General features: G+C 60.6%; 47 protein-coding genes (1 of these 47 cut by a window edge). 32 read left to right on the plus strand and 15 right to left on the minus strand.

Translation table 11 applies throughout. From position 1 onward, the window contains the following. From ACH2DG_RS02195 to ACH2DG_RS02215, 5 genes are all read left to right on the plus strand, one after another. On the plus strand, positions 1-11 hold the 3' portion of the coding sequence (locus ACH2DG_RS02195) for an NAD(P)-dependent oxidoreductase (RefSeq protein ID WP_395024071.1). 1,351 nt of this gene lie to the left of the window's left edge; the window shows 11 of its 1,362 coding nt (coding positions 1,352-1,362); the start codon falls outside the window, past its left edge; its stop codon occupies positions 9-11. Between the two features lie 43 nt (positions 12-54). Continuing rightward, the gene (gene preA, locus ACH2DG_RS02200) at positions 55-1,377 is read left to right on the plus strand and encodes an NAD-dependent dihydropyrimidine dehydrogenase subunit PreA (RefSeq protein ID WP_395024072.1); all 1,323 of its coding nucleotides are present in this window, start codon (positions 55-57) and stop codon (positions 1,375-1,377) included. A gap of 107 nt (positions 1,378-1,484) precedes the next feature. Next, positions 1,485-2,990 (plus strand): NCS1 family nucleobase:cation symporter-1, encoded by a 1,506-nt coding sequence (locus ACH2DG_RS02205; RefSeq protein WP_395024073.1) that lies wholly within the window; start codon positions 1,485-1,487, stop codon positions 2,988-2,990. 47 nt (positions 2,991-3,037) lie between these two features. Next, positions 3,038-4,504: a dihydropyrimidinase gene (gene hydA / locus ACH2DG_RS02210; RefSeq protein ID WP_395024074.1), complete on the plus strand. Its 1,467-nt coding sequence runs from the start codon at positions 3,038-3,040 to the stop codon at positions 4,502-4,504. A gap of 16 nt (positions 4,505-4,520) precedes the next feature. After that, on the plus strand, positions 4,521-5,777 hold the full coding sequence (locus ACH2DG_RS02215) for a Zn-dependent hydrolase (RefSeq protein ID WP_395024075.1): 1,257 nt from the start codon (positions 4,521-4,523) through the stop codon (positions 5,775-5,777). Between the two features lie 30 nt (positions 5,778-5,807). Here ACH2DG_RS02215 and ACH2DG_RS02220 read toward each other — a convergent pair whose 3' ends face one another. The 5 genes from ACH2DG_RS02220 to ACH2DG_RS02240 form a co-directional block, all read right to left on the minus strand. Next, positions 5,808-6,290, minus strand: coding sequence for a GNAT family N-acetyltransferase (locus tag ACH2DG_RS02220; RefSeq protein ID WP_395024076.1), 483 nt, complete (start codon positions 6,288-6,290; stop codon positions 5,808-5,810). A 69-nt stretch (positions 6,291-6,359) separates the two neighbouring features. Next, positions 6,360-7,418: a bifunctional nicotinamide-nucleotide adenylyltransferase/Nudix hydroxylase gene (locus tag ACH2DG_RS02225; RefSeq protein ID WP_395024077.1), complete on the minus strand. Its 1,059-nt coding sequence runs from the start codon at positions 7,416-7,418 to the stop codon at positions 6,360-6,362. A 105-nt stretch (positions 7,419-7,523) separates the two neighbouring features. Beyond that, positions 7,524-9,224 carry an NAD+ synthase gene (locus tag ACH2DG_RS02230; protein WP_395024078.1) on the minus strand — a complete coding sequence of 567 codons (1,701 nt, stop codon included), beginning with the start codon at positions 9,222-9,224 and terminating at the stop codon, positions 7,524-7,526. Between the two features lie 76 nt (positions 9,225-9,300). Then, positions 9,301-10,488: a nicotinate phosphoribosyltransferase gene (gene pncB, locus ACH2DG_RS02235; protein ID WP_395024079.1), complete on the minus strand. Its 1,188-nt coding sequence runs from the start codon at positions 10,486-10,488 to the stop codon at positions 9,301-9,303. A gap of 69 nt (positions 10,489-10,557) precedes the next feature. Continuing rightward, positions 10,558-11,415, minus strand: coding sequence for a cysteine hydrolase (locus ACH2DG_RS02240; protein ID WP_395024080.1), 858 nt, complete (start codon positions 11,413-11,415; stop codon positions 10,558-10,560). Between the two features lie 165 nt (positions 11,416-11,580). On the opposite strand from ACH2DG_RS02240, the gene ACH2DG_RS02245 reads away from it, so the two are divergent. Continuing rightward, entirely contained in the window at positions 11,581-12,264 is a 684-nt protein-coding gene (locus tag ACH2DG_RS02245) for an NUDIX domain-containing protein (protein ID WP_395024081.1), read from the plus strand. Positions 12,265-12,333: 69 nt separating this feature from the next. Here ACH2DG_RS02245 and metK read toward each other — a convergent pair whose 3' ends face one another. Next, the gene (metK, locus tag ACH2DG_RS02250) at positions 12,334-13,521 is read right to left on the minus strand and encodes a methionine adenosyltransferase (RefSeq protein ID WP_395024082.1); all 1,188 of its coding nucleotides are present in this window, start codon (positions 13,519-13,521) and stop codon (positions 12,334-12,336) included. Positions 13,522-13,653: 132 nt separating this feature from the next. On the opposite strand from metK, the gene ACH2DG_RS02255 reads away from it, so the two are divergent. Both ACH2DG_RS02255 and ACH2DG_RS02260 read left to right on the plus strand, forming a co-directional pair. Then, positions 13,654-14,514, plus strand: a complete 861-nt coding sequence (locus ACH2DG_RS02255) for a lysophospholipid acyltransferase family protein (RefSeq protein ID WP_395024083.1) — start codon at positions 13,654-13,656, stop codon at positions 14,512-14,514. Beyond that, entirely contained in the window at positions 14,507-15,376 is an 870-nt protein-coding gene (locus ACH2DG_RS02260) for a lysophospholipid acyltransferase family protein (RefSeq protein WP_395024084.1), read from the plus strand. The genes ACH2DG_RS02255 and ACH2DG_RS02260 overlap by 8 nt, the downstream gene beginning before the upstream one ends. 138 nt (positions 15,377-15,514) lie before the next feature. Here ACH2DG_RS02260 and yihA read toward each other — a convergent pair whose 3' ends face one another. Beyond that, positions 15,515-16,222 carry a ribosome biogenesis GTP-binding protein YihA/YsxC gene (yihA, locus tag ACH2DG_RS02265; RefSeq protein ID WP_395024085.1) on the minus strand — a complete coding sequence of 236 codons (708 nt, stop codon included), beginning with the start codon at positions 16,220-16,222 and terminating at the stop codon, positions 15,515-15,517. A gap of 86 nt (positions 16,223-16,308) precedes the next feature. On the opposite strand from yihA, the gene ACH2DG_RS02270 reads away from it, so the two are divergent. The 5 genes from ACH2DG_RS02270 (at position 16,309) to ACH2DG_RS02290 (ending at position 22,423) form a co-directional block, all read left to right on the plus strand. Beyond that, positions 16,309-16,941, plus strand: a complete 633-nt coding sequence (locus tag ACH2DG_RS02270) for a c-type cytochrome (RefSeq protein WP_395024086.1) — start codon at positions 16,309-16,311, stop codon at positions 16,939-16,941. Positions 16,942-17,126: 185 nt separating this feature from the next. After that, positions 17,127-19,271: a cytochrome c biogenesis protein ResB gene (locus tag ACH2DG_RS02275; RefSeq protein ID WP_395024087.1), complete on the plus strand. Its 2,145-nt coding sequence runs from the start codon at positions 17,127-17,129 to the stop codon at positions 19,269-19,271. Beyond that, on the plus strand, positions 19,271-20,644 hold the full coding sequence (gene ccsB / locus ACH2DG_RS02280; RefSeq protein WP_395024088.1) for a c-type cytochrome biogenesis protein CcsB: 1,374 nt from the start codon (positions 19,271-19,273) through the stop codon (positions 20,642-20,644). The genes ACH2DG_RS02275 and ccsB overlap by 1 nt, the downstream gene beginning before the upstream one ends. Positions 20,645-20,761: 117 nt before the next feature. Beyond that, entirely contained in the window at positions 20,762-21,742 is a 981-nt protein-coding gene (msrP, locus tag ACH2DG_RS02285) for a protein-methionine-sulfoxide reductase catalytic subunit MsrP (RefSeq protein WP_395024089.1), read from the plus strand. 57 nt (positions 21,743-21,799) lie between these two features. Next, a complete protein-coding gene (locus ACH2DG_RS02290) occupies positions 21,800-22,423 on the plus strand; it encodes a sulfite oxidase heme-binding subunit YedZ (protein WP_395024090.1) in 624 nt (207 codons plus the stop codon). 4 nt (positions 22,424-22,427) lie between these two features. Here ACH2DG_RS02290 and ACH2DG_RS02295 read toward each other — a convergent pair whose 3' ends face one another. Continuing rightward, on the minus strand, positions 22,428-23,240 hold the full coding sequence (locus ACH2DG_RS02295) for an MBL fold metallo-hydrolase (protein ID WP_395024091.1): 813 nt from the start codon (positions 23,238-23,240) through the stop codon (positions 22,428-22,430). 155 nt (positions 23,241-23,395) lie between these two features. Next, the gene (locus tag ACH2DG_RS02300; RefSeq protein WP_224150249.1) at positions 23,396-23,608 is read right to left on the minus strand and encodes a lipoprotein; all 213 of its coding nucleotides are present in this window, start codon (positions 23,606-23,608) and stop codon (positions 23,396-23,398) included. 12 nt (positions 23,609-23,620) lie between these two features. Here ACH2DG_RS02300 and cyaY point away from each other — a divergent pair, with 12 nt between their 5' ends. Beyond that, positions 23,621-23,950, plus strand: a complete 330-nt coding sequence (cyaY, locus tag ACH2DG_RS02305) for an iron donor protein CyaY (protein ID WP_395024092.1) — start codon at positions 23,621-23,623, stop codon at positions 23,948-23,950. A gap of 86 nt (positions 23,951-24,036) precedes the next feature. On the opposite strand, the gene ACH2DG_RS02310 is transcribed toward cyaY, so the two are convergent. After that, entirely contained in the window at positions 24,037-26,352 is a 2,316-nt protein-coding gene (locus tag ACH2DG_RS02310; protein ID WP_395024132.1) for a penicillin-binding protein 1A, read from the minus strand. A 326-nt stretch (positions 26,353-26,678) separates the two neighbouring features. Between ACH2DG_RS02310 and ACH2DG_RS02315 the strand changes: the two genes are divergently transcribed. The 11 genes from ACH2DG_RS02315 to ACH2DG_RS02365 all read left to right on the plus strand — a co-directional run bounded on the left by ACH2DG_RS02315 (position 26,679) and on the right by ACH2DG_RS02365 (position 38,438). Continuing rightward, on the plus strand, positions 26,679-27,758 hold the full coding sequence (locus tag ACH2DG_RS02315) for a pilus assembly protein PilM (RefSeq protein WP_395024133.1): 1,080 nt from the start codon (positions 26,679-26,681) through the stop codon (positions 27,756-27,758). Beyond that, the gene (locus ACH2DG_RS02320; RefSeq protein WP_395024093.1) at positions 27,755-28,357 is read left to right on the plus strand and encodes a PilN domain-containing protein; all 603 of its coding nucleotides are present in this window, start codon (positions 27,755-27,757) and stop codon (positions 28,355-28,357) included. Before ACH2DG_RS02315 ends, ACH2DG_RS02320 begins: the two co-directional genes overlap by 4 nt. 8 nt (positions 28,358-28,365) lie before the next feature. After that, positions 28,366-29,040 (plus strand): type 4a pilus biogenesis protein PilO, encoded by a 675-nt coding sequence (locus ACH2DG_RS02325; protein ID WP_395024094.1) that lies wholly within the window; start codon positions 28,366-28,368, stop codon positions 29,038-29,040. Between the two features lie 9 nt (positions 29,041-29,049). Further along, positions 29,050-29,595 (plus strand): pilus assembly protein PilP, encoded by a 546-nt coding sequence (locus ACH2DG_RS02330; RefSeq protein ID WP_395024095.1) that lies wholly within the window; start codon positions 29,050-29,052, stop codon positions 29,593-29,595. Between the two features lie 32 nt (positions 29,596-29,627). Continuing rightward, a complete protein-coding gene (gene pilQ, locus ACH2DG_RS02335) occupies positions 29,628-31,718 on the plus strand; it encodes a type IV pilus secretin PilQ (protein ID WP_395024134.1) in 2,091 nt (696 codons plus the stop codon). Between the two features lie 16 nt (positions 31,719-31,734). Continuing rightward, the gene (locus tag ACH2DG_RS02340; RefSeq protein ID WP_395024096.1) at positions 31,735-33,258 is read left to right on the plus strand and encodes a putative Ig domain-containing protein; all 1,524 of its coding nucleotides are present in this window, start codon (positions 31,735-31,737) and stop codon (positions 33,256-33,258) included. A 99-nt stretch (positions 33,259-33,357) separates the two neighbouring features. Continuing rightward, positions 33,358-33,909 carry a shikimate kinase gene (locus tag ACH2DG_RS02345; protein ID WP_395024097.1) on the plus strand — a complete coding sequence of 184 codons (552 nt, stop codon included), beginning with the start codon at positions 33,358-33,360 and terminating at the stop codon, positions 33,907-33,909. 295 nt (positions 33,910-34,204) lie between these two features. Next, a complete protein-coding gene (gene aroB / locus ACH2DG_RS02350; protein WP_395024098.1) occupies positions 34,205-35,302 on the plus strand; it encodes a 3-dehydroquinate synthase in 1,098 nt (365 codons plus the stop codon). A 93-nt stretch (positions 35,303-35,395) separates the two neighbouring features. Continuing rightward, positions 35,396-36,595 (plus strand): deoxyguanosinetriphosphate triphosphohydrolase, encoded by a 1,200-nt coding sequence (locus ACH2DG_RS02355; protein ID WP_395024099.1) that lies wholly within the window; start codon positions 35,396-35,398, stop codon positions 36,593-36,595. A 275-nt stretch (positions 36,596-36,870) separates the two neighbouring features. Then, the gene (locus tag ACH2DG_RS02360; RefSeq protein ID WP_395024100.1) at positions 36,871-37,521 is read left to right on the plus strand and encodes a DUF1415 domain-containing protein; all 651 of its coding nucleotides are present in this window, start codon (positions 36,871-36,873) and stop codon (positions 37,519-37,521) included. A gap of 56 nt (positions 37,522-37,577) precedes the next feature. Then, entirely contained in the window at positions 37,578-38,438 is an 861-nt protein-coding gene (locus ACH2DG_RS02365; protein ID WP_395024135.1) for a class I SAM-dependent methyltransferase, read from the plus strand. A gap of 72 nt (positions 38,439-38,510) precedes the next feature. Here the strand turns inward: ACH2DG_RS02365 and ACH2DG_RS02370 are convergent, their stop codons facing one another. Then, positions 38,511-39,140 (minus strand): LysE family translocator, encoded by a 630-nt coding sequence (locus tag ACH2DG_RS02370; RefSeq protein ID WP_395024101.1) that lies wholly within the window; start codon positions 39,138-39,140, stop codon positions 38,511-38,513. Between the two features lie 96 nt (positions 39,141-39,236). Here ACH2DG_RS02370 and ACH2DG_RS02375 point away from each other — a divergent pair, with 96 nt between their 5' ends. Further along, entirely contained in the window at positions 39,237-40,163 is a 927-nt protein-coding gene (locus ACH2DG_RS02375) for a LysR family transcriptional regulator (protein WP_395024102.1), read from the plus strand. Between the two features lie 176 nt (positions 40,164-40,339). On the opposite strand, the gene pcaF is transcribed toward ACH2DG_RS02375, so the two are convergent. Genes pcaF through ACH2DG_RS02390 form a run of 3 tightly spaced genes read right to left on the minus strand, consistent with a single transcriptional unit; the run spans position 40,340 to position 42,946 of the window. After that, a complete protein-coding gene (gene pcaF, locus ACH2DG_RS02380) occupies positions 40,340-41,542 on the minus strand; it encodes a 3-oxoadipyl-CoA thiolase (RefSeq protein WP_395024103.1) in 1,203 nt (400 codons plus the stop codon). A 34-nt stretch (positions 41,543-41,576) separates the two neighbouring features. After that, positions 41,577-42,218 carry a 3-oxoacid CoA-transferase subunit B gene (locus tag ACH2DG_RS02385; protein ID WP_395024104.1) on the minus strand — a complete coding sequence of 214 codons (642 nt, stop codon included), beginning with the start codon at positions 42,216-42,218 and terminating at the stop codon, positions 41,577-41,579. Between the two features lie 26 nt (positions 42,219-42,244). Beyond that, the gene (locus tag ACH2DG_RS02390; RefSeq protein ID WP_395024105.1) at positions 42,245-42,946 is read right to left on the minus strand and encodes a 3-oxoacid CoA-transferase subunit A; all 702 of its coding nucleotides are present in this window, start codon (positions 42,944-42,946) and stop codon (positions 42,245-42,247) included. A 289-nt stretch (positions 42,947-43,235) separates the two neighbouring features. Between ACH2DG_RS02390 and ACH2DG_RS02395 the strand changes: the two genes are divergently transcribed. Continuing rightward, positions 43,236-44,060, plus strand: a complete 825-nt coding sequence (locus ACH2DG_RS02395; protein WP_395024106.1) for an IclR family transcriptional regulator C-terminal domain-containing protein — start codon at positions 43,236-43,238, stop codon at positions 44,058-44,060. 93 nt (positions 44,061-44,153) lie between these two features. Here the strand turns inward: ACH2DG_RS02395 and ACH2DG_RS02400 are convergent, their stop codons facing one another. Continuing rightward, the gene (locus ACH2DG_RS02400; RefSeq protein WP_395024107.1) at positions 44,154-45,716 is read right to left on the minus strand and encodes a hypothetical protein; all 1,563 of its coding nucleotides are present in this window, start codon (positions 45,714-45,716) and stop codon (positions 44,154-44,156) included. Positions 45,717-45,970: 254 nt separating this feature from the next. Here ACH2DG_RS02400 and ACH2DG_RS02405 point away from each other — a divergent pair, with 254 nt between their 5' ends. The 5 genes from ACH2DG_RS02405 (at position 45,971) to ACH2DG_RS02425 (ending at position 56,240) form a co-directional block, all read left to right on the plus strand. Further along, on the plus strand, positions 45,971-48,112 hold the full coding sequence (locus ACH2DG_RS02405; RefSeq protein WP_395024108.1) for a TonB-dependent receptor: 2,142 nt from the start codon (positions 45,971-45,973) through the stop codon (positions 48,110-48,112). A 14-nt stretch (positions 48,113-48,126) separates the two neighbouring features. Beyond that, positions 48,127-48,858, plus strand: a complete 732-nt coding sequence (locus ACH2DG_RS02410) for a PepSY-associated TM helix domain-containing protein (RefSeq protein ID WP_395024109.1) — start codon at positions 48,127-48,129, stop codon at positions 48,856-48,858. Between the two features lie 115 nt (positions 48,859-48,973). Further along, positions 48,974-49,675: a transposase gene (locus ACH2DG_RS02415; protein WP_395024110.1), complete on the plus strand. Its 702-nt coding sequence runs from the start codon at positions 48,974-48,976 to the stop codon at positions 49,673-49,675. A gap of 179 nt (positions 49,676-49,854) precedes the next feature. After that, positions 49,855-54,636 carry a glutamate synthase-related protein gene (locus tag ACH2DG_RS02420; protein WP_395024111.1) on the plus strand — a complete coding sequence of 1,594 codons (4,782 nt, stop codon included), beginning with the start codon at positions 49,855-49,857 and terminating at the stop codon, positions 54,634-54,636. A gap of 128 nt (positions 54,637-54,764) precedes the next feature. Next, on the plus strand, positions 54,765-56,240 hold the full coding sequence (locus ACH2DG_RS02425) for a glutamate synthase subunit beta (protein ID WP_395024112.1): 1,476 nt from the start codon (positions 54,765-54,767) through the stop codon (positions 56,238-56,240). The last annotated feature ends 123 nt before the right edge of the window (positions 56,241-56,363 follow it).

Below are 56,363 nucleotides of genomic sequence, written 5' to 3' on the forward strand. Positions count from 1 at the left end.
TCAGCGCATGACAGCGCGCAATACGCACCGTTTCCACTGAATCAAGGAGTCGTCATGGCCGATATTCGCAGCAATTTCCTGGGTATCCGCAGCCCCAATCCCTTCTGGCTGGCCTCTGCGCCTCCCACCGACAAGGAAATCAACGTCACCCGCGCCTACGAAGCAGGCTGGGGCGGTGTGGTCTGGAAGACGCTGGGTGAAGACCCGCATGTGGTCAACGTCAACGGGCCGCGTTATTCCACGCTCCTGTCGCAGGACCGGCGCGTGGTGGGCCTCAACAACATCGAACTGATCACCGACCGGCCGTTGAAGGTCAATCTGGAAGAGATGACCCGGGTGAAGCGGGCCTGGCCGGACCGCGCGCTGATTGCATCTTTGATGGTGCCCTGCGTGGAAGAGAGCTGGAAGCGCATCCTGCCGATGGTTGAAGACACCGGCGCCGATGGTATCGAGCTGAATTTTGGCTGCCCGCACGGCATGAGTGAGCGCGGCATGGGCGCCGCCGTTGGCCAGGTACCTGAGTACATCCAGATGGTGACCGAATGGTGTAAGCACTACAGCCGCCTGCCGGTGATCGTGAAGCTCACGCCCAACATCACGGATGTGCGCTTTCCGGCGCGGGCGGCCAAGGCGGGCGGGGCCGATGCGGTGTCGCTGATCAACACCATCAATTCGGTGATGGGCGTGAACCTGGATACGCTGGTGATGCACCCCAGCACCGACGGACAGGGTTCGCACGGCGGCTACTGCGGCCCAGCCGTCAAGCCGATTGCCCAGAACATGGTGGCCGAGATCGCCCGCGATCCGCAGACTGCGGGTCTGCCCATCTCGGGGATTGGCGGCATCACCACCTGGAAGGACGCGGCCGAATACATTGCGCTGGGTTGCGGCACGGTGCAGGTGTGCACCGCCGCCATGGTGTATGGCTTCAAGATCGTGCAGGACATGTGCGATGGCCTGTCGAACTACATGGACTCGCATGGTTTCAAGACCATCGATGACTTCTGTGGCCGTGCGGTGCCCACCGTCAAGGACTGGAAGGACCTGAACCTCAACCACATCGACAAGGCGGTGATCAACCAGGATAGCTGCATCCAGTGCGGGCGCTGCCATGTGGTGTGCGAAGACACCTCGCACCAGGCCATCTTCTATAACAAGGGCGAGGCGGGTGAACGCCGCTTTGAGGTGAACGAAGCCGAATGCGTGGGCTGCAACCTGTGCGTCTCGATCTGCCCGGTGCCCGACACGATCTCGATGCGCAGCCTTCAGCCCGGCGAGGTGGACCTGCGCACCGGCAAAGCCGTGACGGGCGAGTACGCCAACTGGACGACGCACCCCAACAACCCCGCTCGGGTGACGGCGCAGGTCGCGCCATAAATGGCTGGCGCGCTTTTTGCTTTGTCAGAAGTGCCTACAGGATGGAGCGCAAGATTTTGGATTTGGATGATTAGAACGTATTGAAAACACCTCTCAAGGAGTGAGCAATGTCCCATGACGCGCAAGCAGGAGATGCCGCTGGCAGTGCAGCCGGTGGTCTCTGGAACCACGACCTCGCACCTACGCAAGCATCGCAGCGAACGTGGACGTGGTACCACTTCACGGCGTTGTGGATAGGCATGGTGATGTGCATTCCAGCCTACACGCTGGCAGCCAGCCTGGTGGAGGGCGGCATGTCGGCCATGCAGGCGGTCATGACCGTCTTCATCGCGAACGTGATCGTGCTCGTACCGATGCTGCTCATCGGGCATGCGGGCGCCAAATATGGCATTCCCTATGCGGTGCTGGCACGCGCTTCGTTTGGCACGCGGGGTGCAAAGCTCCCGGCGGTTCTGCGCGCATTGGTGGCTTGCGGCTGGTACGGTATCCAGACCTGGTTCGGCGGCCTGATGATCTATACGTTGCTGGGTGTGATCATTGGCCATCCGCTGGAGAGCGAGAAGATTGCGGGCCTGGGCATCAACATCGCGCAGCTCATCTGCTTCCTGGTCTTCTGGGCCATTCAGTTCTATTTTGTGGTGCATGGTATCGAGTCCATTCGCAAGCTCGAAACCTATACGGCACCGGCCAAGATCGTGATCTGCTTTGTGCTGCTGTGGTGGGTGTATGAAAAGGCCGGCGGATTTGGTCCGATTCTGGACAAGCCGTCCGCATTTGCCCCGGGCGAAGCCAAGGCGGGCCAGTTCTGGGGTACTTTCTGGCCGTCGCTCACGGCCATGATCGGTTTTTGGGCCACACTGGCGCTGAACATTCCTGATTTCACCCGTTTTGCCCGGTCACAGCGTGACCAGGTGGTGGGCCAGGCCATCGGTCTGCCCGTGCCCATGGGGTTGCTGGCGGCACTGGCGGTGATCGTCACCTCGGCCACCGTCGTCATCTACGGCAAGGCCCTATGGGATCCAGTGGATGTGGCTGCGCGCATGACCGGAGCTGCGGTGCTCATTGCGCTCATCGTGCTGCTGGTGGATACGGTGAGCGTCAACCTGGCTGCCAACCTGGTGGGGCCGGCCTACGACTTCTCTGCGCTCGACCCCAAGCGCATCAGCTACCGTACAGGCGGCTACATCACGGTGGCGATTGCCATCCTGATGATGCCCTGGAAGATTCTGGAGTCGACCCAGGGCTACATCTTCACCTGGCTGATTGGATATTCCGCACTGCTGGGGCCCATTGCCGGGATCTTGATGGTGGATTACTTCCTCATCCGCCGCACACAGCTCGATGTGTCTGAGCTCTACCGCGAAGGCGGCAAGTACAGCTATTCGGGCGGCTGGAACTGGGTGGCCATTGCCGCATTCGCCTGCGGTGTGGCGCCCAATATTCCGGGCTTTCTGAATGCGGCGTTTCCCGCCAGCTTCCCGAACGTGGGGACCATCTTCAAGGATCTGTATGCGTATGCGTGGTTCATTGGCCTCTTCATTGCAGGCGTGGTGTACCGCATCGGCATGGCAAGCCATGTTGTGGCTTCGCAGGCCGCATTGCGGCGAGCGTGAGTGGGGCCTGCGCGATTTTTGTGACGTGAATGCAAAGGAGAGACATGATGAGCACAGCCAGCCGCCCCCTTCTGATTCGTGGTGGCACCGTAGTGAACGCAGACCGCGAAGAGCGTGCCGATGTGCTGCTGGCCGACGGCAAGATCGTTGCAGTGGGCGAGGGGGCTGCGGCGCAGGCACCTTCGGGCACCGAAATACTCGACGCCAGCGGCCAGTATGTGATGCCCGGCGGCATCGATCCGCACACGCACATGCAGCTGCCCTTCATGGGCACGGTCACCGCCGACGATTTCTTCACCGGCACGGCAGCAGGCCTTGCCGGCGGCACCACGAGCATCATCGACTTTGTGATTCCCGATCCGCAGGAGCCGCTGATGGATGCCTACCGCAAGTGGCGCGGCTGGGCGGAAAAGGCGGCATCCGATTATTCCTTCCATGTGGCCGTGACCTGGTGGAGCGATCAGGTGCGCGAGGACATGGGGGTGCTGGTGCGCGATGAGGGCATCAACAGCTTCAAGCACTTCATGGCCTACAAGAACGCCATCATGTGCGACGACGAAACGCTGGTCAACAGCTTCCGGCGTGCGCTGGAGCTGGGCGCCATGCCTACTGTGCACGCCGAGAACGGCGAACTGGTCTATCTGCTGCAGCAGGAGGTAGCGCGCATGGGCATCACCGGCCCTGAAGGCCATCCGCTGTCGCGCCCGCCGATGGTCGAGGCCGAGGCAGCCAACCGCGCCATTGCGATTGCCGACGTGCTGGGCGTTCCCATCTACGTGGTGCATGTGAGTTGCATCGAGGCGGCAGATGCCATTGCCCGTGCCCGTGCACGTGGCCAGCGCGTCTATGGCGAAGTGCTGGCGGGCCATCTGACGATTGACGACAGCGTGTACCGCCATCCAGACTATGCCACTGCCGCCGCCTATGTGATGAGCCCGCCGTTCCGCCCCAAGGAGCACCAGGAAGCGCTGTGGCGCGGCCTGCAGGCCGGGCACCTGCACACGACGGCAACGGACCACTGCACTTTCTGCGCTGCGCAAAAGGCAGCTGGCAAAGATAACTTTGCCAAGACGCCCAACGGCACCGGCGGCGTTGAAGAGCGCATGGCCGTGGTGTGGGATGCCGGTGTGAATACAGGGCGCCTCACGCCCAGCGAGTTCGTCGCCATTACCTCGGCCAACACGGCCAAACTGTTCAACGTCTATCCGCGCAAGGGCTTCATCGGCGCAGGTGCAGATGCAGATGTGGTGCTGTGGGATCCGAAGGCCACCAAGACGCTGTCGGTGAAAACCCAGCACTCCAAGGGCGACTTCAACATCTTTGAGGGCCGACAGGTGACCGGCCTGCCCAGCCACACCATCAGCCGCGGCAAGATCGTGTATGCCAACGGCGATCTGCGGGCCGAGAAGAATGCAGGCCAGTATTTCAAGCGGCCGGCGTTTGGCCCCAACTTCCAGGCGGTGCAAAAGCGCGCGCAGGAGATGGCGCCCACTGCCGTTGCTCGCGCGCAATGAAACAAGGAGATCGAACATGGACACGAAAGTGAAGACCGATACCAGCCAGTTGCGCGTCAACGGAGAGCGGCTCTGGAATTCGCTGATGGAACTGGCCCAGATTGGTGCTACTGCCAAGGGAGGCGTGTGCCGTCTGGCGCTGACCGACCTCGACCGCCAGGGACGCGACCTGGTGACGCGCTGGGCGCAGGATGCAGGCATGACCGTTACCATCGACAAGATCGGCAATGGTTTCATGCGCCGCCCCGGCCGCAACAACAGCCTGCCACCCATCATGACGGGCAGCCACATCGACACCCAGCCCACGGGCGGCAAGTTCGACGGCAACTACGGCGTGCTCGCAGGCATCGAGGTGGTGCGTACGCTCAACGACCACGGCATAGAGACGGAAGCGCCGATCGAGGTGGCATTCTGGACGAATGAAGAAGGCTCCCGCTTTGTGCCGGTGATGATGGGTTCGGGCGTTTTTGCCAAGGCATTCACGCTGGAGCATGCCTATGCCGCGAAGGACACCGAAGGCAAGAGCGTGAAGGACGAGCTTGCGCGCATCGGTTACATCGGCCCGCAGGAGCCGGGCGACCATCCCATTGGCTACTACTTCGAAACCCACATCGAGCAGGGCCCGGTGCTGGAAGACCACGACAAGACCATTGGCGTGGTGACCGGCGTGCTGGGCATTCGCTGGTACGACTGCACCGTCACCGGCATGGAGGCGCACGCCGGCCCCACCCCCATGGCGCTGCGCAAGGACGCGCTCCAGGTCGCCACCCAGGTGATGCAGGAGGTGGTGGCCTGCGCGCACCGCCACCCACCGCACGGACGCGGTACGGTGGGCATGGTGCATGTGCACCCCAACAGCCGCAATGTGATTCCGGGCGAGGTGAAATTCAGCATCGACCTGCGCAATGCGACCGATGCCGATTGCGAAGCCATGGACCAGGACATTCGTGCGGTGGCCGATCGTATCAGCCGAGAAACGGGGCTGCCGATCAAGATCGATCTGGTGTCCAGCTATACCGCGCAGCCTTTCAACGCCGAGTGCGTCGATGCCGTGCGGCGCGGTGCGCAGATGCTGGGCTACTCACACATGGATGCCGTCTCCGGCGCGGGCCACGATGCCGTCTACATGGCGCGTCTGGCGCCTGCGGGCATGATCTTCATTCCCTGCAAGGACGGCATATCGCACAACGAGATCGAGGATGCCAAGCCCGAGCACATCACGGCCGGCTGCAATGTGCTGCTGCACGCCATGCTGGAGCGGGCGGGACGCTAAGCCCTTGAGGAACTGCGCGGCGTGTGCAGTTCAGGCCTGCGCCAGATCGTGCAGGGCCTGGCCGGTCATACGGTAGCGAATCCACTCGCTCTGCGGCTTGGCACCCAGACTGTCGTAGAACTGGATCGAGGGCGTGTTCCAGTCGAGCACGCTCCACTCGAAGCGGCCACAGTCCTTTTCGACCGCAATGCGGGCCAGATGCCGCAGGATGGCCTTGCCTGCACCGCTGCCGCGATGGGCCGGGTCTACATACAGGTCTTCCAGGTACAGGCCATTGCGCCCCTGCCAGGTGGAATAGTTGAAGAAGTAAACCGCAAACCCGATGGCGCGGCCATCCTGCTCGCAGATCAGCCCATGTGCCGTCGCGCCTTCGCTGAACATGGTCTTGTGCACATGGGCGGGTGTCGAGAGCACCTCCTGCTCGGCATTTTCATAGACGGCAAGGTCGCGCACAAAACGCAGAATGGTTTCGGTGTCGTGGATGGTGGCAGGGCGGATGTGGAGGGCGGACATGGTCAATCGGTCTTGGTGAAATGGATGTAGTCTTGGATGCTTTGAAGCGCGGCGATAGGGGCTCTGCTTTCAGTACGCAGTGAAACTGGGCACCAGGAGCTTCTGCAGAATCTGGAAATGGTCTTCAAAGAACTCTGCCTCGCGCGCACGGATGGCGTCGATGCTGAGCCAGAAGGCTTCTGCCGCATCGTCATCGGCACGCACGGCGGGCTTGGGGCTCTGCTTCAGGTCAAAGTAATGCACATGGGTGATGGTGCGGCCGCGCTGGCTGCGGTCCGGGTGGTCGAACACGGTGACCGACTGCAGTGCGGCGCGGAGGCTGGGCTCTTCCAGCGCGCAGTGGGTCTCTTCCTGCAGTTCACGCAGGCAGGATTGCCACAGGGTGTCGCGCGGCTCCAGAAAGCCACCGGGTAGCGCCAGCAGGCCTTTGCCTGGGGCATGTCCGCGGCGGATCACCAGCACTTCGTTGCCGCAACGCACCAGGGCATCAACGGTGACGAAGACCGGCGGGTAGGGTGCGGCCAACCATGATTGGCGGTACTTGCGCAGCATCTGCCATTCGGTGCACAGCTCCGCATACGCAGGCGTCTGGTTGAACCGCTGCAGAAACTCCAGCGAGCTGGCGGGCAGCATCTCTTTCAGCGGGCTCAAGTCGCCTGCTGGCCCGGCAGCCGGCGCATCAAAGTAGGCATCGCGGATGGGGGTGGCATCAATGCTGTTCTGGCGTGGCAGGCTCACCAGCTCCCAGCCGGGGAAATGCGCGAGGTAGCTGCTGCTTGCATCCTTGAAGTGGCCCACCAGGCCAATGCGTGCGCCGGGCTGGCTGTGGCTGGTAACGGCCTCGCGCACCGCAGTCACCCAGCGTGGCTCGTCGTAGTAATCACGGATGGGCACAAACTCCACACGTAAGGCATCGGCGGGGCTGAGCGCGCCTGCAAACATTTGCGCGCGCTCCTGCCAGGTGAAGGGGTTCTTGGGGCTGCGCGCCTGGATGGCCGAGCCCAGCACCACTATGACTCGGGACGCACGCGCCAGTGCCTGTTGCAGCAAGGCCAGGTGGCCCAGGTGAGGGGGCTGAAAGCGGCCGATCAGCACGGCGAGGTCATAGGTGTCGGTCGTAGGGCTCATGGTGTCATTGTCGGTGCATTGCGGTTGCAATTTCCAAAGCTGGCACGGCCCCCCATGCGGAAGGCCCGGAGGGAAGAGGCTGGGTAGCGGCCGTGCTCCGGGGTGTCACGGATACCATGCCGCAATCGGCATTTGGCGGCCGGTGCCGAATGCGCGGGGGCGCACGCGCAGTATCGGCGGAGCCTGCCTGCGCTTGTACTCGCTGCGGTGCACCATGCGCTGCACCTTGGCTACCATGGCGCGACCGTTTTCCGTCATCTGCAGGTTGCCGACAAAGACGCAGGCGGCTGTGTACTCCTGGGTGGAGAGGCGCTGGCCCTCGATGAGAATCTTCAAGATCTCGTCGAGGATTTCATATGGCGGCAGGCTGTCCTCGTCTTTCTGGCCCGGGGCCAGTTCTGCAGAGGGTGCCTTGTCGATGATGGCTTGCGGAATGATTTCGCGGCCCGCACTGTCATTGATGTGGCGTGACAGCGCGAAGACCTCGGTCTTGTACAGGTCGCCGATCAGGCCCAGGCCGCCGTTGGTGTCGCCATACAGGGTGCAGTAGCCGACCGAGATTTCCGACTTGTTGCCCGTGGTCAGCAGCAGGTGGCCGAAAGCATTGCTGTATTCCATGAGGATGGTGCCGCGAATGCGTGCCTGCAGGTTTTCCAGTGGCAGGCCTTGCAGCGGTGCTTCAAAACTGCGCTCGAACTGCGCGCTGTAACCGGCCACCAAATCTGCTATTGGGTGGGTTTTGAGCGCAATGCCCAGGTTGCGGCACAGTGCGACGGAATCATCCACCGAGCCGCTGGATGAGTAGCGCGACGGCATGGTGATGCCGACGACATTGTCGGGGCCGAGCGCTTCGGTGGCGAGCGCCAGCGTCAGGGCCGAGTCAATGCCGCCGGAGCTGCCCACCACCACTTGCCGGAAGCCGCAGCGCCGGGCGTAATCGCGCAGCCCCAGGATGATCTGCTGGCGGTAGAACTCCATGGTCGGCAGCCCCTGTATGGCCGGGCGTTGCGTGGCCTGGCCGCTGGAGCTGCGGAACTGGCCATTGTCAAAGCCCAGGGTGCAGGTGGCTTCTGCAAAGCGAGGGGCCTCCCACACAATGCCGTCGCCGGGTTGCACGGCAAACGAGGCGCCATCGAACACGATCTGGTCCTGGCCGCCGATCTGGTTGACGTAGAGAATGGGCAGGCCGTGGCGGGTGGCCGCTTCGCTGAAGATCTGGTGGCGCTGCTCGCGCTTGCCCAGGTGGCTGGGGCTGGCGTTGATGCTGACGACGACGTCGGGTGCAGCATCCGCCATGCGCTCGAAGGGGTTGGTGGCGTAGTCGGCACCGCTGTCGTTCCAGCCGTCTTCGCAGATCAGAAAGCCCACCTGTGCATTGCCGATCCGCAGTACCTTGGCAGCGTCGCGCCCCGGCTCGAAATGGCGGCGCTCATCAAAGATGTTGTAGGTGGGCAGCAATTGCTTGTCGTACTGCAGGCGCACAGTGCCGTCTTGCAGCACCAGCAGGCTGTTGTGCAGCTGCTTGCCGGGGCCCTGGCGGCGGGTGGGCGCGCCCACTACCCAGTACAGGCCGGGCAGCTTGCGGGTCTCTTCCCGCAGGCGGGCAATGCCGGCATCCACGCGGGCGAGAAACTCGGGTTCGTCGAGCAGGTCTCCGGGATAGTAGGCGGTGATCGACAGCTCGGGAAAGACCACCAGTTGCGCGCCATCTGCCTGCGCCTTCTGGGCAGCCTGCACCATCTGATCGATGTTGCCGTCGATGTCGCCCACGGTCAGGTCCAGTTGGGCAAGGGTGATCTTGAGCATGGCCATTTCCTTCCATTTCCTCCCATGTTCCCATCCACCGGTCGTTCTGTTAGCTTCCGGTGGCGGGATGGTCGATTCAATATTTCACGTGGAAGACCTGTTTCAGGTACGCCAGATAGGTTTCGTCGTCGCACAAGGTCTTGCCCGGGCTGTCGCTGAGCTTGGCCACGGGCTGGCCATTGGCGTGGGTGAGCTTCATCACGATGTTCAGCTGCTTGAGCCCCATGTCGTTGGCCAGTTGGGTGCCGATGCCAAAGCCGCATTGGATGCGGTCGGCAAAGTGCTGGTACAGATCGAGCGCGGCGTCCAGCGTCAGGCCATCGGAGAACACCAGGCGCTTGGAGTTGGCATCGATGCGCAGCTTGGCATAGTGCGCCAGTGCCTTTTCACCCCATTCCTTGGGATCGCCTGAGTCGTGGCGCAGGCCATCGAACAGCTTGGCAAAGTACATGTCGAAGTCGGCGAGAAAGGCGTCCATGCCAACGGTGTCGGTCAGTGCGATACCCAGGTCGCCACGGTATTCCTGCACCCAGTCTTCGAGCGCGGCGATCTGGAAGTCGCGCAGGCGCACGCCATGGGCCTGGTAGCTTTGCAGGTATTCGTGGGCCATGGTGCCGATGGGCACCAGGTTCAGGTCGCGTGCCAGCAGCACATTCGAGGTGCCCTTGAACCACTGTGCCGTCTGGCTGGCAAAGGCTTGCACCACCTCGCGCTGCCAGGGGCCAGAGAAACGCCGACGCACGCCGAAATCAAACAACTCGAAGGGATGGCGGTGCCTGGCTTCCTGCGCCAGCTCCTGCAGGCGCACTATTTTTGCTCCCAGGCGTCTGCGTCCTTCGGCGAGGGCAGAGGCCTGGTCAAAGCGGCGAAAATACAGCTCGTTGACGATGGACAGCACAAAAATCTCGAAGCCCATCACATGCACCTGTGGGCCATTGGCGACGATGTGCAGGCTGCTGCCGTCGGCCTTTACCTCGATGAAGTCGCGCTGGAACTGGAAGATGCGCAGAAAATCGATGAAATCGCTTTTCATGAAGCGCAGGCTGGCGAGGTAATCGAGCTCGTCCTTCTTGAACTTGAGCGTGCACAGCGCGTCAATCTCGGATCGCACCTCGTCCAGCAGATCCACCAGCGGAAACTCGGGCGTCGAGCGGCAGACAAAGCGGTAGGTGGATTGGGTTTGCGGATGGCGGTGCAGCATGGCCTGCCACATCGTGAACTTGTACAAATCGGTGTCGAGCAGGCTGGTGATGATGGGCTGCATACCGCGTCTTTCTCTATCAAAATGAGAGCTATTGGCGCTTATCCATCAAGCGCCAAAGGCCAAAAATACCTATAAGCCAAAAGCAGTGCTGGTGGTGCAGCGTACACCGATGGCGCGCATCTGCTGCAAAAAGGTTTCTTGCGCAGACTCAAAACCTGCAACCGGGCTCATGCAATCGGTCAGCAGCACCATGCGCGAGAAGTCGTCTCCCCCCCACAAGGTGCCGATGTTCTGCACGATGTGCTCGGTGGTGGCGCGCACGCAGTGGCTGCTCGCCTCACCGGCAATCACCAGGGTGTCCGCCTGCGCCAGATGCTGCAGCAGGGCGGTGTTCAGGCCGGTCTCCGGGTCTTGCGGATCGGGCACTTCCGCGCGGATGGCGCTGTAGTGTTCGGTGAAGGGATTCATGCCTTTAAACACATGGCGCACAGCGCATTGGCGTGCAGTCTGCCAGTGGCGGCAGGCGTCCAGTACATCGGCATGCACGCCGTGGCCGATGCTGCCGATCTCGCAGTGCAGCGGCCATACCATCAAGGTGTAGCTGCCCTGGGCCTCCAGCGTATCGAGATAGGCCAGTGTGCGATTGCGCTCTGCAGCGTTGCGGGGCGTGAAACTGCCAGCACGCACCTGATCGGCCGTGATGGCGCTGAAGGGCTGTACCGCGCTGCCGTCCCCCTGCTGCCAGAAAGCGGGGTGCGCAATGTCATAGGCCTGGTGGGAATCGAGCGTGATGGTGATGTTGTCCAGCCACTCGCTCTGGTGGCTGATCCACTGCGCAAGGCGTTGCATGTCTGCATGGGCACCTGCCACCGGCAGGCTGGGAGCAAAAGGCATGCTGGCTGCGGCAGTGGTGGGGCACCAGTCCTGAGGCAGATCACAAAAGTCGTTTTGCGGGTCGATGATGAGTAACTGTGTGCGGTGGCGCATGTCCATCTCCTTCGATGTATTGCAGTCTATGCTAGTTAGAATAATTTTGCAACTAACTAAGTGAAGCAAGGCAGGGCATATTCATGAGGAGAATGATGCATGCATATTGATGCCTGGGGGTGGCGGGGGCATACTCTTGCTTCATAAGAAATACTTGGTACAAAAATGAAGCAAAGTGAAACGGCGCATGCCCATGTGCTGACCAGCGTGGATGTCGTGGTGCTCACGCTGGTGGAGGGCGTGCTGAGCGTGGTGCTGGTGCAGCGCGCCCGCGCACCGTTTGCTGGCGTCTGGGCCTTGCCGGGCGGATACATCCATGCGGACGAGGACGCCGATGCCCATGCCAGCGCAGTGCGCGTGCTGCGCACCAAGGCGGGTATCGAGGATGCCTACCTGGAGCAATTGGCCACTTTCACCGGCCCGGCGCGCGATCCGCGTGGCTGGTCGGTGGCGATTGCCTATTGCGCACTGATTCCGCAGGAGAGATTGCCCGCGCAGCGCTCGGATATGAAGATCGTGCCCGTGAATGCGCCCGGCCAGTTGCCGTTTGACCATGGGCTGATCCTGCAGGCGGCGCTGGCACGCGTACGCAGCAAGAGTCAGTATTCATCGTTGCCTGTGCATTTTTTTGGGGAGGCCTTCACGCTGCCGCAACTGCAACAGGTGTATGAGGGCATTCTGGGCGAGCCTTTGAACAAGGTGAGCTTTCGGCGCAAGATGGACGAGTTGGGCATGCTGGAGCCCGTGCCGGGTGAAATGCAGGCCGGAGGCGCCCATCGCCCGGCGCAACTGCATCGGGTGCGGCCGGCCTTTCGGCAACAGCTGGCGCTGAGTGTCCGGGGGCTATAGCGGACCGAGGCGGCTCAATAAAAAATCCGCCAGGATTGCTCCAGGCGGATTGCAGAGAGGCCGGAAAATTTACTTCAAGCCTGCAGCAGCGCGCAGCAGCGCCGCTTTATCGGTCCGCTCCCACGTAAACTCAGGCTCTTCGCGGCCAAAGTGGCCGTAGGCAGCGGTCTTGCTGTAGATCGGGCGCAGCAAGTCCAGCATCTGGATGATGCCTTTGGGGCGCAGGTCAAAGTGCGCAGCCACCAGCTTGGCGATTTCCGCGTCGGGGATCACGCCGGTGCCTTCGGTGTACACGGTGATGTTCATGGGGCGTGCCACGCCAATGGCGTAAGCCACCTGCACCTGGCACTGGCGTGCAAGGCCTGCAGCCACCACGTTCTTTGCCACATAGCGGGCAGCGTAGGCGGCCGAGCGATCCACCTTCGTTGGATCCTTGCCCGAGAAGGCGCCGCCGCCGTGGGGGCAGGCACCGCCGTAGGTGTCCACGATGATCTTGCGGCCGGTCAAGCCACAGTCGCCCTGAGGGCCACCAACGACGAAGCGGCCGGTCGGGTTGATCAGGTACTTGGTGTCCTGCAGCCATTCCTTGGGCAGCACGGGCTTGATGATCTCTTCGATGATGGCTTCGGTGAAGCTGGCCTTCATCTTGGTGGCAGTCTCCGACTGGTCAGGGCTGTGCTGGGTCGACAGCACCACCGTGTCAATGCTGTGGGGCTTGCCGTCCACATAGCGCATCGTCACCTGGCTCTTTGCATCGGGGCGCAGGAAAGGCAGGCGGCCGTCCTTGCGCAACTGGGCCTGGCGTTCCACAAGGCGGTGCGCGTAGTAAATGGGCGCGGGCATCAGCTCGGGCGTCTCGTCGCAGGCGTAGCCAAACATCAGGCCCTGGTCACCAGCACCGGTATTGAGCTCGTCATCGCTCGCCTTGTCCACACCTTGGGCGATATCCTGGCTTTGCTTGTCATAGGCCACGAGCACGGCGCAGCCCTTGTAGTCAATGCCGTAATCGGTGTTGTCGTAGCCGATGCGCTTGATGGTGTCACGCGCCACCTGGATGTAATCCACGTTGGCGCCGGTCGTGATTTCGCCTGCCAATACCACCAGACCGGTGTTGGTCAGTGTCTCGGCCGCCACGCGGCTGTGCGGGTCTTGGGTGAAAATAGCGTCCAGAATCGCGTCGGAGATCTGGTCAGCCACTTTGTCGGGATGGCCTTCAGAGACCGATTCCGAAGTGAAGAGAAAATCGCTGTTTGCCATAAATAAAAAACTCCTTCAGTACTTGGGCAATTGCGTTGCCCGAGTCCTTCAGGAGCTTGGCGAACGCTTTAGCAGTTTTGTTTTAAAGTCGCCCTGCAAGTTGCTCTTTAACTCAGCGACTCCCTTATTGTAATGCCTTTCTTGTTTCGACTGTTTGCTGCACTGCCATTGTGGCTATTGCATGGGTTGGGTGCCGCCATGGGGTGGGTCACTTTCGCCGTCTCACCCACCTACCGACGGCGCTTTGTAGCCAACGCGGCGCAGGCGGGGTATTCATTTGCCGAAGTGCGCCGCGCCGTTGCCCATGCCGGGCGCATGGTGGCCGAGGTGCCACGCCTATGGTTTGGCCAGCCGCTGCCGTGCGAGATGCATGGTGCGGAGGTGATCGATGACGGTATTTCCGCAGGCAAGGGCATCGTCTTCCTGACGCCACACATGGGCTGTTTTGAATTGTCGGCGCAGGCCATGGCCCGGCGCTGGGGCGTGGTGCACGGGCCGATCACGGTGCTGTACCGCCCGGCACGCCAGGCATGGCTGGCCAGATTGATGGAGACCGCAAGATCCCGCCCCGGGCTGGAGTCTGCACCCACCACCATGGCGGGCGTGCGCCAGATGATCAAGGCCTTGCGCCAGGGACACAGTGTGGGATTGCTCCCTGACCAGGTGCCTCCCGATGGTCAGGGCATCTGGTCGCCGTTCTTTGGCAAGCCCGCCTATTCGATGACGCTGGCCGCCAAGCTGGCCCAGCAGACGGGTGCGGCTGTTATATTGGCGCGCTGTGTGCGCCGGCCATGGGGGCAGGGTTTTGATCTGTATGTACACAAGCTGGCCGAGCCTTTGGCCGCCGATATGGATACAGCCGTGCTGCAGATCAACCAGGAGATGGAGCGCTTGATCCGCGAGAGCCCCGAGCAGTATCTGTGGGGCTATGCGCGCTACAAGCAGCCCCGGGGGATGGTCTCGGCGCCGCCAGAAAGTCACAAGCATGGGTAAGTTGTTTATTGGCTGGATGTGGTTGATGTCGCATCTGCCCCTGTCGGTATTGCGCGGCATCGGTTGGTGTCTGGGGCGCATTCTGTTCTATCTGGTGCCCTCGCGCCGAAAAATCGCCTTGCGCAATCTGAAGCTGTGCTTTCCGGAGGCATCGCTTGCTCAGCGCACGGAGTGGGTTAAAGAGAGTTTTGTTGTCTTCTGTCAAACGTGGCTCGATCGCAGTTGGCTGTGGTTTGCGCCACAAAAGACGGTGGAAAAGCGCACCCGGATGACAGGCGCGCTCGAAGAGCTGGAGGGTGATACCCCCACCATCATGTTCGCGCCGCATTTCTATGGCATGGACGCAGGGGGCACGGCGCTCACCATTTACTGCAGCCGGCCGTTCACCTCCATCTTTTCCACCCAACCCAATGCCGATGTAGATGCCTGGATCCGCCAGGGCCGCCAGCGCTTTGGCGATGTGCGCATGCTCAACCGTGACGATGGTGTCAAGCCGATCATCGCCAGCCTGCGCAAGGACCATGGCCTCCTGTATCTGCTGCCGGATATGGATTTCGGCCCGAGCGATTCGCTGTTTGTGCCGTATTTCGGCCAGGTTGCCGCGACGATTCCTTCCTTGTCACGTTTTGCGAAGCTGGGCCGTGCCAAGGTGATCGGCATGTACACCCGCCTGACGCCTGCAGGCTATGAGGTGACGATCTCGCCCGCATGGCAGAACTTCCCGACGGATGATGTGGTGGCCGACACCACGCGCCAGAACCGGGAGCTGGAGGCGCAGATCCGCACCATGGTGCCGCAGTACTACTGGGTCCACAAACGCTTCAAGACCCGGCCGGAGGGAGAAGCGTCGGTCTACCAATAAAAATAGCATATGGCGCTCTTCCGCTAAGCGCAGAATGCTATTAAAAATGCAGTTTTAAGGAAGTTGCGTTGAGATGCGGACTGACCAGAGGAAGCTGCGGAATGCAGCCGGCCCAAGCTGCAAGGTGTCGGGCTGGGTTTATGTCTGGGACTGCGGGGTAGGTTCTGCGCTTGCAACGCCTTCCGGATGAGACCACTGCCACAGCAATTGGGCCACCTTGTCCACGTTTTGCTTCTTGAGCGCACTGAACATCATCACTTCGCCGCCACCGGCATTGAGCTTGGTGATCGACAGAATCTTGGCCTGCTCGGCGCGAGTCAATTTATCGGCTTTCGTCAATAAAACCAGAAATTTCAGGCCTTGTTCGACGCGTGGGCGAATGATATCGAGCAATGCCTCGTCCAACTCGGTCAGTCCGAGGCGCGGGTCGCACAGCAGCACGATGCCAGTCAGGCTGGGGCGGCTGACGAGGTAGTTCACCATCACCTGCTGCCAGCGCTGCTTGTCTTCGCGCGACACGGCAGCGTAGCCGTAGCCCGGCAAGTCGGCCAGCACGGCATCGGTCACGCCCTTCTTGCCTAGCGCAAACAAATTGATGTGCTGGGTGCGTCCCGGTTTCTTGGATGCAAACGCCAACTGGTTCTGTTGCGTCAATGTATTGATCGAGGTCGATTTTCCTGCATTGGAGCGGCCCACGAAGGCAAATTCGGGCACATCGATGACGGGCAGTTGATGTAACTGGGCTGCCGTTGTCAAAAAGCGCGCAGTGTGCATCCATCCCATGGCAGACTTGCCATCAATGTTTGGCGCGTCTGCAACGGCTGGGGAGGTACTAGGCATTGTCATCATATGTTTTTGAATTCATCTAAGGTAGCATTGTAGGAGCCGGTCGTTCCGGCCGTGTGCATATAAACCAGATAAAGACCCTCGATATGAAGTTGATCGCCTCCCTGTTGACGACTGCTGTATTGGCTTTTTCGTCCGTTTCTGCATTTTCGGCATCGGAGGCCGCGCCCAAAACTGCCAAGCCGGATCTGGTCAAAGGCGAGGCCTCCTACACCGCCGTCTGCGCGGCTTGCCACAATGCAGACGGCAATTCTTCCATTGCCATCAATCCCAAGCTGGCGCAGCAGCACCCCGAATACCTCATCAAGCAACTGGAAGAATTCAAGAGCGGCAAGCGCAGCAATCCCGTGATGCAAGGCATGGTTGCTGGCCTCACGGATGGCGATATGCGCAATATCTCGCACTGGCTGGCCAGCAAGCCGGGCAAGCTGGGCTTTGCCAAGAGCAAGGATACCGTGGCTCTGGGCGAGCGCATTTACCGCGGAGGCTTGCCTGACCGCCAGATCGCCGCCTGCGCCGGCTGCCACAGCCCCAATGGTGCGGGTATCCCGGCGCAATACCCCCGTCTGGCGGGTCAGAATGCGGACTATATGGTTCAGACCATGCATGACTTCCGTGATGGCAAACGCAACAACAGCATCCAGATGACGGGAGTGACCGCCAAAATGAACGACAAGGAGATCCAGGCGGTGGCAGATTACATCGCCGGCCTGCGCTGATCGCCTCCGCGCTGTTGGGGAATCGTCCCTGGCAGTTCAGGGATTACGGGTTATCCCTGGCAGTCTACCGTCTAAGATGGGCCCTCTACAGGGAACCTTGCTCGCAAGCGCTGACCCAACCGGGGCGGACTGATCGGACAACGACGGTTCGCCCTTTGCTTTTGTACCGATTGCGTTGTTGATACATGTCTGAACTCTCTTCTGTGCAGGGGCACGCGCCCAGGCCACGTCTTCAAGGACGTGCACTGTACGAGCTTTTCTCTTCCATGCGCTTTGCGATTGCCCTGCTGACGGTGATCTGCATCGCCTCCGTCATCGGTACAGTGCTGCGCCAGCACGAGCCTGCGGCCAACTACGTCAACCAGTTCGGCCCTTTCTGGGCGCAGCTGTTCATGGCACTCAAGCTCAATGCGGTCTACAGCGCATGGTGGTTTCTGCTGATCCTGGCGTTCCTGGTGACCAGCACCAGCCTGTGCATCGCCAAGCATGCGCCCAAGTATCTGGTTGATCTGCGCAACTACAAGGAAAACGTGCGTGTGCAAAGCTTGCAGGCCTTTCACCACAAGGCACAGGCGCATTTGGCGGAAACCCCGGCGCAGGCGGCCCAGCGTGTGGGTGGGCAACTGGCTGGCAGCGGCTGGAAGGTGCGGCTGCAGGAGCGCACGGGTGCAGGCCACGAAGGCTGGATGGTGGCTGCCAAGGCGGGCGCAGCCAACAAGATCGGGTACCTGGCCGCGCACAGCGCCATCGTGCTGATCTGCCTGGGCGGCTTGCTGGATGGCGATCTGATCGTGCGGGCGCAGATGCTGCTGGGAGGCAAGTCGGTCTATACCGGCGGTGGCCTGGTCGCGGAAGTGGCGCCGCAGCACCGCTTGTCCACCAGCAACCCCACATTTCGCGGCAATCTGATGGTGGCCGAGGGAACGCAGTCCGACACCGCCATTCTCAGCCAGTCGGATGGCATCCTGTTGCAGGAGCTGCCATTCGCGGTCGAGCTCAAGAAATTCATCGTCGAATACTACTCCACCGGTATGCCCAAGCTGTTTGCAAGCGATGTCGTGATCCACGACAAGGAAACGGGTGAAAAAGTCGAAAAGCGCATTGAAGTGAACCACCCGGCCAGCTTCAAAGGTATCGAAATCTACCAGTCGAGTTTTGACGATGGTGGCTCGCGCCTTTCATTGCGGGCTGTGCCGCTGGCTGCTGGCTTCAAGACCTTCGACATTGAGGGCGAAGTGGGTGGCTCCACCACCATCAACACCGGCGAAGGCAAGTCGCCGCTCAAGCTGGAGTTCACAGGCTTGCGCACCATCAATGTGGAAAACATGGGTGGGGACGGCGAAGGTGGTGAAGGCGCTACCGATGTGCGCAAGGTAGATCTGAAATCGACCCTGGACAACCACCTGGGAGCCGGCAACAAGGTGCTCACACCCAAAGAGCTGCGCAATGTGGGCCCCAGTGTCAGCTATAAGCTGCGCGATGCATCTGGCCAGGCGCGCGAGTTCAACAACTACATGCTGCCCGTGGATACGGGCGATGGGCAGCCCGTGTTTCTGTGGGGAGTGCGCGATACCCTGGCAGGCCAGTTCCGCTATCTGCGCGTGCCTGCGGATGACCAGAGCAGCTGGCGCGGCTTCATGCGCTTGAAAACGGCCTTGCAGGACCCGGCGATGCGTGAAGCTGCAGTGGGCCGGTATGTGGAGGCTTCCGTCGCACCCGGTCGGGCAGAGTTGCGCGAGCAGCTGCATGCCTCTGCCCTCAAGGCATTGACGATCTTTGCAGGTGCCACCAACGACAAGGGCGAGCGGGTCGCGGGTTTGCAGGCGATTTCGGATTTCATGGAGCAGAATGTGCCCGAGGCCGAGCGCCCCAAGGCCAGCGAGGTGTTGGTGCGCATCCTCAATGGCGTGCTGTTTGAGTTGATGCAGTCCGCACGCGCTGCCGATGGCCTGCAGCCTCTGGCTGCGGACGAGAAAACGCAGAAGTTCATGACCCAGGCCGTGCTGTCGCTCAGCGATGTGCAGCTGTATCCCGAGCCTGTGGTGTTTGAGCTGACGAATTTCGAGCAGGTGCAGGCGAGCGTCTTTCAGGTGGCCAGGGCGCCGGGCAAACTGGTGGTGTACCTGGGTTGCCTGTTCCTGATTCTGGGGGTGTTTGCCATGTTGTATGTGCGAGACCGGCGTGTCTGGGTCTGGCTGGCTCCGCGGGCCGATGGCAGCACGGACGCGCGCATGGCGCTGTCCACTAACCGCAAGACCATGGATGTGGACCGTGAGTTTGAAGGGCTGAGTGAGAAATTGTTGGGCGTCAAGCCTGTGGGAGGCCAGTGATGAATACCGCGACAACCGGCGTGCAGCAGCCGCCTGCAGGCAATGTGGTCAAAACCGTGCAACTGAGCGAAGGCTACTTCAGCGGCCGCTCTCTGTGGGACTGGCTGTTTGCCCTTGCCCTGGCTGCAGGTGGTGCCTACGCCCTGTTCCTGTATGGCCATCACATGGATGTCTACGAAAAGGGCATTCTGGTGGCCAGCGTGCCATTCTTCATCTGGCTGGGTTGGTTGTGGCGACCGCTGCAGCTGCTGATGGTGGTGGTGGCGGCGCTGTCGCTGCTGGCAATTGGCCTGTACCGGGTGGACGGCGCGGGCGAGCTTGCGCGCTCGGAGACGGTATTCGGCCTCAAATACTTTCTCTCCAGCCAATCGGCCATTCTGTGGATGAGCGTGCTCTTCTTCATGAGCACGCTCTTTTACTGGATCGGCATGTTCTCCAGGGGGGAAGGCTCGACGCTGTCGGTGATCGGCACGCGCCTGGCTTGGCTGGCGGTGACCATGGCCCTGGTGGGCACGATGGCGCGCTGGTACGAAAGCTATCTGATGGGGCCGGACATTGGCCACATCCCGGTGAGCAACCTGTATGAGGTGTTCGTGCTGTTTGCCTGGATGACGGCGCTTTTCTACCTGTATTTCGAGCAGCACTACCGCACCCGCTCCCTGGGAGCATTTGTGATGCTGGTGGTGAGCGCTGCCGTGGGCTTTTTGCTGTGGTACACCGTGGTGCGCCAGGCGCATGAAATCCAGCCGCTGGTGCCGGCTCTCAAGAGCTGGTGGATGAAGCTGCACGTACCGGCCAACTTTGTGGGCTACGGCACGTTTGCGCTGGCTGCCATGGTGGCGCTGGCGTATCTGCTCAAATCGGCCACCCAGCGCGCGCTGTGGCTGGGCCTGGTGCTGGTGCCCATGCTGGTACTGGTGCTGCCGCTTGGAGCATTCCGCCTGGCGGGGGACCCCAATTTCTTCCCAGCCATCGACAAGACCTTGCGCATGGCCGTGCCGCTTCTGGTGTTTTTTGCACTGATGATTGCTGCACGCAACTGGATCAACCGCGCCACACCCCGGCAGGAAGTGATGGATGACCTGATGTACAAGGCCATCGCCGTCGGGTTTGCCTTCTTCACGATTGCCACCGTGTTGGGCGCCCTGTGGGCGGCCGAGGCCTGGGGTGGCTACTGGAGCTGGGACCCCAAGGAAACCTGGGCGCTGATCGTCTGGCTGAACTATGCGGCCTGGCTGCACATGCGCCTGGTCAAGGGGCTGCGCGGCACCGTTTCGGCTTGGTGGGCACTCGTGGGGCTGGTGGTGACGACGTTCGCCTTTCTCGGAGTCAATATGTTTCTCTCCGGTCTGCACAGCTACGGTACTTTGTAGAAGGCCGGCCTCGGCAAAAAGACTCCCTGCGGGGAGTTTTTTTGTTTTCAGGGGATCGGGCGGGGAATTTTTGTATTCTTGGCAAACTCCAATGCCTACCGTTTTGAGGAATTCGCCATGCTGATACGAGACAACGATAGCGGCTTTATCCACCCGAACAGCAGCGAAATCACTTCGCAGAGACTGTACCTGCAGCGCCGCCAGTGGCTGCGCCTGGCCGCCGCGGGCGGGATGGCGGCAACTGGCAGTGCCGTATGGGCGCAAGGCAAGGCGGTGGAAGGGCTGGCGCCGATGACATCGGTCAAATCCGCCGTTGCAGGGGCGATGACCATGGAGCCCCTCACACCCTATACCGACGCGCGCAGCTACAACAATTACTATGAGTTCGGGTTGGAGAAGGAAGACCCGGCGCGCAATGCCCCAAGCCTCAAGACACGCCCCTGGACGGTGAAGGTTGAAGGTCTGGTGAACAAGCCCAGGACTTTTGGCATTGAAGAGCTGCTCAAGCTCAGCCCCATGGAAGAGCGCATTTACCGCCTGCGGTGCGTCGAGGGCTGGTCCATGGTGATTCCGTGGATTGGCTATTCGCTGTCCAAGCTGCTGGCGCAGGTGGAGCCGCAAGGCAGCGCCAAGTATGTGGAGTTCGTTACCCTGGCAGATGACAAGCAGATGCCGGGCCTCAAAAGCCGTGTGCTGGACTGGCCCTACACCGAAGGCCTGCGCCTGGACGAGGCCATGCACCCGCTAGCTCTGCTGGCCTTTGGCATGTATGGCAACGAGCTGCCCAAGCAAAACGGCGCGCCGCTGCGCCTGGTGGTGCCCTGGAAATATGGATTCAAGAGTGCCAAGAGCATCGTCACCATCCGTCTGACCGAAAAGGAGCCTGGCACCGCCTGGAACAAGGCGGCACGCAACGAATACGGCTTTTATTCCAATGTGAACCCGGGTGTGCCGCACCCGCGCTGGAGCCAGGAGACCGAGCGCCGTATTGGCGAGGGCGGCCTGTTTGCCAAGCGGCACAAGACCTTGCTGTTCAATGGCTACGAAGCGCAGGTGGGGCAGTTGTACGCGGGCATGGACCTGAAGAAGAATTTCTGAGAAAACTGGCCGTCAGGGCTTATCCAGCAAGCGCTGCAACTCCTTCATTCATCGCAAATGACGTCATCTTCCGCCGCAAAGGCCGCCATCCGCGCGGCCCTGCACCTGCTGTGCTGGCTGCCTGCAGCTTGGCTGTTCTATCTGGCTGCCACGGACGGTCTGGGGGCCAACCCTGCCGAGGCGCTGCTGCGATCTCTGGGAGACTGGGCCTTGCGCTTTCTGTGCGTGGCATTGGCTGTAACGCCGCTGCGCCAGTGGCTGCACTGGCCGCAACTGGCGGCATACCGCCGCATGCTGGGTCTCTACACCTTCTTTTATGCCACGCTGCACTGGCTGGCCTATGTGGTGTTCGACATGGGGCTGGACTGGGCAGGCATCGTAGCCGACCTGCCCAAGCGGCCCTTCATTCTGGTGGGCACCCTAGCGTGGCTGGTTTTGCTGGTGCTGGCGGTCACCTCCCTCCCCGCCCTGGTGCGGCGCCTGGGCGGTCGGCGCTGGCAAAAGCTGCACCGCGTGGTCTACGCCGTCGCCACCCTGGCCGTGCTGCATTTTTGGTGGATGCGCGCGGGCAAGAATCACTTTGGCGAGGTGTGGGTGTACGGCAGCATACTGGCTGCACTGCTGATGGCGCGCGTGGTGTGGGCGGTGCAGCGCAGGCGCTTGCGGGCCGCAGTGCGCTGACGGCTCAACGTGCCGCAGACACCGGTTGTGGCGAGATCGATGCGTGGGGCAGGGTATAGCTTTGGTTGTTCATCAGGTCGATACCGCACATGAGGTGATCCAGCCAGTCAAAAAACTGTGCAATCGCCCGCCCCATGATGGGGGCGCCATGTTGCGGCACGATGAGCGAGATATCCAGCTGGCGCGCCATGGCCACCCACAGGCGCAGCACCTTGTTGGAGACCATGTAGCGGCGGTGAAAGCCTTCCATGCGGGCGATGTGCGGTGCGAGATCCGTCACCGGCGTGCGGGCAATGTAGCCGTCAGTCAGCGAGACACCCAGGTCGCCAGTGAACAGAATGCGGCTGATCGGGTCGTAGAAGTGGAAATTGCCCTCGGCATGCAGAAAGTGTGCGGGCAGAATGTACAACTGGCTCTGGCCCAAGGGCAGAATGCCGCCGGCATCTTGCACTGGAATGACGCGATTTTCCGTCTTGCCCACCTTGGTGAAGTGGGGAACGAAGCGCTCCCACACGCGGGAGATAACCAGCGAGGCCTTGGTAGAGGTGAGCCAGCGGTCCAGCGACGCGATGATGTCCGGATCGGCGTGCGAGGCAATCAGGTACGAGAGCTTGTGCGGCGAAAAATAGCGCACCATGCCCATGTATAGCTCGTTGAAGGCCAGATTGCCACCCGGATCGATGATGGCTCCGGTGCCATGGTCTACGATCAGGAATTGGTTGGCTTGTACGGCCTGCGCATCTTCCTCCACCAGATCGGTGAACATCAGACAAGCGTGGTGCTCGTCCCGGTACAGTTCCACAGGTGCCAGCGCCATCTCTTTTCCATGCATTCGTTACAACGCGTTGCACTGTAGCGAATGCAGGGCGAGGGAGACTTGATGTAAATCAAGTAGCGGCCAAGCGGTGGAATGGCTTGCTGGTAGGAAGCCGCGCGCGGTGATGGCGCCCGGTTTTCATGCGCAGCACGCTATTATTTTTGATTGCTGATGTTGGGCTGCAGAGGCTTGAGATCGGGCTCGGGAGTTTCCCCGCGCGGATCAAGGGTTTGGGGCAGTGTGGCGCGGTTGGCAGCCGCAGGCTCCTGGGGCAGGTACAGTGGGCCCTTTTGGCCGCAGGCCGCCAGGACTGCCGCACCGCCGGCAAGGACAATGGCCTTGCATACAATTTGAGAAATACTCCGCATAGAGACATTGTAATGAACGAACTCGAATACCTGGATGCTGCCGAAAAGCTGTTGCTCTCCGTGGAGCAGACGTGTGACCGCATCAATGACGACACCGATGCTGACATTGACGCCCAGCGTGTGGGGGGTATGGTGACGCTGACCTTTCCCAACCGCAGCCAGATCATCATCAACCTGCAACCGCCCTTGCATGAGGTGTGGATGGCGGCCAAGTCGGGCGGTTATCACTACAAATGGGACGGCAAGCTGTGGCGGGATACGAAGACCGGCAATGACTTCTATGCCGATCTGACGCGCGATGCGACAGCGCAATCTGCCATGAAACTGGTGTTTGGCGCTTGATGGAGTAGCACCAGTAGCTGCGAAATCGATAGCATCATGAAACAAGCCCCGCAATGCGGGGCTTGTTTTTGTCGGCAAGAGAATCTCTAGTCTCGGAACAGATCGAGGATCTTGTTGCGCTCTTCCGCATTGGGCGCCGGCACGGGCGAAGTCGCTCCCGGAATCGGTGTGTCCAGGCCCAGGTTCGGGCCGCCGCGTGCATATTCCTCGTAGTACCAGTCGCCACCCTGGTTGACCAGGCCGCTGGGGGCCTGCATCTGCGTCACGGGCACGCCCTTGAGTGCATGCTGCATGTAGTTGATCCAGATGGGCAGGCTCAGGCCACCGCCGAATTCACGCGCGCCCAGGCTGCGCGGGTTGTCATAGCCCATCCACACGACCGCTGCCGTGGTGGGCTGGAAGCCTGCAAACCAGGCGTCGACCGAGTCATTGGTGGTGCCGGTCTTGCCGTAGATGTCCGGGCGCTTGAGCTGGGCCTGGGCCTTGGCGGCAGTGCCGTAGCGTGCCACGTCCTGCAGCAGCGAATCCATGACAAAGGCGTTGCGTGCATCGATGGCGCGGGGCAGGTCCTCTACCGCCGGAGGCGTGAACTCCGACAGCACGTTGCCGCGGTGGTCGGTGATTTTGGCAATCAGGTACGGATTGACGCGGTGCCCGCCATTGGCAAATACCGAGTAACCTGCCGCCATCTGCATGGGGGTGACGGCACCTGCGCCCAGAGCCATAGGCAGATAGGGCGGGTGTTTGTCGGCATCAAAGCCAAACCTGGTGACCCATTCCTGCGCCTTCTTGGCACCCACGGATTGCATCACGCGGATGGTCACCAGGTTCTTGGAGCGGGCCAGGGCCTGGCGCATGGTCATCGGGCCATCGAAACGGCCGTCGGAGTTCTTGGGCTCCCAGGGCTGCTGTCCGCCCGAGCCGGGGAAGGTCAGCGGCGCGTCGTTGATCACCGTGGTCGGAGAAAACCCTTTTTCCAGCGCAGCGGAATAGATGAACGGTTTGAAGCTGGAGCCGGGCTGGCGCCAGGCCTGGGTGACATGGTTGAACTTGTTCTTGTCAAAGTCAAAGCCTCCCACCAGGGCTTTGATGGCACCGGAGTTTGGATCCAGCGAAACAAAGGCGCCTTCCACCTCGGGCAACTGGGTCAGCTCCCAGGTTTTTTTGCTGGTTTCCATGATGCGCACCACGGCACCAGGGCGCAGCTTGGTGTTGGGCGGCGCCTTGTCGCTCAGCCCCGATTGCACGGGCTTGAGGCCTTCGCCGGTGATCTCGATCGGGTCGCCGTCGGCACGGGTCACCACCACCTTGCGCGGCGTTGCTTCCAGCACCACGGCAGCCAGAATGTTGCCGTTGTCGGGGTGCTGGGCCAGGGCTTCGTCGATGGCGTCGTCGCGCTCCTGTTGGGTCTTGGGCAGGTTGATGAACTTCTCGGGTCCCCGGTAGTGCTGGCGCTTTTCGTAATCCATGATGCCCTTGCGCAGCGCATCGTAGGCCACTTCCTGGTCGCTGGCGATCAAGGTGGTGTAGACATTCAGGCCACGGGTATAGGCTTCGCTGCCGTATTGCGCAAAGATCAGCTGGCGTGCCATTTCGGCCACATATTCGGCGTGGACCTTGTTGTCGGCGTAGCTGGAGCGGATGCGCAGCTTCTCGGCACGGGCTTCGTCGGCCTGCGCCTTGGTGATGAAGCCGTTTTCTTCCATCCGGTCGATGATGTAGAGCTGGCGCACCTTGGCACGCCTGGGGTTGCTGATCGGGTTGTAGGCCGATGGCGCCTTGGGAAGGCCGGCCAGCATGGCTGCTTCGGCCACCGTCACGTCTTTGAGAGGCTTGCCGAAGTACGTCTCTGATGCTGCCGAGAAACCATAGGCGCGGTTGCCCAGGTAGATCTGGTTCATGTAGATTTCCAGGATCTGGTTCTTCGTGAGCGTGTGCTCCAGCTTCAGGGTCAGCAGGATTTCATAGATCTTGCGGGTATAGGTCTTTTCTGAAGACAGATACACATTGCGCGCCACCTGCATGGTGATGGTGGATGCGCCCTGGGCCTTTTCCCGCCCCAGATTGGCCAGCAGGGCCCGGGCCATACCCTTGTAGTCGACACCATTGTGCTCAAAGAAGCGCGTGTCTTCGATGGCGAGAACGGCATCCACCATGATCTTCGGAATTTCCTTGATGGGTGTCAAATTTCGGCGCTCTTCACCGAATTCACCCAGCAGTGCTCCTTCTGACGAGTAGACTCGCATGGGGAGTTTGGGGCGGTAGTCGGCCAGTTCCGAAACATCGGGCAGATTGGGATAGGCCATGGCCAGGCCGACAGCAACGACAGCGACCGCAGCGATTGCCAGAGCAATGAACAATGCAATCAGGCCGCCAAAGAACTTGAGCACCTTGCTGCCCATGCTGCTTGGCTTGGGTTGGGGCTTTTCAGGGGTTCGGCGCGAGAGGGGGGCGTCTGGATTCATTGGGTCAGACAGTCAAGATAGGCATGCATAAGCGGGAAATGCTATCACGCGGGGCGCAGCCGCGCTTGCACAGGCAGGTGTGATTTAGGCTGGGCCAAATGTCATCTAAATTTCAATGTATACCTTGTATCGTATTGTTTTGACAACGAATTGAAATGCAGATCACGCCGTTCTTTGCTGCGCGACTATCTTGCTGATAGCATCCATAGAGGGTGTTAAGTTTTGTAGCTCAACATAGAGCAAAAATAAGGGAGGAGTCCATCTTGGTCTCAATGGGATCTATGTTCCGACGCCAGCCGCCAAGCCTGTTAGGCATTGACGTGAGCGCGTCGAGCATCAAGTTGGTTGAACTAGGGAGGAGTGGCGGCGGTCAATATGTGGTTGAACGCTGTGCACAAGAGCTACTGGAGCCTGGCTGGGTCACCGAGTCAGGCATTGAGCGTTTTGATGAGGTCGCCGATTCGTTGCGTCGGCTCGTCAAAAAAAGCGGTACGCGCACCAAACAGGCTGCGTTGGCGCTGCCCCTTTCTGCAGTCATCCAGAAGAAAATCGTGCTCCCCGCCGGCCTGTCCGAGCTGGAAATGGAGTTTCAAGTTGAATCAGAAGCTAACCAATACATACCTTTTTCCCTGGATGAGGTGAATCTGGACTTCTGTGTGATCGGGCCATCCGCCAACTCCGTGGGAGACGTGGATGTGCTGATTGCTGCTGCCCGCAAGGAAACGGTACAGGATCGCCAGGGCCTGGCAGAAGCGGCAGGGCTCAAGCCCGCTGTGCTGGAGATTGAATCGAACGCCACGGCGCTGGCAGCACGCCGTCTGATCAGCAATATGCCCAGCAAGGGCAAGGATGCCTTCATCGCCATCTTTGAAATTGGCGGCAATGCCTCCTTTCTGCAGATCATCCACAACAGCAATGTGATCTACGAGCGCGATCAGTCGTTCAACGGCGGCCAACTCACGCAGATGATCATGCGGCAGTATGGCTTCTCGCAAGAGGAGGCCGAGCAAAAAAAACGCAACAACGATCTGCCTGCCGATTACAAGACTGTGGTGCTGCGTCCGTTCGTGGAAAGCGTGGGGCAGGAAATCAACCGCGCGCTGCAGTTCTTCTTCACCAGCACGCCGCACAACAGAATCGACCACATTCTGCTGGCGGGCGGCTCAGCGGTTCTCAGCGGCCTGACCGATGCAGTGATTGACGCGACAGGCTTTGCGACGTCCGTGGCCAACCCGTTTGAAGAAATGGTGATGGACGCGGCGGTTCGCTCGCGCAGCAAAACCAAGGATTTCTCCACCTATCTGACGGCCTGCGGTCTGGCTCTGCGGAGGTATGCAGCGTGATTTTGATCAATCTGCTTCCCCACCGGGAGCTTGCACGAAAAAAGCGCAAAGAGAGCTTTCAGGTCTCCATGCTGGCTGCTGCGCTGTTTGGCGCGGCCATCTGTGGCGCCATTTACCTGCTCTACCAATACCGGCTGGACCAGCAGGAGCAGCGCAATGCGCTCCTGACTTCCGAGATCAAGGCGTTGGATGAAAAGATCGCCGATGTGGCCAAGATTGACGCTGAAATCGCAGCGCTGAAGGCACGGCAGAAGGCGGTGGAAGACCTGCAGTCGGATCGCAATCTCCCTGTGCATTTGCTCAATGAACTGGTGTTGCAATTGCCGGATGGTGTCTATGTCGAAAGCCTGAAGCAACAGGAGCAAACCGTACAGATTCAAGGGATTGCGCAGTCCAATGAGCGGGTGTCGGAATTGCTCAATAGCCTCGCCACCAAAACCCCCTGGCTCTCCAAGCCCGAGTTGGTGGAGGTCGTGGGCACCACGACACAGGTCAATGCCAAAGAGAAGAAACGGGTATCTGGCTTTAACCTTCGCTTCCGGCTGGTCCGCTCCAGTGAAATGGAACAGGCGAACGCCTCGCCTGATCAAAAGAAATAGGGACTGCCATGGCAACCAAAAAGAATATGCAGTTGGGAGAGGGATTCAAAAATCTGCAGCGGCAGTTCCAGAATCTGGACCCCAAGGATCCTTCGCTATGGCCTGCGGCCCCGCGCTGGATGCTTTTGATCGTGATCGCTGCTCTGGTCGTGGGCCTGGGGTGGTATCTGTATCTGAGCAACTTCGACGAGGAGCTGACCGCCTCCCAAGGCAAGGAATTGCAGCTCAAGGACGATTACAAATCGCGTTTGCGCAAGGCCGTCAATCTGGATGCATTGCGCAAGCAGCGCGAGCAGGTATTGCAATATGTGACGCAGCTTGAAAAGCAGTTGCCCAGCAAGGCTGAAATGGCCGCTCTTCTGTCCGACATCAATCAGGCGGGTATTGGCCGCAGTCTGCAGTTTGATCTGTTCAAACCCGGGCAAACGGTGGTGAAGGATTACTATGCAGAGTTGCCAATTTCAATCAAGGTAAACGGCAAATACCACGATATCGGTTTTTTTGCTGCCGATATTGCAAACCTCTCGCGCATCGTAACGCTGAACAATATTGGACTGGCACCTGCAAGCAAGGACTCTAACATGCTGATGCTTGATGCCACTGCCCGCACCTTCCGCTATCTGGATCCGCAAGAGCTCAAGGAGCAGCAGGATGCCAAGACCAAGGCCAAGGCCAAGAAATAAGGGGGCGGAATGAATCGTTTTACTCAGCTTCTCTTGGGTGTTGCCACGGCGTTTCTACTCGTTGCGTGTGATGATGAAAGCGACAATCTCCATACATGGATGCAGCAGGAACAAGCGGCAACCAGACCATCCGTAAAGCCCATCTCCCCTCCCAAGGAGTTTGTGCCACAGGCGTATGTGGCAGCTACCACCTTGGATCCTTTCAGCAAGGAACGACTGGCTGCCGTCCTGCGCGGTAGCGGCAGTGCGCCACCCACGATCTCCGATGCACTGGTTGCACCAGAGCGAGCCCGTCGCAAGGAGCAATTGGAGTCATTTCCGCTGGATGGCATCTCCATGGTGGGCTTTCTCAAAAAAGGCAGTGCAGATGTAGGCCTGGTCAAGGTGGATGGCCTGATCTACCAGGTCAACAAAGGCATGTACATGGGGCAGAACTACGGCAAGATCAAAAACGTCAATGAGAGCTCCATCACCATACGTGAAATCGTCCAGGACGGCGTTGGTGAATGGGTAGAGAGAGATGCAGTCCTCGAACTGCAGGAGGCCAAAAAATGAAAAAATTCACTCTTTTGCTGCCGCTGGCAGCGATGCTGCTGTTGCCTGCCTCGGTGCTGGCGCAAGGCAAGATCAACAGCGTCTCCACCGTGGTGCGTGATGGTGTGGAACTGGTCAAGATCGAGACCGACGGCGCGCCTCTCGCACTGCCCGAGACGTTCAGCATCCAGTCTCCTGCACGTGTCGTCCTGGATCTGCCCGGCTTCAAGAGCGCGTTGCCCAGCAACCGCATCGAGCTCAACCAGGGGAATCTGCGTTCATTGAACGTGGTGGAAACCGATACCAAGGCGCGACTGGTACTGAATCTGAAAGAAAGCACCACTTACAAGACAGAAGTCAGTGGGAAAGATCTGCTGGTTGCCATTGAGCCAGCCGCCAAGAAAGTGACTGCCACTCAGCAGGATCAGCAATTTTCCGTAGACGGCAACGCGTTCTCGCAGCCTCTGTCTGACGTTGATTTCCGTCGTGGAACCGATGGTGCCGGACGCCTGGTCATCGCTCTGCCCAACAACCGGGTAGGCGTGAACATTGCCAAGATGGCAGATGGATTGACCCTGGAGTTACAGCACACGACGCTGCCTGAGGGATTGCGGCGCAAGCTGGACGTGTCCGATTTCGGCACACCTGTGCGGATGATTTCCTCTCGTCAGGCCGGTAATGCCACCTATGTGGATTTGAAGAACACGGGCGAGTGGGAGCATAGTGCCTACCAAAGCGACAACCAGTTTGTCGTTGAAGTTCGTCAGCGCAAGTCTGACCCCAACAAGCTGGGCTCTGGTGGAACATTCACCGGAGAAAAACTGTCGCTGAGCTTCCAGAATATTGAAGTCCGCTCTTTGCTGCAGGTCATTGCTGACTTCACCAACTTCAATATCGTCACGTCAGACACTGTCAATGGATCTTTGACATTGCGTTTGAAGGATGTGCCTTGGGACCAGGCACTCCAGATTATTCTTGATGCCAAGGGCCTGGGAATGCGCAAGTCAGGAACCGTACTTTGGATCGCTCCCAAGGATGAGATTGATGAGCGCATTCAAAAGGATTTTGATGCAATCAATAAAATTGAAGAAAAAGCACCGCTTCAAACAGAGTCATTTCAACTGAATTATGCAAAAGCTACCGACTTATTAAAGCAGTTAACAACTTCGTCAAATAATGGAGGTGTGGGTGGTAATAATCAAAGTGCGCGTTTTCTTACTGCTAGAGGTTCTGCTATTGCAGAGCCTAGAACAAACCAACTTTTTATCACGGATATAAAATCAAAACTTGACGAATTTAGAAGGCTTTTGGTGACTTTGGATATTCCTGTCCGTCAAGTGCTAATTGAAGCTAGAATAGTAGAGGCTCGAGATACATTTGGACGATCTTTAGGGGTTCGGCTGGGTGGCGCAGATATGCGAGCATCTAAGGGGGGGGACGGTGGGTATGGTATTGGTGGTGGTAATAGAATTGGTTTTGGGACGAGTTATGAAAATGCCTCTTCAACCTCGGGGATGACCGGAAATTCTCCCAATACAAATGGGAATTTTGTGAATTTGCCTGCTGCGCTAACTGGTGTTTCCGGTTCATACGGGAATTTTGCTCTTTCAATTTTTAACTCGGCTGCCAATAGGTTCTTGTCGCTCGAGCTTTCGGCAATGGAGGCGGATGGGAAGGGAAAGGTGGTTTCAAGTCCGCGCTTAATTACTGCAGATCAAACGAAGGCATTGATTGAACAAGGTACCGAAATTCCATACCAAAGCTCTGCTCAAAATGGTGCGACTACAGTGGAATTCAAAAAGGCTGTTTTGAAATTGGAAGTGGTACCTCAGATAACGCCTGAAGGGAATATAATTCTAGATCTTGATGTGTCGAAGGATTCCAAAGGTGTTGACACGGTATCCGGACCTGCGATTGATACGAAGCATGTTAAGACGCAGGTGTTGGTTGAGAATGGGGGTACCGTTGTTATCGGAGGGATTTTTGAGTTACAAGAAAGTGAGTCAGTGAATAAGATACCGCTACTTGGAGATGTTCCTGTTTTGGGGAATCTGTTTAAAAATAGGACTCGAGAATCTGAAAAGCGAGAAATGTTGGTATTTATTACGCCGAAAATGATTTCGGATCGTGGTGAAATGCGTTGATTAATTGGGGAGATGTATGAAAAAGTTCTTTAAGCCATTGATTTTTCTTGCGCCTTTGGTAATGGCTGCATGCGGTGGCGGTGGTGGTAGTGGTGGTGACACGCAACTGCAATATTCGATTAAAGTAAATGCCTCAAAGACTTCAGTTCCTGTTAATCTGAATTCGACTCTTCCTGGCTTTGGTGGGGACTATTACCCCTACATGTCTACGATTTACGTTCAGGGATACGAGGGAGGTAGCCCTATTCCTAATAAGGAAGAGGGCGCATTTGGATGTAACGTCACTTCCGGGCTGGACTCGGGATCGCTGTACTATCTCGACGGCAAAGATGAGCACATGGTTGAGGTGGATGACGGTAAGGGCGGTAAAAAGAAGGTGCCCGGTTCATACCGCTCTATTACGCTTGGCTCCAACTCCGGTGGTGCATCCTTTCATGTGATATCCAAGGATATTGCAGGCGATGTGGTGGTTGTCTGCTCTGTGACAGACCCTCGGGACAATAAGGTGTACGCAAGCTCGGTAACAGTGAAGGTTGGTGGTGGAAGCACCGCAACCCCGGCTGGTGTTACCTTCTCTGCGCAAACCAATTATTTGGGGTCGCGTAATAATATTAATAATGTTCCAAATCAAGTGGCAGTAGAGGCAACGGTTCGCAATGATGCAAATCAGCCCATCTCCAACACTGGTAAGCCCAATTTGCAAGTGGCCATCATTCCAAACGGCACGTCTTCTGGCGCGCGTTTGATGGCTAATGGTCAAAACAGTGGCGGCTCCATGCAAGTCAGTACAGTCAATGGCATTGGTCAGTTCTCGGTGGCAAGTGGTCCTGCTACCGGTGCCTTGCTTCTGCAGTTGACGGTGGATCGTTCGGACAATGATGTGTCAAATGGCATTCAGGATGCCATCACTCAGTATGCAGTGCTGGATGTGGTTGACGGTATTGCAACCACTGCCTTGGCAGTTGACGCAACGCAATTGACCATGAACGCTGTAAGCGGTGAGGCTTTTGCGCAAGCCGTGGTTGCCAAGGGCGGGGTTCCACCATATACGTGGTCTGCTACCTCTACCTTGCCTCCAGGATTGACGTTGAGCGCTTCGGGTCTGGTTTCTGGCACGCCCAAGGTGAGCAAGGCCGCAGATTACAACGCTGTCGTGACAGTAAAGGATGCGAATGGTGTTACAGCAACCGGTACTTTGGTCATCAAGGTAACGGTGCCTGACGCTCCTGTGGCCTTCAGCATCAATGGCTGCAGCTCTTCTATGGCAAGATGCCCTCTGCCTACTCAAGAGGTTGGATCGTCCTATCTGTATGCCTTCTCTGCAACTGGCGACAATGTGACGTGGTCTATTACTGGTGGACCAAGCTGGTTGACTGTGAGTCCCACTGGCGTCATTTCGTCGGGCAAGCTGCTGACCTGCACTGAAGTCGGCGAATACAACTTCCAGGTAACTGCGAAGAATGCGACCAGTTCGGTGAGCCGCGAAGTGAGGGTGACCATCACTGATTCGGCCGAGTCCTGCAAAGTTGAGAAGCCCTAACCTACGCGCATAGCCTCAAAACCTCCGGTACACCCGGAGGTTTTTTTATGCCTGTTTGGGCTCGTTTATGATGTGTTATTGGTGTTGCGAGGCTGGATGATGGTGCTTTCCGTGTGTTTTATTGGATTGCCGGGTAGCGGGAAGTCGACGATTGGCCGACAACTTGCCCGTCATTGGGGCGTAGAGTTTGTGGATTCAGATCTTGTGTTGGAGCGCCGCCTGGGCTGCTCCATCAAGGATTTTTTCGCAGCGCATGGCGAGCAGGCTTTCAGGGATGCGGAAGCGGAAGTTCTTGCCGAGCTTGCGCGTGGACCGACAGCCTGTGTGTTGTCAACGGGGGGCGGGGCGGTGCTGCGGGCTGAGAATCGGGAGGTGTTGCACGAGAACACCACCGTTTTCTATTTGCAATCCAGCCCTGAAGACATTGCCCGCCGCTTGCGAAATGACACCAGCAGGCCGTTGCTGCAGGGTGAAGATCCGCTCAAGCGCTTGCGAGATTTGTTGGCGGTGCGCGCGCCTTTGTATGAGGAGACAGCGCATTTCGTCATTGACACCGTGCGCTGCTCGACCGCGCAGGTGGTGCGTAAAGTGACGATGCAGGCTGAGTTGGCGGGGGTGGTACCTGTGGCTATTCCGGGCTCGCAGTCATAATGCAGTAGGGTGAGGCCATGACTTGGTGCACTTGGTTCAGAATGGCTGATATCTCCTTGGCGCGTTGTTGCTTTGTTTTGTCGCGCGTTTGTATTGATCGAGTTGTCGGACCCATGTGTCATGGTGAAGCAGCGATTGGCTGGGTGGCGTGGTCCACCCTGAGAGCTGACATGATCCCTGTATGGAGAAGTACAACTGAACGCCAAGCACGGCAACCCAATTTCAAACCAGTTCAAACCGCTAAACAGGTAGGGCCTGGATATTTCTCCGACATTCACCATTAGTTCCCGCAACCGTGACCGAAACTGTCCATATCGATCTGGGTGATCGTTCCTATCCCATCGTGATTGCTGGTGGAGCCATGTCGTTGGTAGACACCTTTGCGGCCTGTCCCAAGGCGGCTCTGGCGTTGATTGTCAGCAATGAAACCGTGGCACCGCTGTATGCCGAGCGGCTGCAGCGCGCGCTCTCGGGCCGCTATCCACAGGTGCAGGTGCTGCAACTGCCCGATGGTGAAGCGCACAAGAACTGGCACACCCTGCAAACCATATTCGATGCCTTGCTGCAAAGCGGCGCCGATCGCAAGACGGTGCTGTTTGCACTTGGCGGGGGCGTGGTGGGAGACATGACGGGCTTTGCCGCCGCCAGCTTCATGCGTGGTGTGCCTTTTGTGCAGGTTCCAACCACGTTGCTGTCCCAGGTGGATTCGTCGGTGGGGGGCAAGACCGGCATCAACCATCCACAGGGCAAGAACATGGTTGGCGCGTTCTACCAGCCCCAAATGGTGGTGTGCGATCTCGATTCGCTCGATACCTTGCCTGCGCGTGAGCTGAGCGCTGGGCTGGCAGAAGTGATCAAGTACGGGCCGATTGCCGACATGGCCTTCATGGATTGGCTGGAAGCGAACATGGATGCGTTGATGGCGCGCGACAAGCAAGCCCTGGCTCATGCCGTGCGCCGCAGTTGCGAGATCAAGGCCGATGTCGTCTCCAAGGACGAAAAGGAAGCCGATCTGCGCGCCATTCTGAACTTTGGCCATACTTTTGGCCATGCCATCGAAGCTGGCATGGGCTATGGCGTGTGGCTGCATGGCGAAGGCGTGGGCGCCGGCATGGTGATGGCCGCAGAGCTGTCGCAGCGCCTTGGCCTGGTGGATTCCGCTTTTGTCCAGCGCCTGCGGGCCTTGATCGAGAGGGCTGGTTTGCCTGTGCAGGGCGCCATTCTCGATGCGCAGGACAACGCAGGCCGCTACCTGCAACTGATGCGTCTGGACAAAAAATCGCAGGCGGGCGCCATCCGCTTTGTGTTGATTGATGGCCCCGGCAAAGCCGTGGTGCGCGAGGCGCCTGATGCGCTGGTGCGTGAAGTCATCGATACCTGCTGCGCGGCATGACGGTGTCTTTCTGCAAGACAGCTGCCAGCGGTGATGCGGTATGCGGCTTTCTCTCGCAATTGATGGCATCCCGAGATTGATGGAAAGGGCAGCATGCAGGCCGTAGATTCATCTACTGTATGGACCGAGGCCGGGCTTGCGCCGTATGCCTGTTATTCGCACCTCAGCAAGGGCCGCATCCATGCGCAGGATGCCGCGCCCACGCGCAGCGAGTTTCAGCGCGACCGCGACCGCATCGTGCATTCCTCTGCTTTTCGCCGCCTGGTCTACAAGACCCAGGTGTTCCTGAACCACGAAGGCGACCTGTTTCGGACAAGGCTGACCCATTCGATCGAGGTGGCTCAGCTGGGCCGCTCCATTGCACGCGCACTGCGCATCAACGAAGACCTGACCGAAGCCATTTGCCTGGCACACGACCTGGGACACACGCCGTTTGGCCATGCCGGGCAGGATGCCCTCAACGCCTGCATGGCTGGCTTTGGCGGTTTTGAGCACAACCTGCAGAGCCTGCGCGTGGTGGACGATCTGGAAGAGCGCTACCCCGGCTACAGCGGCCTCAATCTGTGTTTTGAAACGCGCGAGGGCATCTTGAAGCACTGCTCTGCCGCCAATGCCCGCAAGCTGGAGGCGCGGGAGCCCGGTGGCGTAGGCCACCGCTTTCTGGTGGGCGGGCAGCCCGCGCTGGAGGCGCAGCTGGCCAACCTCGCCGACGAGATCACCTACAACGCCCATGACGTGGATGATGGCGTGCGATCAGGCCTCATTACCGTTGAGCAACTGATGGAGATTCCGCTGTTTGCACGCTATGCGGACGAAGCGGTGCGCGAACATCCGCAACTGCAGGAGAGCAGCTGGCAGCGCCGCTGGCTGTACGAGGCCATTCGCCGCATGCTCAGCGAACAGGTATACGACGTAATCCGCAACACCGGCGCTGCTTTGCAGGCTGCGCAGCCCGCAAGCGCCGATGCGGTGCGGGCGCTGCCGCCACTCGTTGGCTTCAGCGATGCCATGCGCGCGGAATCTGCAGCGCTCAAGCGCTTTCTGTTTCAAAACCTCTACCGCCATCCCCAGGTGGTGGATACCACCAGCCGCGCCAAGATCGTGGTGCGCGAGCTGTTTGATATCTACCTGGCCCGGCCCCAGGAGATGAAGCCGCGCTATGCCGCGCGGGCCCAGGGCCTGGAGCAGGCCCACTGCGCGCGCGTGGTGGCCGATTTCATCGCTGGCATGACAGACCGCTATGCCCTGCGTGAGCATGAGCGCTTGACCGGCAAGCAGCTGTTGACCGAATAGCGGTTTTGACGGGGTAGGCACGCGCTTGCAACGGGCGGATAGCCGTCCATCGTGCAGGCTCGGAGCCTCTTGGGCGCCGCTGCGCAAGCGAGCGATTGCTCCACTGCCATGGGCGAGAAAGGCGTAATCGCTACAATGTGCCCAATTCCGCCTTGCCCTGCAGCCCTGGGAGCGTAGACACGCTCCTGTAAGCCCTGCAGGCTGTCAACGCCGCTGTGCACCGCCTGTTTGTGCCGTCTGCGAATACCTACACAATACCCACTAGAAAGCCCGCCATGACCGATGACCACGCGACGCCTGCGCAAGGCACATCCATGCACGAAGTCGTGATTGCCGACACCGTGAACTGGCTGGAGAAGGCGGTGATCGGCCTCAACCTGTGCCCGTTTGCCAAGGGCGTGCATGTCAAAGGGCAGATCCATTACACCGTCAGCGACGCCGACGATGTGGAGGGCGTGGCCCAGGCGCTGCACCGCGAACTGGAGGCGCTGGCCGAGGCCAACCCTGAAAGGCGCGATACCACCTTGCTGATCCTGCCGTATGCGCTGCACGATTTCCTGGATTTCAACGAGTTCCTGGAGTTGGCGGACGACATGATCGACGAGCTGGATCTGGGCGGCATTCTGCAGGTGGCGTCATTCCATCCGCTCTACCAGTTCGAGGGGACGGACGTGGACGATGTGACCAACTGCACCAACCGCTCGCCGTATCCCACCTTGCACCTGCTGCGCGAAGACAGCATCGACAAGGCCGTCGAAGTGTTTCCCGAAGCGGAGTCGATCTACGAAAAGAACATGGACACGCTCGATCAACTGGGCCTGGAAGGCTGGCTGGATCTGGGCGTGGGTGCGCGCTGTCCCTTCCCTCACAAGGAATCGCAAAAAAATGCCGCAGCAGACCATGCCGACGACCAGAAAGCCGATTGATGACAAAGACCAAGCCCCAGCGTGACGTGAATACCGCTGGCAAAAAGCAGCCTGTGATGCAGGACATTGCCGAGCAACTGGGTCTCAAGCCCGGGCAGTCGATCGAGCTGCTCAAGGCGCTGCACATCCTCACGCGCGACGGCAAGATGAACCAGGATTCGCGCCGCAAGCTCAAGCAGGTCTACCACCTCTACCAGTTCATCGAACCCCTGCTGGCCGAGCTGTCGCAGAACGAGCACGCCGTGAGCCTCGCCGACCATGGTGCGGGCAAGTCGTACCTGGGTTTCATCCTGTACGACCTGTTCTTCAGGCAATTGGGCCGAGGGCGCATTTATGGCATCGAAACGCGCGCGCCCCTGGTGGAGGCATCGCAACAGCTGGCCGCCGACCTGGGTTTCGAGCGCATGGCGTTTCTGAACATGTCGGTGGCCGATTCCACCCGTGCCGACGCCATGCCCGAGCGCTTCGACATCGTGACCGCCCTGCATGCCTGCGATACTGCCACCGACGATGCCATCGCCTTCGGCCTGGAGAAAAAGGCCCGGGCCATGGTGCTGGTGCCCTGCTGCCAGGCCGAAGTGGCGTCCTGCCTGCGCCAGAACAAGGCGTTGCAGTTGTCGCGCACGCCGTTGGCCGAACTGTGGCGCCACCCCATTCACACGCGCGAGATAGGCAGCCAAATCACCAATGTGCTGCGCTGCCTCTACCTGGAAAGCCAGGGCTACCAGGTGACGGTGACGGAGCTGGTGGGTTGGGAGCACAGTATGAAGAACGAGTTGATTCTGGCGCGCTACACCGGCCAGAGAAAGCGCAGTGCGGCCGAGCGGCTGCAGCAGTTGCTTGCCGAGTTTGGCCTCGATGCCTCGCTCCAGCACCGCTACCCTTTGCCAGCTGCTGCAGATATCCAGCAGGCATAGCCTTATTTGCTATCAAAACAAGAGCTTCTTGTGCATGCCACTATTGTGCAGAAAGCTCTTTTTGCCAACATATCAGCGCGCCAGGGCCAGTGCGATGCCCATGGCCATCAATACGGCGCCAATGCCCCGGTTGAGCCATTGCGCTTTTTGTAGCACGCGATTGCGGATCGCTGGGGTTGCCAGCACACAGGCCACCGCCGTGAACCACGCGCCATGCGCTACAGAGATGAACAAGCCGTAGCTCACCAGCACCCATGACGGCGCGCCGGGCTGAACCACCTGCGAGAAAACGCTCACCACAAACAAGGTGGTCTTGGGGTTCAGCGCATTGGTGAAAAAGCCGGCGCGCACTGCCGCCCAGGGGCCGATGGTACTGGTCTGCGCCGGGCTGTGGTTGCCTTCAGGCCCATCCGCTGCTGCGGGCAGGGCAGTGCTATGCAAGGTCTGCCAACCCACCCAAACCAGGTAGGCGGCGCCCACCAGCTTGAAGGCCGTGAACCACGCGGGTGAATGCTGCATCAGCCATGCCACGCCCAACATGCTGTAGCACACATGCACCTGCACCCCCAGGGCAATGCCCCAGGCCACCAGCATGCCGATCCGCTTGCCATACAGCAGGCTGCAGCGCGTCACCATCGCAAAATCGGGCCCGGGGCTGATGACTGCCAAAATGGTGATGCTGATCACTGCGAGCCATTCCATATACATTCCTTCAATTCAATGATGAGGCGCATTGTGAAAGAGGTATAAAAGAAAGAATATCGATTTATTCTCTGCAAGAAATATGAGAAAAACTCAATGAATTCGGAGCGCCTTCCCCCATTGAAAAGCCTGCAGGCCTTTGAGGCAGTGGCGCGCACGGGGTCTGTGGTGCGGGCGGCAGACGCCTTGCACGTGACGCAAGGTGCCGTCAGCAAGCAGTTGCGGCAATTGGAAGAGGTGCTGGGCGTGGCCTTGTTCGAGCGGCGCAACCGGGGCGTACACCTCACCGCTGCAGGCCAGCAACTGCACCAGGCATGCACGCACGCGCTGCAGACGCTGGCACAGGCTGTGGATGCCGTGCGCGCGCCTGCACCTACGCGCCCGCTGGTGCTGTCGTGCGAACCAACCTTGGCCATGCATTGGCTCATTCCCCGTTTGCCGCAGTTGCAGGCGGAGTGCGCTGGCGTGCAGTTGCACCTGGTGGCGGGCGGTGGTGCGGTGGATTTTGAGCGGGATGGCATCGACCTCGCCCTGCGCCGCAACGATTTTGCGCTGCAGCCGCATTGGCAGGTGCATGCCGTGGCACCGGAATACATGGGGCCGGTGGCCCAGCCAGCGCTTGCACAACATTGGTTATCGCCTGATTCGGCGGGTGCAAAGCCTTCTGCCGCACGCGTGGCCCTGCATTCCTCCACGCGCCCGCAGGCATGGGCCAACTGGTGGGCTGGCAGCCCGGCGGGCAACCGCCCGGCAGACCTGCCGCAACGCATGGTGCTGGAGCATTTCTATCTGTGCCTGCAGGCCGCCATCAGTGGCCTGGGCGTGGCCATGGCGTCGGTGTACATGGCCGATGCCGCCGTGCAGGCAGGTAGCCTGGTGGCCCCGCTGGGCTGGCGCGCAGATGGCTCCGGCTATGTGCTGATCCATGCGCGCGGGCTGGAGGATGCGCGCACTGCCGGGGTACATGCCTGGTTGCAGCAGGCGATGGCGCAGACACTGGTGCAGAACGGGCTTGCACCGTAAACGCAATGGGGGCTTCACTGCCACGTGCCATCCCAAGCATGTAAATTGCTATTTATTTGATAGCTTTTGGCGTTTGATGGTAGGGCGCTGGAACTTCTTTTTGTTGAATTATTTCAATGAAAGACGGCCTTTCGGCCGTCTTTGGGTAGGTGCTGGTGTGCGCCGGGGAAAGGTTTTCAGACCTTTTCCAGAATCACCGCAATGCCCTGGCCCACGCCAATGCACATGGTGCACAGCGCGTAGCGGCCGCCCAGCGTGTGTAACTGGTTGACTGCCGTGGTCGCCAGGCGCGCGCCCGATGCGCCCAGCGGGTGGCCCAGGGCAATCGCGCCGCCCCATTGGTTGACGCGCTTGTCGTCATCGGCCAGACCCAGATCGCGCAGCACGGCCAGGCCTTGCGCGGCAAAGGCTTCGTTCAGTTCGATCACGTCCATCTGGTCCAAGGTCAGGCCCGTGAGCTGTAGCACCTTGCGCACCGCAGGCGCCGGGCCAAAACCCATGATGCGCGGCGCCACACCCGCAGTGGCCATGCCCACCACGCGTGCCCTGGGGGTCAGCCCGTATTGCTTGGCGGCTTCGGCGTTGGCCAGCAGCAGGGCGCAGGCGCCGTCATTCACACCCGATGCATTGCCCGCTGTTACCGTGCCGCACTCGCGCACCACGCCTTTGAGCTTGGCCAGCGCTTCGATCGTGGTGGCGCGGGGGTGCTCGTCCTGGCTCACAACGATGGGGTCGCCCTTCTTCTGCGGGAGGACGACGTTCACGATTTCCTGGGCCAGGTAGCCTGCGGCAATGGCGGCGGCGGCTTTTTGCTGTGATGCAAGCGCCATGCGGTCTTGCGCTTCACGTTCGATCTTGAAGTCATCCGCGACGTTCTCTGCCGTCTCGGGCATGGAGTCCACGCCGTACTGCGCCTTCATCTGCTTGTTGATGAAGCGCCAGCCGATGGTGGTGTCATACACCGCATTGCTGCGGCTGAAGGCTGATTCCGCCTTGGGCATCACAAACGGTGCGCGGCTCATCGATTCGACACCGCCTGCAATCATCAGGCGCGCCTCACCCGCCTTGATGGCGCGGGCAGCGGTGCCGATGGCATCCAGCCCCGAGCCGCAGAGGCGGTTGATGGTGGCGCCGGGCACATCCACAGGCAGGCCTGCCAGCAGGCTCGACATATGGGCCACGTTGCGGTTGTCTTCACCGGCCTGGTTGGCGCAGCCGTAGATCACGTCGGTCACTGCCTTCCAGTCCACGCCGGGGTTGCGCTCCATCAGCGCCTTGATGGGCACTGCGCCCAGGTCATCGGTGCGCACGCCGGAGAGCGCGCCGCCATAGCGGCCAAAAGGGGTGCGGATGGCATCGCAGATGAATGCGTCGGTCATGGTGGTCTCCTGAATGTGTGTCAATGAAAAGGGATTAGAGCAGGCGCAGGCCGATCATCTCTTCCAGCGCAGGCTTGTCCAGCCCGGGCACGGTGTCGATGAGCTTGAGGCCCTGGGGCGTGACTTCGATCGTTGCCACATCGGTGTAGATGCGCTTGACGCAGCCGATGCCGGTGAGCGGGTAGCTGCATTGCTTGACGATCTTGCTCTCGCCCTTCTTGGTCAGCAGATCCATCATCACCCAGGTCTGCTTGGCACCAATGGCCAGATCCATCGCGCCGCCCACGGCAGGAATGGCGCCGGGCTCGCCGGTGCTCCAGTTGGCCAGATCGCCGTTCTCGGCCACCTGAAAGGCCCCCAGCACGCAGATGTCGAGGTGGCCGCCGCGCATCATCGCAAAGCTGTCGGCATGGTGAAAGTAGCAGCCGCCCGCCAGCAGCGTCACGGGCTGCTTGCCGGCATTGGTCAGGTCGTAGTCTTCTTCGCCAGACGCTGGGGCGGGCCCCATGCCGAGGATGCCGTTTTCCGACTGCAGAATCACTTCGCGGTCTTTGGGGATGTGGTTGGCAACAGCGGTCGGCTGCCCGATGCCGAGGTTGACGTAGGCACCGTCATGAATATCTTGTGCCACACGTGCGGCCAGCTCGTCCTTGGTGCGTTTCTGGTAGCTGCTCATGGTGTTATCTCCTGCGCTGCGGCCGATCAGGCAGCCTGTTTGATGCCGACGGCCTGTGTGGCCACGCGGTCGATCTTGATTACCTGGTTGACATAGATGCCAGGGGTGACGACGGCTTCCGGGTCCAGCGTGCCCAGCTCCACAATCTCGTGCACGGTGGCCACGGTGTATTTGGCCGCTGCCGCCATCACCGGGCCGAAATTGCGCGCCGATTTGCGGTAGGTGAGGTTGCCCCAGCGGTCGCCTTGCTCGGCCTTGATGAGGGCCACATCGCCGTAGATGGGGTATTCGAGCACGTAGTGCCTGCCATTGATCTCGCGCGTTTCCTTGCCCGCAGCCAGTTCGGTGCCGTAGGCCGTGGGGCAGAAAAAGGCGCCAATGCCGGCGCCTGCTGCGCGCATGCGCTCGGCCAGATTACCTTGGGGCACCACTTCCAGTTCGATCTTGCCGCTGCGGTACAACTCGTCAAACACGTAGCTGTCTACCTGGCGCGGAAAGCTGCAGATGATCTTGCGCACGGCGCCCGTCTTGAGCAGGGCTGCCAGGCCCGTGTCGCCATTGCCCGCGTTGTTGTTTACCACGGTCAGCCCGCGTGCGCCCTGGGCGATCAGCCCATCGATCAGCACCGAGGGAATGCCGGCCGTGCCAAAACCGCCGATCAGCACTGTCGAGCCGTCCTGAATCTTGCTGAGCGATTCGGCCACCGAGTCCGAAATCTTGTTGATCATTCGCTGTCTCCTGTCTGTAGAAACCCGTGCTGCCATTCGGTTCGGCAGCGCATGGCCCCATGTGACCACAGAAGTGCATCAGGCACGATGGCGACGCTGGTGCCTGGGTGACATTTGCCGTCTTGTGGGGGATTGACCAAAATGTTCGTATATAGAACAATAGTTCGATAAAAGAATTATAGGCTTGCTGTTATGCCGCCATCGACGCCTTGGTGACTGACTTTTGCAGTTTTGCAGCGATGGCTGCGCGCCACCTTGCTGCCATGTTGCGCTTGCCGCAGAGATCGCTATGAAAGATGACAACCAGACCCTTCGCCCCAGCGACAGCTATGTGCAATCCTTTGCGCGCGGGCTGGACGTGATCCGTAGCTTTGGTGCTGCCGCGCCGCGCCAGACACTCACCGAAGTGGCGGACGCCACGGGGCTGACCCGCGCGGGCGCCCGGCGCATTCTGCTGACGCTGCACACCCTGGGCTACGTGCGCATGGAAGGCCGGGCATTCGAGCTGACGCCGAAAATCCTCGATCTCGGCTTTGCCTACCTGACATCCATGCCGGTGTGGCACAGCGCCCAGCCGGTGATGGATGCGCTGGTGGAGCAGGTGCACGAGTCCTGCTCCATTGCCGTGCAGGACGGGCAGGACGTGGTGTATGTGATGCGCGTGCACACCCACAAGATCATGAGCACCAACCTGGGAATCGGCTCGCGCCTGCCTGCGTTCTGGACGTCGCTGGGACGCGTGCTGCTGGCCGAGTTGCCCGTGCACGAGCTGCAGCATTTGCTTGAAACACGCGACCGCAACCTGTTCACGCGCTTTACCGTGCAGGACGACGACGCGCTGCTGGCGCAGATTTCCCTGGTGCGCGCGCAAGGCTGGTGCCTGCTGAACCAGGAGCTGGAGGAGGGCCTGACCTCGGTCGCGGCCCCCATCCGCAATGCCGCAGGCAAGGTGGTTGCCGCCATGAACATCAGCGGTCAGGCCAACCGCACCACGCCCGAGATCATGCGCCAGGCGCTGCTGCCACAGCTGCTGCAGGCGGCTGGGCGGATGTCGGCGCTGCTGGGCTACCGGGCAGGGTCCGGTGCGACGCGGGCCGGAGCGGTGCGGCGCTGATTGTGCTGGGCGGGGGGGTGGGGTGAAAGCAGCCGCTTGCGCACAACAGCAAAGCGCTGCACTATCAAAAATAATAGCAAAGCATGCTATGGATCATTGACCCATCTTGCCGAGGCCTTGCAGATTGCCAAACCGGTCACGAATCTGGATCCACGTGCTGCCCTGGTTCAGGAGCGGCAATGGAAAAACAATGATCCGGCTATCTACGTGCTTGCATCGCACCCAAGTGGGTCGCTCGGTGGAGCCATACTCGCAGGCCAGCGACCCATCGGCAGACTTCACCAACCCATTCTCTTCCTGGTTGAACACGATGTGCGTTGCCTGTATGGGGTCGTACCATTCGCCAAACAGGCGGTCCGCCAAGGCTGGAGGAGCATCCAGTTGCAGGCGCTGTATGGCGCGGGGCGTTTCTCCGGGAAAGGTCACCGTGCCGCGCTGTGAAAAATGCCTGACGGGCGTTGTCTCCTTCAAAGAGAACTCTACGGTCACCACGCCTGCACTGTCTTGCCAATGCGCAGATTGAGGCGGTCCACCCAGGCTGCGCCCTCCGGCATAGCGGTCCAAGCTCAGGTCTGCACGCGATGCGAGGGTATTGGCCCCCGCACTGGTGTAGGTGCCACTGCCCATATGAAAGGTGGGGTGGCCGTCGGCGCCATAGTTGAAGACCTGCAGCACCATCGTGCTGTTCTGCACATCCAGTGCCAGGCCGCGCCCGGGCTTGCCGGTCAGCTCATCCGTCACAATCCAGGTGCCATTCACCGGCATCAACTGATGGAAATACGCACGGGGAATCCCTGTGATCGTGGCGCCTGGCGCAGTGAATTCCCAGTAGTTCTGCTGTACCCATGCTCGGCCTCCATTGACAACAGCATTCATGTCGTATGCAGACCTGATCTGCCCCATGACTGGCAGCGGATGTTCGGGGGTATTCGACATGGTGATGGCGCCGGAAACCTGACCCGCTGCCAGCCGCAAGCGCAGGCTTTTGACACCACCGCTGGCTGCGCTGGCGGCATTGCACTGAAACTGCGCAAGATCAAAATCCAGGGTGCAGGGCAGGGTTTGGGCCGTGCGGTCAGTAGGCCCGGTCAGGGCGATTTCCGTCTGGCCTTGTGCGTTGCGTGTCAGCATGGCCCAGTAGTATTGCGTCCATTGCATCGCGTCATCCAGAACCAGAAGATGCATGCCTCGGTCCCCGATCTGTGCCAGCAGATTGCTGACGCTGGGCGTGAAATCCTTCACCAGAAAGCGCTCTATCGCCGCCGGGGCTTCGCCGGGAAACTGCACCGTCCCTTGGAGCCCGTTGCTGAACGACACGGTGACATCGCCAGGTGAACTGTCTTGCTCCGCATCGCGCGCCTCGCTGCCAAAGCTGCGGCCTCCCTTGTAGCGAATCAGTGGTGCGGTTACCGTGGTGCCATCCAATAGGCCTGTGGCCGTATAGAACGTGGCGTTGCCATTCTTTTCATAGCCGAACACCTGCATGAAAAAGGTGTTGCCTTGCACGTCAATGGCCAGGCCGCGTCCGGGTTTGCCGTCTACCTCGCTGCTCACCACCCAGGTGCCTGCTTGCGGTGTGAAGTCACGCGCGGCCCAGGCTGCGGTGGCGCCAATGATCGAGGTGGTGAATGCGAATGCGCGTATCCAAGGGTGCATCGGGTCTCCAGCGGTGTTTCTATGTCATGGGCATCCTAATGGGTGGTGGGCGATGGCGCCACTTTCAGGCGGTTTCACAGGTACATCGTCTTGAGGCTTGCTATGGCCGGATTCACACAAATTCAGTAGTTATTCACAAATGGGAATCATTTCTTATTAATATGTGCGGGCTTTCTCGGTAGTAGCAAGACAAGCCGGGCTTCCCGCCCCCTGCAGCCAGACCAGATTCGTGCCAACCCATAACAGGAATCGAAATGGCTCATCCCCTCAAACCTTGGGCTGCAACAGCTGCGGCCCTGTTTTCCACTTGCGTGCAGGCACAGTCGGCACCTCCTGCACCTGTTGCACCTGCTTTGTCCACAGCGCCCGCTGCCGAAGCCACGCTCGAAGAGGTGCGCGTGCAGGGCAGCGCAGAAGCCGAAGCGCGTTACGACGCAGTCACCGCCACCAGCGCCACCAAGATCGAAGCGCCTTTGCGTGATATTCCGCAGACCGTGAACGTGGTGCCGCAGACCCTGATGCGCGACCAGGCAGCGCAATCCATGCAGGATGTGCTCAAGGCCGTGCCCGGCATCGGCATGTCGCACGGCGACGGGCAGCGCGACCAGGTCACGATCCGGGGCTTTTCGGCGATTGCAGACCAGTTTGTCGATGGGATGCGCGATGACGCGCTGTACTTTCGGGATCTGTCGAACATCGAGCAGGTGGAAGTGCTCAAGGGCCCGGCATCGGTGCTGTATGGGCGCGGATCATCGGGGGGGCTCATCAACCGCATCACCAAAAAGCCGGGCGCCAACCTGAACGAAGTGGGCCTGACCCTGGGCAGCTGGAAGCAACGCCGAGGTGAGTTCGACATTGCGCGCGCTCCTGCGGACAGCGTGGTGTCGTACCGCCTGACGGGTGCACTGGAGCGCGCCGATAGCTACCGTGATCCGCAGTTTCTCGACCGCAAGGCGCTGGCAGGCTCGGTGCTGTTCAAATTCAGCGCCGACACGAACCTGCTGCTGCAGGCCGATTACCTCAAGGACAGCCGCATCACCGACTTCGGCGTTCCTGCCTACCAGGGCCGGCCCGTGAATGTGTCGCCGGGCACCTACTATGGCGCAGCCAATGCGCGGCAGGCGGATGTGAGCACCAGCGAGGTCAGCTCGTTCTCCGCCACCTTCAACCACCGGTTCAACGACAGCCTGAGCCTGCGCAATGCGCTGCGCTACTACGATTATTCGCTGGACCGCAGCAACACGCTGGTGGGCTCGGTGAACGAGGCCGCCCAAACCGCAACCCTGACCCGGGGCCATGTGGAGCGGGGCGAGCACGGCTTTTTCAACCAGACGGAGCTCACGCAGAAGCTGCAGCTGGCGGGCATGCAGCACCAGATGCTGTACGGGCTGGAACTGGGGCGGCAGAAGAAGGCGCTGCTCAACATCAGCCAGGCGGTGCCGGGCACCATCGACCTGTTCAAGCCGGTGCTGCCCGTGGTGCCGCTGCAGTTGACGGCAGCACCTGGCGCCAACAACGACAGCGTGTTCAATGTGGCCAGCGCCTACGTGCAAGACCTGGTGAGCCTGGCGCCGCAGTGGAAGCTGCTGGCGGGCGTGCGGTACGACCGCTTCCGCCAGGAAACCGACGACCTGCTGCCGGCCAACGCCGATCTGGCGCGCACCGATGTGGCCTGGAGCCCGCGTGTAGGCGTGGTGTACCAGCCCAGCGCCACGCTGTCGTACTACGCCTCATACAGCAAGTCGTTCCAGCCGTCTGGTGAGACCTTTGCGCTGGCCGCCAGCAACGCGCAGTTGGCGCCCGAGATGACCACCAGCAAGGAGGTGGGTGTGAAGTGGGATGTGCTGGATGGCAAGGCAACGGCGACCGCCGCGCTGTTTCAGGTGGAGCGCACCAATATCAAAAGCGTGGATGCGGTAACGAACAAGGTGGTTCCGCTGGGCGTGCAACGCACGAATGGGCTGGAGTTGAGCCTGGCGGGCAACCTGCCCTATGGCTTGCAGATCTGGTCGGGCTACGCCTACCTGATGGGCGAAATGACCTCGTCGCCCGCCAAGGATGCGGGCCAGCCCGTGGAAGGCAAGCGGCCCACGCTCACGCCACGGCACAGCGCCAACATCTGGCTGACCAAGGCGCTAGGCAACGGTTTTGGCATTGGCGGCGGCGTGAACTATGTGGGTGCGCGCTTTGCCAACCCGGGCAATACCGTCACCTTGCCGGGCTACACCACGGTGGACGCCATGGGGTACTACCGCATGAACGGCGTGGATCTGCAGTTGAAGCTGAACAATATCTTTGATCGCCGCTACACCGTGGCTGGCCACGGCTCCAGCCCCAACCTCAACCTGCCCGGCGCGCCGCGCTCGGTGCAGCTGGTTGCACGCTACCGTTTCTGAACCATCTGCATTCCATGACATCCCCCGCAAGCGGCGATGCGCAGCACAGCGCGCGCCTTGATTTTCAGCAAGCTTCATCGCAGCCTGGCAAGCGCCCGCAGCCAGCGGGCGGCCACCTCTTTGTGCCGCGGCGCTGGCACCGCCCAGCGGTGCTGAAATGGCTGCGCCGCACCCACGCATGGTTGGGGGTGTGGGGCGCAGTGATGGGCCTGCTGTTTGGGCTGACCGGCTTTTTCCTGAACCACCGCGCCACCATGAAGGTGCCGGGAACCAGCTATGCCAAAACCCAATGGCAGCTGGAGCTGCCGTCTCCGCCGCCCGCCACGGTTGATGAACTGGCGGCGTACCTGAAGCAATCGATGGCGCTCAACCGCGAGCCGCACCGCAAGAAGGTGGAGCCCGCAGGTCCCGCGCCCTGGCCCGGGGCCACGCAGCCAGAGCATTGGCAGATCGCGTTCAACACGCCGCGCGCCGTGGTCAATGCAGAGTACTGGGTCGGCAACCGCTCCGTCAGCGTGGAGCGCACCGATCCGAATTTTCTGGGCAAGCTGGTACGGCTGCACACCGGCGCGGGCGCCAGCGTGGCCTGGATTTTGCTGACCGACACCCTCGCAGGCGCGCTGATCGCCTTGTCGCTCACCGGGTTTCTGCTGTGGACCAAGCTGCACGGCCCGCGTCTGCTGGCACTGGGGCTGGCGGGCACCTGCCTTGCACTGCTGCTGGTGCTGGGCGTCACCAGCTGGTAGCTGCTGGCTGATTGGAGGCGCGAAGTGGCGCGGTGGGTTGTTTTTGCACCGCCGGGCGCAGGCACGGATAATCCCCATGCCAGATTCCGCATCGACCACGCACTGATTGACCCCCATGGCCCGCCTTCCCCGTCTCACCATCCCCAACCTGCCGCACCATGTGCTGCACCGGGGCAACAACCGGCAAACGGTGTTTGTGGACGCGGACGATTACCAGACCTTTGTCGATCTGCTGCAGCAACTGGCGCAGACGCATCTGGTGGCGGTGCATGCCTTTGTGCTGATGCCCGATCATTTTCAACTGCTCGTCACCCCGCAGACCGAGCAAGGCCTGCCGCAGCTCATGCAGGCGCTGGGCCGGGCCTATGTGCGCTACTTCAACGCACGGCATGCGCGTACCGGCACCTTGTGGGAGGGGCGCTATCGCTCCACGGTGGTGGAGCCAACGGCACCGTTGTTGCAATGCATCATCTACGTTGACACCTGTGCCCAGCGGGCAGGGCAGGCCGTGCAGGCTGCAGATTACCCTTGGTCCAGCTGCGCGCACCATTTAGGTGCAAAAAACATTCCCTGGTTGCGCGACCCCGCTGCCTTCTGGGCCTTGGGCAATACCCCGTTTGCGCGCGAGGCGGAATACGCGCGCTTGCTGGCGCAAGGCTTGTCGCAACGGGAATCGAAGGCTCTGGAGGCGGCCGTCAATGGCGGCTGGGCACTGGGCGGGGACGGCTTTGTGCAGCAACTCCAGTCCACGACCGAGCGGCGTCTGCACAAAAAGAGTGCAGGACGACCACGCCTGCAGCCCCTCAAGGTCGAATAAATTCATGAAATCCATATAAATCAACATCTTTTTCATTGAATTTGATATGTCCCCAATTTAATTTTTGAAAATTCAATATCAAATAAATTAGTATCTGACCCTAAATAAAGTTCTTGCTCGGGTATTGTCTGCTGCTCTACATTGGCCTTCCCGCGATAGATTATTTGAAGGATTGCGCCATGGTGGCATCTGCACGCGAGCACATGCAAGCTCAGGGTCTGTACGACCCGACAATGGAACACGACGCCTGCGGCGTTGGCTTTGTGGCACACATCAAGGGCCACAAGAGCCATGCCATCGTGACCCAGGCCCTCAAGATTCTCGAGAACCTCGACCACCGCGGCGCAGTGGGTGCAGACAAGCTGATGGGCGACGGCGCGGGTATTCTGATCCAGCTGCCGGATGCGCTCTACCGCGATGAAATGGCCGCCCAGGGCGTAACCCTGCCGCCTTTTGGCGAATATGGCGTGGGCATGGTGTTTTTGCCCAAGGAACACGCATCGCGCCTGGCCTGCGAAGAGGAGCTGGAGCGCGCGATCAAGGCCGAGGGTCAGGTGCTACTGGGATGGCGCGATGTGCCGGTCAACCGCGACATGCCGATGTCGCCCACGGTGCGCGAGAAAGAGCCGATCATCCGTCAGGTGTTCATTGGCCGTGGCGCCGATGTGATCGTGCAGGACGCGCTGGAGCGCAAGCTGTACGTGATCCGCAAGACGGCCAGCGCCGCCATCCAGAACCTGCAGCTCAAGTACAGCAAAGAGTACTACGTGCCCAGCATGAGCAGCCGCACCGTCATCTACAAGGGCCTGCTGCTGGCCGACCAGGTGGGCACCTACTTCCGCGATCTGGAAGACGAACGCTGCGTCTCGGCGCTGGGCCTGGTGCACCAGCGCTTCTCCACCAACACCTTCCCCGAGTGGCCACTGGCCCACCCTTACCGCTATGTGGCGCACAACGGTGAAATCAACACCGTCAAGGGCAACTACAACTGGATGCGCGCCCGCGAAGGCGTGATGAGCTCGCCCGTGCTGGGCAACGATCTGCAAAAGCTCTACCCGATCAGCTTTGCGCACCAGTCCGACACCGCCACCTTCGACAACTGCCTGGAGCTGCTGACCATGGCGGGTTACCCGCTGGCGCAGGCGGTGATGATGATGATCCCCGAGCCCTGGGAGCAGCACACCACCATGGACGAGCGCCGCCGCGCGTTCTACGAGTACCACGCCTCGATGATCGAGCCCTGGGACGGTCCGGCCTCCATCGTGTTCACCGACGGCCGCCAGATTGGCGCCACGCTGGACCGCAACGGCCTGCGCCCCGCGCGCTACTGCGTGACCGACGACGACTTCGTCATCATGGGTTCCGAATCGGGCGTGCTGCCCGTGCCCGAGCACAAGATCATCAAGAAGTGGCGCCTGCAACCGGGCAAGATGTTCCTGATCGATCTGGATCAAGGCCGTCTGATCGACGACGAGGAAGTCAAGTCGTCGCTGACGAATGCCAAGCCTTACATGCGCTGGATCGAAGATCTGCGCATCCGCCTCGATGATGTGGAAACCCCTGTGGCTGGCGAGTCGCAGATCGACCAGCAGGCCCAGGCTTCGCAGGAGTTCGGTGCCATTGCCGACGAGCAGGATTCGCCCGAGCTGCTGGATCTGCAGCAGGCCTTCGGCTACACGCAGGAAGACATCAAGTTCCTGATGAGCCCGATGGCTGCCAACGGCGAGGAAGGCATCGGCTCCATGGGCAACGACAGCCCGCTGGCCGTGCTGTCGGACAAGAACAAGCCGCTGTACAACTACTTCCGCCAGATGTTCGCGCAGGTGACCAACCCGCCGATCGACCCGATCCGTGAAGCGATCGTGATGAGCCTGGTGTCCTTCATCGGCCCCAAGCCCAACCTGCTGGACATCAACCAGGTCAACCCGCCGCTGCGTCTGGAAGTGACGCAGCCGGTGCTCGATTTTGCCGACATGGTCAAGCTGCGCAACATCCGCGAGCACACGGCCGGCAAGTTCAATTCGGCGGTGCTCGACATCACCTACCCGCTCGAGTGGGGCAGCGAAGGCGTGGAAGCGCGCCTGGCCTCGCTGTGCGCGCAGGCTGTGGACGCCATCAAGACTGGTCACAACATCCTGATCATCAGCGACAAGGGTGTCAGCAAGAACCGCGTGGCCATTCAGGCACTGCTGGCGCTCTCGGCCATCCACCAGCACCTGATCCGCGAAGGCCTGCGCACGGCCTGCGGCCTGGTGGTGGAGACCGGCACCGCCCGCGAAGTGCACCACTTCGGCGTGCTGGCCGGCTACGGTGCCGAAGCCGTGCACCCCTACCTGGCGCTGGAAACCATCACCTCGATCCACAAGCACCTGCCCGGTGACCTGTCGGCCGACAAGGCGATCTACAACTACATCAAGGCCATCGGCAAGGGCCTGTCCAAGATCATGTCCAAGATGGGCGTGTCCACCTACATGTCCTACTGCGGTGCGCAGCTGTTCGAGGCCGTCGGCATCAACAGCGAAACCATCGACAAGTACTTCACCGGCACCTCCAGCCGCGTGGAAGGCCTGGGCGTGTTCGAGATCGGCGAAGAGGCCATCCGCCGCCACAAGGCCGCGTTTGGCGATGACCCGGTGCTGGCCACCATGCTGGATACCGGCGGCGAATACGCCTGGCGCGCCCGTGGCGAAGAGCATATGTGGAGCCCCGATGCGATTGCCAAGCTGCAGCACTCGGCGCGCTCGAACAGCTTCAACACCTACAAGGAATACGCGCAGCTCATCAACGACCAGAGCAAGCGCCACATGACCTTGCGCGGCCTGTTCGAGTTCAAGATCGACCCTGCCAAGGCCATCCCGGTCGAGCAGGTCGAATCGGCGGCCGAGATCGTCAAGCGCTTTGCCACCGGCGCCATGTCGCTGGGCTCGATCAGCACCGAAGCCCATGTGACCCTGGCAGTGGCGATGAACCGCATCGGCGGCAAGAGCAACACCGGCGAAGGCGGTGAAGACCCTGCGCGTTACCGCAATGAGTTGAAGGGCATCCCGATCAAGAAGGGCGAGAGCCTGGCGTCGGTCATCGGCAAGGACCAGATCGAGTCCGACTACGTCCTGCAGGATGGCGACAGCCTGCGCTCCAGGATCAAGCAGGTGGCATCGGGCCGCTTTGGCGTGACGGCGGAGTACCTGGCGTCGGCTGACCAGATCCAGATCAAGATGGCCCAGGGCGCCAAGCCCGGAGAAGGCGGCCAGCTGCCTGGCGGCAAGGTGTCTGAATACATCGGCAAGCAGCGCTACTCGGTGCCCGGCGTGGGCCTGATCTCGCCCCCGCCGCACCACGACATCTATTCGATCGAAGACCTGGCGCAGCTCATTCACGACCTCAAGAACGTCGCCACGCACTCGTCGATCAGCGTCAAGCTGGTGTCCGAAGTCGGCGTGGGCACGATTGCCGCAGGCGTGGCCAAGTGCAAGGCCGACCACGTGGTGATCGCCGGCCACGATGGCGGCACGGGCGCATCGCCCTGGTCCTCCATCAAGCATGCGGGCTCGCCATGGGAAATCGGCCTGGCCGAAACCCAGCAGACCCTGGTGCTCAACGGCCTGCGCAGCCGCATCCGTGTGCAGGCAGATGGCCAGATGAAGACCGGCCGCGACGTGGTGATCGGCGCGCTGCTGGGCGCCGATGAATTCGGCTTTGCCACGGCCCCCCTGGTGGTGGAAGGCTGCATCATGATGCGCAAGTGCCACCTCAACACCTGCCCGGTGGGCGTTGCCACGCAAGACCCCGAGCTGCGCAAGAAATTCAGCGGCAAGCCCGAGCACGTGGTGAACTTCTTCTTCTTCATTGCAGAAGAAGCGCGCCAGATCATGGCCCAACTGGGCATCGCCAGGTTCGACGACCTGATCGGCCGCGCCGACCTGCTCGACATGAAGGCCGGCATCACCCACTGGAAGGCCAAGGGCCTCGATTTCAGCCGCCTGCTGGCGCGTGCCGAGGTGGGCGCCGATGTGCCGCTCTATCACACGCAAGAGCAGGAGCATGGCCTGGAGAAAGCCTTCGACAACATCCTGATCGAGAAATCGCGCCCTGCTATCGACAAGGGCGAGCGCGTGAAGATTCTGGAGACCGTGCGCAACGTCAACCGCACCGTGGGCGCCATGCTCTCGGGTGCGGTCACCAAGGTGCACGCAGAAGGCCTGCCGGACGACACCATCCACATCCGCGTGGAAGGCACTGGCGGCCAGTCGTTTGGCGCCTTCCTCTGCAACGGCATCACGCTGTACCTGATTGGCGATGCCAACGACTACACCGGCAAGGGCCTGTCCGGCGGCCGTGTGGTGGTGCGCCCAAGCCTCGATTTCCGTGGCGATGCGCACCAGAACATCATCGTCGGCAACACCGTGATGTACGGCGCAACCACGGGTGAGGCCTTCTTCAGCGGCGTGGCTGGTGAGCGCTTTGCCGTGCGCCTGTCGGGCGCAACGGCGGTGGTGGAAGGCACGGGCGACCACGGCTGCGAATACATGACCGGGGGCACCGTGCTGGTACTGGGCAAGACCGGCCGCAACTTTGCAGCAGGCATGAGCGGCGGCGTGGCCTACGTCTATGACGAAGACGGCCAGTTTGCCAGCCGCTGCAACACCGCGATGGTGGCGCTGGACAAGGTGCTGCCGCAGGCGGAGCAGGAGGCATCCATCGACAAGGCCGTGTGGCACCATGGACAGACCGACGAAGCCCAGCTCAAGCAGCTGCTGGCCGACCACCTGCGCTGGACGGGCAGCAAGCGGGCCCGCGAGCTGCTGGACCACTGGGAGGCTTCGCGCGCCAAGTTCGTCAAGGTCTTCCCGACCGAGTACAAGCGCGCGCTGGGCGAGATGTATGCCAAGGCAGAAGCCAAGGCGCAGCTGACCAAGGCCAAGACCTCCGCCAAGAAGAGTGCAGACGCAGCGGCAAAGTGATGCACAACGGCTGCGCTGTACCAATGGCGCAGCCGCTGACGTCCACCACCCTTTTTCAAAAGACCTAATAGACCACGATTGCTGCCTGCCCACAGGGTGCAGGCAGTAGCCAAGCAAGAGATCCGATCATGGGAAAAGTCACTGGCTTTATGGAGTTTGCGCGTATCGACGAGGGCTACGCGCCCGTTGATGAACGCGTCAAGCATTACAAGGAATTCGTTGTCGGCCTGAACTCGCAGCAGGCCAAGCAACAAGGTGCCCGTTGCATGGACTGCGGCACCCCGTTCTGCAACAACGGCTGCCCGGTCAACAACATCATTCCGGATTTCAACGATCTGGTGTACCGCGCGGATTGGGCAGCGGCCTTCCACGTGCTGGATTCGACCAACAACTTCCCCGAGTTCACGGGCCGCATCTGCCCCGCGCCGTGCGAAGCCGCCTGCGTGCTCAACATCAACAACGACCCGGTGGGCATCAAGTCCATCGAGCACGCCATCATCGACCGTGCCTGGGAAGAAGGCTGGGTGCTGCCCCGCCCGGCCAGCGCCAAGACCGGCAAGAAGATTGCAGTGATTGGCTCCGGCCCGGCCGGCATGGCTGCGGCGCAGCAGCTGGCGCGCGTGGGCCACGACGTGACCCTGTTCGAAAAGAACGACCGCATCGGCGGCCTGCTGCGTTACGGCATTCCTGACTTCAAGCTCGACAAGAGCCATATCGACCGCCGCGCCAAGCAGCTGGAGGCCGAAGGCGTCACCATCCGCACCGGCGTGCTGGTGGCCGGCAAGGATGGCCTGGGCAAGGACAGCAAGGTCACCAACTGGGCCAAGGAAACCGTCTCGCCCGAGCAGCTCAAGGCTGAGTTCGACGCCGTGCTGCTGACCGGCGGCTCCGAGCAGTCGCGTGACCTGCCCGTGACGGGCCGCGAGCTGGACGGCATCCACTTTGCGATGGAGTTTCTGCCCCAGCAGAACAAGATCAATGCGGGCGACAAGCTCAAGGGCCAACTGCGTGCCGATGGTAAGCACGTCATCGTCATCGGTGGCGGCGACACCGGCAGCGATTGCGTGGGCACCAGCAACCGCCACGGTGCCAAGAGCGTCACCCAGTTCGAGGTGATGCCCATGCCGCCCGAAGAGGAAAACAAGCCGCTGGTCTGGCCCTACTGGCCGATCAAGCTGCGCACCAGCTCCAGCCACGAGGAAGGAGCGGTGCGCGAGTTCGCCATCTCCACCAAGTCGTTCAACGGCGACAAGGGCAAGGTCAAGAGCCTGACCACCGTGCAGGTCGAGTTCAAGGACGGCAAGTTGACCGAGGTCAAGGGTACCGAAAAGGAATGGCCTGCTGACATGGTGCTGCTCGCCATGGGCTTTGTGAACCCGGTCGCCAGCGTGCTCGACGCCTTTGGCGTGGACAAGGACGCACGCGGCAACGCCAAGGCAACGACCGATTTCACGGGCGGCTACGCCACCAATGTGGACAAGGTATTTGCTGCGGGCGACATGCGCCGGGGACAGTCGCTGGTGGTCTGGGCGATCCGGGAAGGCCGCCAGGCAGCGCGCGCGGTGGATGAGTTCCTGATGGGGGAGAGCGACCTGCCACGTTGACAGGGTGGGGCGGCCTTCCCGGTCGCCCTTTGGGGTTTCGTGAAAAGGCAACCTGACCGGTTGCCTTGCGGGAAGGCCGCCAGGCAGCGCGCGCGGTGGATGAGTTCCTGATGGGGGAGAGCG

It is taken from the genome of Comamonas odontotermitis (genome assembly GCF_040396735.1).
GTDB classification, from domain to species: domain Bacteria; phylum Pseudomonadota; class Gammaproteobacteria; order Burkholderiales; family Burkholderiaceae_C; genus Comamonas; species Comamonas odontotermitis_C.

What these genes read in the sequence shown, in the direction of transcription:
- pcaF (WP_395024103.1), bottom strand. Translation starts at nt 41,542, where the DNA reads ATGACCGACGCATTCATCTGCGATGCCATCCGCACCCCTTTTGGCCGC.
- ACH2DG_RS02220 (WP_395024076.1), bottom strand. Translation starts at nt 6,290, where the DNA reads ATGTCCGCCCTCCACATCCGCCCTGCCACCATCCACGACACCGAAACC.
- ACH2DG_RS02215 (WP_395024075.1), top strand. Translation starts at nt 4,521, where the DNA reads ATGGACACGAAAGTGAAGACCGATACCAGCCAGTTGCGCGTCAACGGA.
- ACH2DG_RS02420 (WP_395024111.1), top strand. Translation starts at nt 49,855, where the DNA reads ATGGTGGCATCTGCACGCGAGCACATGCAAGCTCAGGGTCTGTACGAC.
- ACH2DG_RS02310 (WP_395024132.1), bottom strand. Translation starts at nt 26,352, where the DNA reads ATGGGCAGCAAGGTGCTCAAGTTCTTTGGCGGCCTGATTGCATTGTTC.
- ACH2DG_RS02260 (WP_395024084.1), top strand. Translation starts at nt 14,507, where the DNA reads ATGGGTAAGTTGTTTATTGGCTGGATGTGGTTGATGTCGCATCTGCCC.
- preA (WP_395024072.1), top strand. Translation starts at nt 55, where the DNA reads ATGGCCGATATTCGCAGCAATTTCCTGGGTATCCGCAGCCCCAATCCC.
- ACH2DG_RS02330 (WP_395024095.1), top strand. Translation starts at nt 29,050, where the DNA reads ATGAATCGTTTTACTCAGCTTCTCTTGGGTGTTGCCACGGCGTTTCTA.
- ACH2DG_RS02345 (WP_395024097.1), top strand. Translation starts at nt 33,358, where the DNA reads ATGGTGCTTTCCGTGTGTTTTATTGGATTGCCGGGTAGCGGGAAGTCG.
- ACH2DG_RS02410 (WP_395024109.1), top strand. Translation starts at nt 48,127, where the DNA reads ATGACATCCCCCGCAAGCGGCGATGCGCAGCACAGCGCGCGCCTTGAT.
- ACH2DG_RS02360 (WP_395024100.1), top strand. Translation starts at nt 36,871, where the DNA reads ATGACCGATGACCACGCGACGCCTGCGCAAGGCACATCCATGCACGAA.
- pilQ (WP_395024134.1), top strand. Translation starts at nt 29,628, where the DNA reads ATGCTGCTGTTGCCTGCCTCGGTGCTGGCGCAAGGCAAGATCAACAGC.
- metK (WP_395024082.1), bottom strand. Translation starts at nt 13,521, where the DNA reads ATGGCAAACAGCGATTTTCTCTTCACTTCGGAATCGGTCTCTGAAGGC.
- ACH2DG_RS02395 (WP_395024106.1), top strand. Translation starts at nt 43,236, where the DNA reads ATGAAAGATGACAACCAGACCCTTCGCCCCAGCGACAGCTATGTGCAA.
- ACH2DG_RS02300 (WP_224150249.1), bottom strand. Translation starts at nt 23,608, where the DNA reads ATGCGGAGTATTTCTCAAATTGTATGCAAGGCCATTGTCCTTGCCGGC.
- hydA (WP_395024074.1), top strand. Translation starts at nt 3,038, where the DNA reads ATGAGCACAGCCAGCCGCCCCCTTCTGATTCGTGGTGGCACCGTAGTG.
- cyaY (WP_395024092.1), top strand. Translation starts at nt 23,621, where the DNA reads ATGAACGAACTCGAATACCTGGATGCTGCCGAAAAGCTGTTGCTCTCC.
- ACH2DG_RS02325 (WP_395024094.1), top strand. Translation starts at nt 28,366, where the DNA reads ATGGCAACCAAAAAGAATATGCAGTTGGGAGAGGGATTCAAAAATCTG.
- ACH2DG_RS02385 (WP_395024104.1), bottom strand. Translation starts at nt 42,218, where the DNA reads ATGAGCAGCTACCAGAAACGCACCAAGGACGAGCTGGCCGCACGTGTG.
- ACH2DG_RS02375 (WP_395024102.1), top strand. Translation starts at nt 39,237, where the DNA reads ATGAATTCGGAGCGCCTTCCCCCATTGAAAAGCCTGCAGGCCTTTGAG.
- ACH2DG_RS02425 (WP_395024112.1), top strand. Translation starts at nt 54,765, where the DNA reads ATGGGAAAAGTCACTGGCTTTATGGAGTTTGCGCGTATCGACGAGGGC.
- pncB (WP_395024079.1), bottom strand. Translation starts at nt 10,488, where the DNA reads ATGCAGCCCATCATCACCAGCCTGCTCGACACCGATTTGTACAAGTTC.
- msrP (WP_395024089.1), top strand. Translation starts at nt 20,762, where the DNA reads ATGCTGATACGAGACAACGATAGCGGCTTTATCCACCCGAACAGCAGC.
- ACH2DG_RS02245 (WP_395024081.1), top strand. Translation starts at nt 11,581, where the DNA reads ATGAAGCAAAGTGAAACGGCGCATGCCCATGTGCTGACCAGCGTGGAT.
- yihA (WP_395024085.1), bottom strand. Translation starts at nt 16,222, where the DNA reads ATGACAATGCCTAGTACCTCCCCAGCCGTTGCAGACGCGCCAAACATT.
- ACH2DG_RS02405 (WP_395024108.1), top strand. Translation starts at nt 45,971, where the DNA reads ATGGCTCATCCCCTCAAACCTTGGGCTGCAACAGCTGCGGCCCTGTTT.
- ACH2DG_RS02230 (WP_395024078.1), bottom strand. Translation starts at nt 9,224, where the DNA reads ATGCTCAAGATCACCCTTGCCCAACTGGACCTGACCGTGGGCGACATC.
- ccsB (WP_395024088.1), top strand. Translation starts at nt 19,271, where the DNA reads ATGAATACCGCGACAACCGGCGTGCAGCAGCCGCCTGCAGGCAATGTG.
- ACH2DG_RS02255 (WP_395024083.1), top strand. Translation starts at nt 13,654, where the DNA reads ATGCCTTTCTTGTTTCGACTGTTTGCTGCACTGCCATTGTGGCTATTG.
- ACH2DG_RS02295 (WP_395024091.1), bottom strand. Translation starts at nt 23,240, where the DNA reads ATGGCGCTGGCACCTGTGGAACTGTACCGGGACGAGCACCACGCTTGT.
- ACH2DG_RS02400 (WP_395024107.1), bottom strand. Translation starts at nt 45,716, where the DNA reads ATGCACCCTTGGATACGCGCATTCGCATTCACCACCTCGATCATTGGC.
- ACH2DG_RS02355 (WP_395024099.1), top strand. Translation starts at nt 35,396, where the DNA reads ATGCAGGCCGTAGATTCATCTACTGTATGGACCGAGGCCGGGCTTGCG.
- ACH2DG_RS02240 (WP_395024080.1), bottom strand. Translation starts at nt 11,415, where the DNA reads ATGCGCCACCGCACACAGTTACTCATCATCGACCCGCAAAACGACTTT.
- ACH2DG_RS02370 (WP_395024101.1), bottom strand. Translation starts at nt 39,140, where the DNA reads ATGGAATGGCTCGCAGTGATCAGCATCACCATTTTGGCAGTCATCAGC.
- ACH2DG_RS02275 (WP_395024087.1), top strand. Translation starts at nt 17,127, where the DNA reads ATGTCTGAACTCTCTTCTGTGCAGGGGCACGCGCCCAGGCCACGTCTT.
- ACH2DG_RS02415 (WP_395024110.1), top strand. Translation starts at nt 48,974, where the DNA reads ATGGCCCGCCTTCCCCGTCTCACCATCCCCAACCTGCCGCACCATGTG.
- ACH2DG_RS02205 (WP_395024073.1), top strand. Translation starts at nt 1,485, where the DNA reads ATGTCCCATGACGCGCAAGCAGGAGATGCCGCTGGCAGTGCAGCCGGT.
- ACH2DG_RS02270 (WP_395024086.1), top strand. Translation starts at nt 16,309, where the DNA reads ATGAAGTTGATCGCCTCCCTGTTGACGACTGCTGTATTGGCTTTTTCG.
- ACH2DG_RS02225 (WP_395024077.1), bottom strand. Translation starts at nt 7,418, where the DNA reads ATGAGCCCTACGACCGACACCTATGACCTCGCCGTGCTGATCGGCCGC.
- ACH2DG_RS02390 (WP_395024105.1), bottom strand. Translation starts at nt 42,946, where the DNA reads ATGATCAACAAGATTTCGGACTCGGTGGCCGAATCGCTCAGCAAGATT.
- ACH2DG_RS02340 (WP_395024096.1), top strand. Translation starts at nt 31,735, where the DNA reads ATGAAAAAGTTCTTTAAGCCATTGATTTTTCTTGCGCCTTTGGTAATG.
- ACH2DG_RS02290 (WP_395024090.1), top strand. Translation starts at nt 21,800, where the DNA reads ATGACGTCATCTTCCGCCGCAAAGGCCGCCATCCGCGCGGCCCTGCAC.
- ACH2DG_RS02365 (WP_395024135.1), top strand. Translation starts at nt 37,578, where the DNA reads ATGCAGGACATTGCCGAGCAACTGGGTCTCAAGCCCGGGCAGTCGATC.